This window comes from Amazonocrinis nigriterrae CENA67 (assembly GCF_016056305.1).
In the GTDB taxonomy this organism is placed as follows: domain Bacteria; phylum Cyanobacteriota; class Cyanobacteriia; order Cyanobacteriales; family Nostocaceae; genus Amazonocrinis; species Amazonocrinis nigriterrae.
On the sequence record NZ_JAECZC010000011.1, the window covers coordinates 16,500 to 74,170 of the forward strand.

Annotated in this window: 51 protein-coding genes, 1 tRNA gene and 2 pseudogenes (1 of these 54 only partly in view); 30 read left to right on the plus strand and 24 right to left on the minus strand. The window is 41.1% G+C overall.

Annotated features, from left to right (window positions below; all coding sequences use genetic code 11):
• Together I8748_RS08725 and I8748_RS08730 are read left to right on the plus strand one after the other, a co-directional pair.
• Positions 1-1,156 (plus strand): urease accessory protein UreH domain-containing protein (locus I8748_RS08725; RefSeq protein ID WP_198124237.1); only part of this gene is annotated, 1,156 nt, incomplete at its 5' end.
• Entirely contained in the window at positions 1,131-1,844 is a 714-nt protein-coding gene (locus tag I8748_RS08730) for a hypothetical protein (RefSeq protein WP_225896361.1), read from the plus strand. The genes I8748_RS08725 and I8748_RS08730, both read left to right, overlap by 26 nt.
• A gap of 111 nt (positions 1,845-1,955) precedes the next feature.
• On the opposite strand, the gene I8748_RS08735 is transcribed toward I8748_RS08730, so the two are convergent.
• Positions 1,956-3,275 (minus strand): IS4 family transposase, encoded by a 1,320-nt coding sequence (locus I8748_RS08735; RefSeq protein ID WP_198124312.1) that lies wholly within the window; start codon positions 3,273-3,275, stop codon positions 1,956-1,958.
• 282 nt (positions 3,276-3,557) lie between these two features.
• On the opposite strand from I8748_RS08735, the gene I8748_RS08740 reads away from it, so the two are divergent.
• From I8748_RS08740 to I8748_RS08760, 5 genes are all read left to right on the plus strand, one after another.
• Positions 3,558-3,884, plus strand: coding sequence for a hypothetical protein (locus I8748_RS08740; RefSeq protein WP_198124238.1), 327 nt, complete (start codon positions 3,558-3,560; stop codon positions 3,882-3,884).
• A gap of 165 nt (positions 3,885-4,049) precedes the next feature.
• Complete coding sequence (locus I8748_RS08745; RefSeq protein ID WP_198124239.1) at positions 4,050-4,199, plus strand: hypothetical protein; 150 nt, start codon at positions 4,050-4,052, stop codon at positions 4,197-4,199.
• A 347-nt stretch (positions 4,200-4,546) separates the two neighbouring features.
• Positions 4,547-4,759, plus strand: a complete 213-nt coding sequence (locus I8748_RS08750; RefSeq protein ID WP_096557340.1) for a DUF2997 domain-containing protein — start codon at positions 4,547-4,549, stop codon at positions 4,757-4,759.
• Positions 4,760-4,798: 39 nt separating this feature from the next.
• The gene (locus I8748_RS08755) at positions 4,799-5,185 is read left to right on the plus strand and encodes a DUF1257 domain-containing protein (protein WP_198124240.1); all 387 of its coding nucleotides are present in this window, start codon (positions 4,799-4,801) and stop codon (positions 5,183-5,185) included.
• Positions 5,185-5,646: a ferredoxin gene (locus I8748_RS08760; protein ID WP_096557342.1), complete on the plus strand. Its 462-nt coding sequence runs from the start codon at positions 5,185-5,187 to the stop codon at positions 5,644-5,646. Before I8748_RS08755 ends, I8748_RS08760 begins: the two co-directional genes overlap by 1 nt.
• A 110-nt stretch (positions 5,647-5,756) precedes the next feature.
• On the opposite strand, the gene I8748_RS08765 is transcribed toward I8748_RS08760, so the two are convergent.
• The 4 genes from I8748_RS08765 to I8748_RS08780 form a co-directional block, all read right to left on the minus strand.
• Positions 5,757-6,041: a YiaA/YiaB family inner membrane protein gene (locus I8748_RS08765; protein ID WP_198124241.1), complete on the minus strand. Its 285-nt coding sequence runs from the start codon at positions 6,039-6,041 to the stop codon at positions 5,757-5,759.
• A 364-nt stretch (positions 6,042-6,405) separates the two neighbouring features.
• Positions 6,406-8,091 carry a DUF4335 domain-containing protein gene (locus I8748_RS08770; protein WP_198124242.1) on the minus strand — a complete coding sequence of 562 codons (1,686 nt, stop codon included), beginning with the start codon at positions 8,089-8,091 and terminating at the stop codon, positions 6,406-6,408.
• 27 nt (positions 8,092-8,118) lie between these two features.
• Positions 8,119-8,724, minus strand: coding sequence for a DUF3038 domain-containing protein (locus tag I8748_RS08775; protein WP_096557346.1), 606 nt, complete (start codon positions 8,722-8,724; stop codon positions 8,119-8,121).
• 571 nt (positions 8,725-9,295) lie between these two features.
• Positions 9,296-11,743, minus strand: a complete 2,448-nt coding sequence (locus I8748_RS08780; protein WP_198124243.1) for an endonuclease MutS2 — start codon at positions 11,741-11,743, stop codon at positions 9,296-9,298.
• Positions 11,744-12,272: 529 nt separating this feature from the next.
• Here I8748_RS08780 and I8748_RS08785 point away from each other — a divergent pair.
• From I8748_RS08785 to I8748_RS08805, 5 genes and pseudogenes are all read left to right on the plus strand, one after another.
• Positions 12,273-12,947 (plus strand): carbonic anhydrase, encoded by a 675-nt coding sequence (locus tag I8748_RS08785; protein ID WP_198124244.1) that lies wholly within the window; start codon positions 12,273-12,275, stop codon positions 12,945-12,947.
• Between the two features lie 443 nt (positions 12,948-13,390).
• The gene (locus I8748_RS08790; protein ID WP_198124245.1) at positions 13,391-14,554 is read left to right on the plus strand and encodes a GuaB3 family IMP dehydrogenase-related protein; all 1,164 of its coding nucleotides are present in this window, start codon (positions 13,391-13,393) and stop codon (positions 14,552-14,554) included.
• 352 nt (positions 14,555-14,906) lie between these two features.
• A pseudogene (gene trxA / locus I8748_RS08795) lies at positions 14,907-15,263 on the plus strand (thioredoxin); the annotation flags it as partial.
• A 294-nt stretch (positions 15,264-15,557) separates the two neighbouring features.
• A complete protein-coding gene (locus tag I8748_RS08800) occupies positions 15,558-16,628 on the plus strand; it encodes an LOG family protein (RefSeq protein WP_198124247.1) in 1,071 nt (356 codons plus the stop codon).
• 413 nt (positions 16,629-17,041) lie between these two features.
• The gene (locus I8748_RS08805; protein ID WP_198124248.1) at positions 17,042-18,364 is read left to right on the plus strand and encodes a D-alanyl-D-alanine carboxypeptidase; all 1,323 of its coding nucleotides are present in this window, start codon (positions 17,042-17,044) and stop codon (positions 18,362-18,364) included.
• A 227-nt stretch (positions 18,365-18,591) separates the two neighbouring features.
• Here the strand turns inward: I8748_RS08805 and lptC are convergent, their stop codons facing one another.
• From lptC to metG, 3 genes are all read right to left on the minus strand, one after another.
• Positions 18,592-19,734 carry an LPS export ABC transporter periplasmic protein LptC gene (gene lptC / locus I8748_RS08810; RefSeq protein ID WP_198124249.1) on the minus strand — a complete coding sequence of 381 codons (1,143 nt, stop codon included), beginning with the start codon at positions 19,732-19,734 and terminating at the stop codon, positions 18,592-18,594.
• A gap of 280 nt (positions 19,735-20,014) precedes the next feature.
• Entirely contained in the window at positions 20,015-20,647 is a 633-nt protein-coding gene (locus I8748_RS08815) for a LabA-like NYN domain-containing protein (protein ID WP_096557354.1), read from the minus strand.
• A 171-nt stretch (positions 20,648-20,818) separates the two neighbouring features.
• Positions 20,819-22,420 (minus strand): methionine--tRNA ligase, encoded by a 1,602-nt coding sequence (gene metG, locus I8748_RS08820; RefSeq protein ID WP_198124250.1) that lies wholly within the window; start codon positions 22,418-22,420, stop codon positions 20,819-20,821.
• A 375-nt stretch (positions 22,421-22,795) separates the two neighbouring features.
• On the opposite strand from metG, the gene I8748_RS08825 reads away from it, so the two are divergent.
• Complete coding sequence (locus I8748_RS08825) at positions 22,796-23,521, plus strand: lysophospholipid acyltransferase family protein (protein ID WP_198124251.1); 726 nt, start codon at positions 22,796-22,798, stop codon at positions 23,519-23,521.
• A 359-nt stretch (positions 23,522-23,880) separates the two neighbouring features.
• Positions 23,881-24,702: an alpha/beta fold hydrolase gene (locus I8748_RS08830; RefSeq protein ID WP_198124252.1), complete on the plus strand. Its 822-nt coding sequence runs from the start codon at positions 23,881-23,883 to the stop codon at positions 24,700-24,702.
• A gap of 230 nt (positions 24,703-24,932) precedes the next feature.
• Here I8748_RS08830 and I8748_RS08835 read toward each other — a convergent pair whose 3' ends face one another.
• Positions 24,933-25,388 (minus strand): hypothetical protein, encoded by a 456-nt coding sequence (locus I8748_RS08835; RefSeq protein WP_198124253.1) that lies wholly within the window; start codon positions 25,386-25,388, stop codon positions 24,933-24,935.
• Positions 25,389-25,657: 269 nt separating this feature from the next.
• Complete coding sequence (locus tag I8748_RS08840; protein WP_198124254.1) at positions 25,658-26,326, minus strand: Uma2 family endonuclease; 669 nt, start codon at positions 26,324-26,326, stop codon at positions 25,658-25,660.
• A gap of 244 nt (positions 26,327-26,570) precedes the next feature.
• Between I8748_RS08840 and I8748_RS08845 the strand changes: the two genes are divergently transcribed.
• The 8 genes from I8748_RS08845 (at position 26,571) to I8748_RS08880 (ending at position 35,378) form a co-directional block, all read left to right on the plus strand.
• Positions 26,571-27,746 carry an EcsC family protein gene (locus I8748_RS08845; RefSeq protein ID WP_198124255.1) on the plus strand — a complete coding sequence of 392 codons (1,176 nt, stop codon included), beginning with the start codon at positions 26,571-26,573 and terminating at the stop codon, positions 27,744-27,746.
• A gap of 111 nt (positions 27,747-27,857) precedes the next feature.
• Entirely contained in the window at positions 27,858-29,333 is a 1,476-nt protein-coding gene (locus I8748_RS08850; protein ID WP_198124256.1) for a leucyl aminopeptidase, read from the plus strand.
• Positions 29,334-29,593: 260 nt separating this feature from the next.
• On the plus strand, positions 29,594-30,619 hold the full coding sequence (plsX, locus tag I8748_RS08855; RefSeq protein WP_198124257.1) for a phosphate acyltransferase PlsX: 1,026 nt from the start codon (positions 29,594-29,596) through the stop codon (positions 30,617-30,619).
• 218 nt (positions 30,620-30,837) lie between these two features.
• Positions 30,838-31,830: a beta-ketoacyl-ACP synthase 3 gene (locus I8748_RS08860; RefSeq protein WP_198124258.1), complete on the plus strand. Its 993-nt coding sequence runs from the start codon at positions 30,838-30,840 to the stop codon at positions 31,828-31,830.
• A 97-nt stretch (positions 31,831-31,927) separates the two neighbouring features.
• The gene (fabD, locus tag I8748_RS08865; protein WP_198124259.1) at positions 31,928-32,809 is read left to right on the plus strand and encodes an ACP S-malonyltransferase; all 882 of its coding nucleotides are present in this window, start codon (positions 31,928-31,930) and stop codon (positions 32,807-32,809) included.
• A gap of 152 nt (positions 32,810-32,961) precedes the next feature.
• A complete protein-coding gene (locus I8748_RS08870; protein ID WP_198124260.1) occupies positions 32,962-33,600 on the plus strand; it encodes a lysophospholipid acyltransferase family protein in 639 nt (212 codons plus the stop codon).
• Positions 33,601-33,941: 341 nt separating this feature from the next.
• The gene (locus I8748_RS08875) at positions 33,942-34,979 is read left to right on the plus strand and encodes an AI-2E family transporter (protein WP_198124261.1); all 1,038 of its coding nucleotides are present in this window, start codon (positions 33,942-33,944) and stop codon (positions 34,977-34,979) included.
• Between the two features lie 105 nt (positions 34,980-35,084).
• Positions 35,085-35,378: a DUF2288 domain-containing protein gene (locus tag I8748_RS08880; RefSeq protein WP_198124262.1), complete on the plus strand. Its 294-nt coding sequence runs from the start codon at positions 35,085-35,087 to the stop codon at positions 35,376-35,378.
• 13 nt (positions 35,379-35,391) lie between these two features.
• Here I8748_RS08880 and I8748_RS08885 read toward each other — a convergent pair whose 3' ends face one another.
• From I8748_RS08885 to I8748_RS08900, 4 genes are all read right to left on the minus strand, one after another.
• Positions 35,392-35,931 carry a YdcF family protein gene (locus I8748_RS08885; RefSeq protein ID WP_198124263.1) on the minus strand — a complete coding sequence of 180 codons (540 nt, stop codon included), beginning with the start codon at positions 35,929-35,931 and terminating at the stop codon, positions 35,392-35,394.
• Between the two features lie 802 nt (positions 35,932-36,733).
• Positions 36,734-37,927, minus strand: a complete 1,194-nt coding sequence (locus I8748_RS08890) for a site-specific integrase (protein ID WP_198124264.1) — start codon at positions 37,925-37,927, stop codon at positions 36,734-36,736.
• A 177-nt stretch (positions 37,928-38,104) separates the two neighbouring features.
• Positions 38,105-38,178: transfer RNA gene (locus I8748_RS08895), tRNA-Arg, on the minus strand.
• A gap of 30 nt (positions 38,179-38,208) precedes the next feature.
• On the minus strand, positions 38,209-39,306 hold the full coding sequence (locus tag I8748_RS08900; protein WP_198124265.1) for a tocopherol cyclase family protein: 1,098 nt from the start codon (positions 39,304-39,306) through the stop codon (positions 38,209-38,211).
• Between the two features lie 34 nt (positions 39,307-39,340).
• On the opposite strand from I8748_RS08900, the gene I8748_RS08905 reads away from it, so the two are divergent.
• Together I8748_RS08905 and I8748_RS08910 are read left to right on the plus strand one after the other, a co-directional pair.
• The gene (locus I8748_RS08905) at positions 39,341-39,985 is read left to right on the plus strand and encodes a J domain-containing protein (protein WP_198124266.1); all 645 of its coding nucleotides are present in this window, start codon (positions 39,341-39,343) and stop codon (positions 39,983-39,985) included.
• A 495-nt stretch (positions 39,986-40,480) separates the two neighbouring features.
• Positions 40,481-41,215, plus strand: coding sequence for a hypothetical protein (locus I8748_RS08910; RefSeq protein WP_198124267.1), 735 nt, complete (start codon positions 40,481-40,483; stop codon positions 41,213-41,215).
• 650 nt (positions 41,216-41,865) lie between these two features.
• Here the strand turns inward: I8748_RS08910 and I8748_RS08915 are convergent.
• The 8 genes and pseudogenes from I8748_RS08915 to I8748_RS08950 form a co-directional block, all read right to left on the minus strand.
• The gene (locus I8748_RS08915) at positions 41,866-42,699 is read right to left on the minus strand and encodes a metallophosphoesterase (protein WP_198124268.1); all 834 of its coding nucleotides are present in this window, start codon (positions 42,697-42,699) and stop codon (positions 41,866-41,868) included.
• Positions 42,700-42,839: 140 nt separating this feature from the next.
• On the minus strand, positions 42,840-43,682 hold the full coding sequence (locus I8748_RS08920; protein WP_198124269.1) for a metallophosphoesterase: 843 nt from the start codon (positions 43,680-43,682) through the stop codon (positions 42,840-42,842).
• Positions 43,683-43,959: 277 nt separating this feature from the next.
• Complete coding sequence (locus I8748_RS08925; protein ID WP_198124270.1) at positions 43,960-45,648, minus strand: DUF262 domain-containing protein; 1,689 nt, start codon at positions 45,646-45,648, stop codon at positions 43,960-43,962.
• A gap of 576 nt (positions 45,649-46,224) precedes the next feature.
• Positions 46,225-46,689 (minus strand): type II toxin-antitoxin system VapC family toxin, encoded by a 465-nt coding sequence (locus I8748_RS08930; RefSeq protein WP_198124271.1) that lies wholly within the window; start codon positions 46,687-46,689, stop codon positions 46,225-46,227.
• Complete coding sequence (locus I8748_RS08935; RefSeq protein WP_198124272.1) at positions 46,686-46,931, minus strand: hypothetical protein; 246 nt, start codon at positions 46,929-46,931, stop codon at positions 46,686-46,688. The genes I8748_RS08930 and I8748_RS08935 overlap by 4 nt, the downstream gene beginning before the upstream one ends.
• Before the next feature lie 76 nt (positions 46,932-47,007).
• A complete protein-coding gene (locus I8748_RS08940; protein ID WP_225896362.1) occupies positions 47,008-47,145 on the minus strand; it encodes an element excision factor XisI family protein in 138 nt (45 codons plus the stop codon).
• Positions 47,133-47,312: pseudogene (locus I8748_RS36255) on the minus strand (element excision factor XisH family protein); the annotation flags it as partial. The gene I8748_RS08940 and the pseudogene I8748_RS36255, both read right to left, overlap by 13 nt.
• A gap of 85 nt (positions 47,313-47,397) precedes the next feature.
• A complete protein-coding gene (locus I8748_RS08950; RefSeq protein ID WP_198124273.1) occupies positions 47,398-49,086 on the minus strand; it encodes an NAD(P)H-quinone oxidoreductase subunit 4 in 1,689 nt (562 codons plus the stop codon).
• Between the two features lie 210 nt (positions 49,087-49,296).
• Between I8748_RS08950 and I8748_RS08955 the strand changes: the two genes are divergently transcribed.
• Positions 49,297-50,325, plus strand: coding sequence for a nucleoside hydrolase (locus tag I8748_RS08955; protein WP_225896363.1), 1,029 nt, complete (start codon positions 49,297-49,299; stop codon positions 50,323-50,325).
• A gap of 52 nt (positions 50,326-50,377) precedes the next feature.
• Here I8748_RS08955 and thrS read toward each other — a convergent pair whose 3' ends face one another.
• Positions 50,378-52,264, minus strand: coding sequence for a threonine--tRNA ligase (gene thrS, locus I8748_RS08960; RefSeq protein ID WP_198124274.1), 1,887 nt, complete (start codon positions 52,262-52,264; stop codon positions 50,378-50,380).
• A 510-nt stretch (positions 52,265-52,774) separates the two neighbouring features.
• Here thrS and I8748_RS08965 point away from each other — a divergent pair.
• From I8748_RS08965 to I8748_RS08985, 5 genes are all read left to right on the plus strand, one after another.
• A complete protein-coding gene (locus tag I8748_RS08965) occupies positions 52,775-53,095 on the plus strand; it encodes a DUF2605 domain-containing protein (RefSeq protein WP_198124275.1) in 321 nt (106 codons plus the stop codon).
• A 247-nt stretch (positions 53,096-53,342) separates the two neighbouring features.
• Complete coding sequence (locus I8748_RS08970) at positions 53,343-53,672, plus strand: DUF2973 domain-containing protein (RefSeq protein ID WP_198124276.1); 330 nt, start codon at positions 53,343-53,345, stop codon at positions 53,670-53,672.
• Positions 53,673-54,178: 506 nt separating this feature from the next.
• Positions 54,179-54,625 carry a hypothetical protein gene (locus I8748_RS08975; protein ID WP_198124277.1) on the plus strand — a complete coding sequence of 149 codons (447 nt, stop codon included), beginning with the start codon at positions 54,179-54,181 and terminating at the stop codon, positions 54,623-54,625.
• Positions 54,626-54,870: 245 nt separating this feature from the next.
• A complete protein-coding gene (locus tag I8748_RS08980; RefSeq protein ID WP_096557389.1) occupies positions 54,871-55,101 on the plus strand; it encodes a hypothetical protein in 231 nt (76 codons plus the stop codon).
• Complete coding sequence (locus I8748_RS08985; RefSeq protein WP_198124278.1) at positions 55,098-55,361, plus strand: ParE family toxin-like protein; 264 nt, start codon at positions 55,098-55,100, stop codon at positions 55,359-55,361. Before I8748_RS08980 ends, I8748_RS08985 begins: the two co-directional genes overlap by 4 nt.
• A 35-nt stretch (positions 55,362-55,396) precedes the next feature.
• Here I8748_RS08985 and I8748_RS08990 read toward each other — a convergent pair whose 3' ends face one another.
• Positions 55,397-57,671 carry the 3' portion of an amylo-alpha-1,6-glucosidase gene (locus tag I8748_RS08990; protein WP_198124279.1) on the minus strand. It continues 5 nt past the right edge of the window, so 2,275 of the gene's 2,280 nt are visible here — the last part of the coding sequence; the start codon falls outside the window, past its right edge; the stop codon is at positions 55,397-55,399.

Consider the following 57,671-nt stretch of genomic DNA (forward strand, 5'->3'; position numbering starts at 1 on the left):
TGAAAAAGCTTCGTCAGGACGAACATTAACCTTAAACAAGCCATCCACTTGGCAACAACAATTAAAATTTCATTTGCTGCTGAATCTAGGACGGATGTTAAGCTACGCTCTGGTTGGTGCTGGCATAGGGGCGCTGGGTTCAGTATTGTTAGAGGGTGGACAGTTAGCAGGTATTGGTAGTGACTTCCGCCGTGCTATGGCAATTATTACTGGGGTGATGCTGATTTGGTTTGGTTTAGGACAAGTAGCACCCGGTTTACTGCCTCGGCTTCCCATATTACATCCCCTCCTGAAAGGCAGTTTACACGATCGCCTGAGTGGAGGAATGGTCAAGCTTTCCTTACAAAACAGCTGGTGGACGCCAATGCTTTTGGGGATGACTTGGGGTTTGATGCCTTGCGGTTTCTTGTATGCTGCTCAAATTAAAGCGGCTGAAACTGGTAATTTATGGATGGGTACGGCAACCATGCTGGCTTTTGGCTTGGGAACTTTACCCACCATGCTAGGTGTAGGCGTTTCCACCTCTTTAATCAGTAAAGACAGGCGCAGTCAATTGTTTCGTTTAGGCGGTTGGGTTACTCTCATCATTGGCGCCATCACACTGCTGCGGACTGGTGACACAGGAGTAGATTACACGGGACACGCCGCATTGATTTGTTTGATATTGGCATTAATTGCCCGTCCGATTAGCAGCTTGTGGGCTGCACCTTTGCGTTACCGTCGTGCTTTGGGAGTGGGAGCTTTTGTGCTTTCTGTGGCTCACACTATCCACATGCTCGAACACTCACTGCAATGGAATTTTGCCGCCTTCTTTTTCTTGCGGCCAGAGTTTCAGTGGGGTATGGCTGCGGGTGCTGTAGCATTAATATTAATGACCCCCGCTGCTTTCACAAGTTTGGAATCTTTGCAAAAATCGTTGGGCAAGCGCTGGCGACAGATTCATTTATTGAGTGTGCCAGCAATGCTATTGAGTGCCATTCATGCTGTGTTGATTGGTTCTCATTACCTGGGTTCTTCGCAATCAACTTGGGGGAATAAATTAGCAATAGTGTTGATGGGAATTGTCACCCTTGGCGTGTTGCTAGTGCGATCGCGCTTGTTTTGGTCAAAGTTAAGTCTAGAAAAGTTGTATGTCCCCCCAACAAAATCACGGTAAACCGTGGTTGTTCCCTAGCTCAACCTCGGAACACCCAACGAGTCAAAAACAAAGACATTACCCACTCAACGGTATTTGTCGGCAGAGTCAAGGAAGGATAAAGCATTTATTATTTTTGAGTAGCTTAGTTATCTCAATAACTAGCATTTATCCTACTTCAGCCCATGAAATAAAAGTAGCAGCAGATGTTGGTGCCACTCTCCACATGGAACCCAATGATAATCCCCGTGCTGGAGAAAGTACCCAAGCCTGGTTCGCCCTTACCCGCAAAGGTGGAAAACAGATTCCCCTCTCACAGTGTGATTGTCAGTTGTTTGTCTATGCCGAACCCCACACACCAAAAGAGCCAGCATTGCTAGAGCCATCCTTAAAGCCTGTGGTAGCTGAGCGATATCAAGGCATTCCAGGTGCGGATATTATCTTCCCCAAGCCAGGAATATATCAGCTACAGCTGAGTGGCAAACCAGCAACTGGGGCAAATTTTAAACCGTTTACATTCAAGTTTGAAGTCGTCGTAGCAGCGGGAGCAGCTAGTAATACACAAAAATCGCAAGATGTCAATAATGCACCGACACAGGAAACAAATACAGGCTTAGGGCTGATTGTAACAGCGCTCTGTATTATTCTCGGCACAGGCATTTTAGTTTTTTGGGTAAAAGCAGCGAGAAAGAGTGGAAAAAACGATTAAATAGCGAAAATTTTATTTTAACTTCCTCATAATTAACTATTGTGAGGAAGTTTATGTGGAAGATTTCTGAGTTGAGTGATTTAGTAGGTGTTGCGTGCCATTGGTCACAAGTTAAGGTTGTGAGGCAGTTGTCAAGGGGATTTGAGAAGATGGCTGAAAGAAAAATTCAGGTGTGCCTCGTTGTTGATCAGGGAAGGGCGCAACGATTAATTTCATGTTCGGTTTTCGTTGTCGTTTAACAATACCTAAATCTTGATTTTCTGGTGTAGCAAAATACTTGATAGGGTCAGTTGCTTTACCTTTTTGATGAGCAACATAAAAATGATAAAGACCGCGATAAATCATCTCTAAAGAAATGGAGTCAAAAGGCAGAGAAAGTTCGTCGGCGACAGCATCACCTAAATCAACTAATACAGCATAAAATAACCAAGTACCCCAAATCTGCAATTGAACACCATTAACAGAACCAGTCCATAAATAACTTAAACCTAAGAGCCGCTTTACAGTATTAAAAGCATCTTCAATTCTCCATCTTCGGCGGTATAAATCAGCTACAACATAAGGAGGTAAAACTGTAGGGTCAAGCACACTCGTTAAATAAGAATGCCATGTCTTGCCTGAACGAATCTCAACTAGACGTAGGGTAACAAAGGGAGTCTTCTTTGTGCCAGAACCAAGATGTATTAAACAGTCTTTCAGAGCAAAGCTATCTGTAAATACTTGTTCTACATGAATTGCTGCTCCCTTTTTTAATTGAGTAATAAAATCAACTTTTTTTGCAATTAATTGGAGCCAAAAGTTAAAATGATAAAACCCTCTATCTAATAACAGTAATGTTTGAGGTGGAACTAACTCTAAAATATTTGTCTCAAATTTTGTATCAGCAGTTCGGGGATTTTCACAAAACCAAATTTCTAAAGGTAGGAGATTTTTTAAATCTATGACTGTGCCAATTTTTCCAGCTAACTTCCCTTGAGGTGCGTCTTTTAAGCTCTCAAGTTTTTGAAATAAAGCTTCTAATATTGAACAGTCTACTATCCAAATCTTTTCAAATTTCGTCAAAGTAAATTGAACACTTTCTGGGATTTTACGTTGATTTCTCTTTGACCAAGAAGCTTGTAAATGTGGTAATAAATCTTTAAATACTTTCTCAAATAACTGAGCCGGAAAAGTTAAAAACCTTTGAGATATTGCTTGCTGGCTAACCTCAAGGGGTCTACACCACAGAAAACCTTCTCGCGCTAACATTCTGGTTAATTCTGTGACTCCAGCCACATCACGCCACAGTAGGGTTAATACTGCCGCTACCATTAATGGTAAGTTGAGAATTCTGTCTCTTAATCCCAGTTGTCGGTAGTAGTTTTCTTGTGCGGTGATGGTTGGTGTCAGTAACTGTTCAAGTTGTTGAGCAATTACTTCGTCTTCCACCATTGGACGTTGCTTCTTTTTAGCATGATCTCGATTGATTTTACGACTGCTGCTCACGTTTTTTTTACGATCGCTCAATTACTTGTATTAACTGAGTTTGCCATGATTTTGAACAGAGCAAATCATCCTAGCCGACCATTGTGATAATGATAATCAAAAACAGGAGTGGGGGAGGAGGCAAGCGACGCTCGCCTCCTCCCCTTCACTAAGATTATCATTCTTATGCAACTATATTTATGCTCAAAGGCTTATTGACAAAATTCACTCTCTTCTAACTTGTTCCGAATGGGTAACGATAAACTCTATATTGAAATTCCTGCTGAACAAAATTCCCCGTATCAAGAGCGAATTCCTTCTGGATATGACCCGATGCAAGAAATTTATCTTAGAGGTCGAGCATTCAGAAGTATGTCTGGTGGTAGGATTCCTTGGTGGGTTTTGATTTCAGGCTGGCTAATCTTTGGAGGATTGGCTTTGTTGATGCTGATTAGTGCGATCGCCTCACAATCTTTTGGACTTTTGCTACCATTAGCCTTTGTGAGTATTCCTGTCTTGATTCTATGGAGAGGTACGGTTGCCAAAGTTTCTACCACCAAGCCCAGAAGGAGATAGCAAAGCGATGGATTTCATGTAGTTGAGTTTGAAATTAAAAGTAAAGATAATTATTAAAAAATTAAAAAGAATTCCAGTTAGATGAGAATTTGTGCATCTACAAGTGACTCGCAATCGGTGCAAATTCATGCTGTTGTATGACGCGATCGCTCTTTTGAGTGATCTTTGGGTAGTACAAAACCACAAGTGATTCCTCTTGACAATTCAGTAGATTTAGCAAGTATGCGCCCAAGTGCGATCGCACACCCCATCATCTCACTGTTGGCTAACCAGCGCTCAATCCCACCTATCCACTCTGTAAAGCAGGGTGGATAGTTTCAATTTAATGATAAAATTTTTCAATAATTTTTATAGATTTGTAACTCATATAACTGTCTAAACCGTCTCTAATCCTTGATTTTTCAAACTTTTAGCATTTTAGTTACAAGCTCAGTCATCACCTTGACTAATTGATCAGGTTAAGAGAAACTAACTAATGACAGACGTATATGCTTGTAAAATTAATAATTTTTGTAAACATTCTGAGATATATATTTTGAGAGATGGAACATTAGTTAACAAACGTTTAGTTTGTATCTAAGTAAAAATGTTCCGGTGGCTATATTTTTAGCCGTCTGCTAAGGCAGTACAATTCAAACGTACTATCATGGTTGGCCAGAAGCATGGAGACATTAGAGTTCATAATTTATCCAGACGGTCGGGTACAAGAGAAAGTCACAGGCATTGTGGGTGCTTCTTGCGCTGAGGTTACAGCGGCAATAGAAGCGCAGCTGGGGCAAGTACTCACTCATGAGCCAACCTCAGAATTCTTCGCCGCGAAGGTGCAGCAATCTTCTAGTGTGGCGAACACGCAAAGCACTTACAGCGAATGGTAAGTTTTCACAGTAGTTTAGTGTCATTAATTCACATCCACCATGTCACACTTTAGCCAAATTAAGACTCAAATTCGTAACCTTGACTCTTTGAAAGATGCGCTGACTGAATTGGGCATAGACTGGAAACCAGGGCCACGCGAGGTACGTGGCTATCGCGGTCAAACCCATCCTGCCGAAGTAACTATCGAGCAAGAAAATGGCTATGATATCGGCTTTAGATGGAATGGCAAAGAATACGAACTAGTGGCTGATTTACAATATTGGCAGCAAAATCTGTCTGTAGATGGTTTCTTGCGTCAAGTAACTCAGCGTTATGCTTACCAAACAGTTGTAAAAGAAACCGCTCGTGTTGGCTTTCAAGTTACCGAACAGCAAAAAAATGAAGATGGATCTATTCGTCTGGTAGTACAACGCTGGAGTGCGTAATGGCTGATTTTCTGCCGTCACCGGAAGAAACAGAAGAAAATCGTTCTGGCTTGGAACCAGAATTAGGCGGCTTTTTACGGGATGCGCCTGAACGTTCTGGTTTTGAGCCGGAATTGGGTGGTGTGCTGCGCCAAAAGGGTGTGTATGTTGATGAAATCACCTGTATTGGTTGTAAACACTGCGCTCATGTGGCACGTAACACCTTTTACATTGAACCAGATTATGGGCGATCGCGTGTGATTCGCCAAGATGGGGATGCGGAGGAAGTTATTCAAGAAGCAATTGATACTTGTCCAGTTGATTGCATCCATTGGGTTGATTATACTGAACTGAGAAAGTTAGAAGAAGAACGCAAATTTCAGGTTATTCCTGTTGTGGGTTATCCAGTGGAACAGGCAGTATCAACTGCTGAAAGGCGGCGTAGAAAACAAAAGTTAAAGAGTAAAAAATCCCGTTATTAAAAATAAAAAAGTTCAATAAACATATAACAAGGACTGGTTTAACCAGTCCTTTTATCTTTAGCTCTTAGCAGCAACTTTTTATCCAAAATCCAAAATTGGGGTTGCTGCTTTTATTTGAAGTTGAGATTATCGTGTTGTGAAAGCAATTTTTCTACTTTCGCTTCGTCAATTCTAGCGGTTAACTTTTTGGCTTCATACTGGTCTCTAGTGGTTTTTGCCAAAGTAAAAGTTGAGCCAACAGAGAAAGCTAAACCCATACCCATAAAACCTTTTATCCAGCTATCAACAGGTAAATTGACTATGCCGAAAGTAGTCATAGAAATAGACATAACAAAAGCAGCCCAAGTTTGAATAATCCAAGCTGAACTATCCTTTTGAGAACCAATTGGTTGCATATTTCCTACTTATTAAGTATAAGTGATTAATAGCGAATTAAACTTGAGTTAAGTACATAGTAGAGGCAATTCATGATTTACCTCTAAAATTAACATTTATACCAATTCTCTAAAATCTGGCAAGACATTTAAAAATCCAGACCATATCTGACATTCTGAATTACGAATTCCGAATTGCTATTACCTAACTGCTATGAAAACGCTATAAATTTGATTGTATTTATTAGTACACTGTTTGTTGAGATAAATATTGCCAGTTTCACAACTGGACTGGAAACAGTTGGCTAAAAAGTGCTTTCAACAAATAATAACTGGTACAAGTTTTGTACCAGTTTTGCAAATGTCATCAAGCAGCTTGTTTTAATTAATCAGACTCCGGAAATGTCTGTACTTTACCATCAGGACTGAGAATTACTCGAATTCTGGCATTTTTTCCGTATCTATTAGCGGAAACAAATGGTTTACCAATGTCAGGCATTCCCGTACTATTAACGTATTCTCTAGCTGGCTTATTCAGGGGTAAAATTCGTTCAATTGTTCCGTCAACACCCAGCATTAAACTATACTCTAGTGTCTGTGTTAATCCTGAAGGTGGCTGCCAGCGCTTTGCAAGGATATTTCTAGCTTCTGCTACTTGAGGAGTGTCAAATAATGTATTGTCATTAGCGCTATCTGGGGATATGGAAGTTTGAGATGCAGCCCTTAATCTCTCAGCTAACGAAGTACTTGACGAGCTATTTGTGGGTGCTAGTTTAGACGAAGGTTGTGCAGCGGAAGAAAAAGTTTGTGGGGAATTGATTCCTGTCTGTAGCTGGCTTGGGTTTATCGGTGCATAACCTTGAGGAAGCGTATTGTTGCCACCGTTACCAGGTATATTAGATGCAGACGGAGGAACTACTGGGATATTAGATGATGAACTGCCTGTAGATGAAGAAAATCTAGATGGCAAGTCCCGTTTTTTGGGAAGATTAAGTTGACTTGGGGAAGTTGATCCTGTGGGATTTTGCTGAAGATTTGGTGCTATGGCGATTTGCTGACCTGGGATTGTGGTAGTTGCTGCACCTTGCTGATTGCTATTCAGACCGGGAATCGTTCCAGGAGGTATAATTCCTGCATTTTTAGGAGAACCTATGGATGCTGGGGGTAAACCAGAAATGGGGGATTGGGAATTAGTTGAGGGTAAACCCGAACCTGTGGATGTGAGAGGCTTTTCGGGCAAAGCGGAAGTAGGAAGCGGAGCAGTAGTGCTTAAAGATGGTAGCGATCGCTGCAAATCGTCACCAGGCGTAAGTCCTGGTTGCGGTGTGGGAAAGTTAAGTGAATCTGAGGGTGCTAAAGCAACTTCTTCCTGACTAGGAGCGGCTTTTTTGGCTGTTTGTGGCTGCTTTTGCCTCATATTGGTGGCATACTGCAATGTTATCGGTAGTAAACCCACACCTAACACCACCACAGCGGCAACAGGCGCCCAAGCAGGCAACTGGCGGAAAGTATTACTTTTCTCAAGATTTGGTAATGCCATAACATCACTGGAATATTCATCAAGGGCAGTCGCCAAATCGAACAGTTGCAGCAGACTGAGTTGAATTACACGCCCAGATGCTTGGTTGGCGAGGGAACCGAGATGTAGATTATGTGTTAAATAACTGCTCGATTCTAAGTATATCTTTCCTGGTAGCTGGGAATTAAAAGACTCAAATGTTTTAGTTGGCAGCGCAGATTGTTGAAAATCGGTTAGTTCTGAGCCGTCAGGCACTTTACTTGAATCTTGGAGTCCAGAGAAACTCATCCAAAAGCTTTCTGGAGGCTGTTGCAAGAATTCTTGTACATAGCTAGTAACAGCATCACATAAAGCTTCGAGTTGGTCGCGATCGCCTCGAATCGGGACTCTACGTTCTTCTGGTAGTTTTGGGTCGTCAAAGCGTAATTCAAATCTTAGTTTCTTAAGAACAGTTTTCCCCATCCACTGAGATAAGGGTGAACTTTGGGCTAATATTTCCAGCGTACAAGTGGGGGGTGTGTAGCGACGAATGACAGAATTTGTTAAAGGCATGGCAAGAACTGCGAAGGAAATGATTATCTAAAATTTTGCAGAACGGTCTATAAGTGCTAACCAGAGACGGCGGTGTCCACCAGGGGCACTGTAAAACAGTAAATCTACAAGCAGTTTGAGTGCCAGGCGGGTAAGTAAATCTGTCGAGATTTGCTCGTCCTCTTCCATCCGTTCTTGGTAGATGTTGCAAAAAGCATCGATATAGTCTCCAAGTAAGGCGGCCTGATGAGGTTCCTGATTATTTTCCGCCATTTGCTCTAATAGACCAACAGCACGACGAATCAATTCCTGGTGCTGTTTGGCGAGGTAGCAAGTAATGAGAACAAGCGATCGCGCTTCTTCTACATCTAGCTTTTTTCGCCCTCCTTGACCTTTACGTAGGGGATTCGACTGGCGTAGTCGCCATAATGCTACGCGGTCTGGAACTCTTGACTCTAAATTTAGATTAGTTGCTGCCGAAAGCATGGCTTCGGAACCGATGCCAGTTAAAGTTTCTAGCGCCAATAACACCAAGTCTAACTGAGTTTTGATATTGTCCCATTGAACTGTGTTTGGGGCTGGAAGCTTTATTAAATCCTCCCACTGGGAATTTGGCGTAGCTGAGTTGGCGGTCAAGTGCATAACTTTTAGCATAGGTGATCGGGCTGATAGGGGATGCTGCTGTTACCCATTTTGAAACCAGACTCTCAAGAATTAGGGTTGGTTTCCTATTGCTGATGCTGGGGAGCAGGGGAGATGGGGAGCAGGGGTGCAGGGGAAGATAAGAATTTTTCACTTTTAACTCTTAACTCTTAACTCCTAACTCCTAACTTTGCTTTCAGCTGCATAGTTCTTGTTACTATGCTGTATTCAAAGCTGCAATTAGCTTTTTTGGTTTTGGTTAACAACAGTTATCTCTGTCTTACTCTACTAGATGAAAATTTATTTTCAACACAATAGAGAAATATCTACCCGTTAGGAATTTATTAGTTTTAGCAGTTATTTCAGTATGACAGTATAAATAAACATTACTTTCTAGAGTTAATCTTTAATTACTAATTGCTCGTTATAGCTGAGGCAATTAGTAATTAAAAATTAATAACCAGTAGTTTGGACTAGTTATAATTATTGCCAATTTATCAAAGCAGGAGTTAGAAGTTAGGAGGCACGGAGTTAGGAGTTAATTCCCCCTCATCCCCCCTGCTCAAAAACTCCCCTGCCTTCTTCAATACATATAAGCGACCGTAACCCCACTACCTCCATCTGCTTGTTCTGCTGCTTCGTAGTGGCTGACTCTGGGATGCTGTTGTAAAAAGGTGTGGACACCTTGCCGCAATTTACCAGTGCCGTGTCCGTGAATAATCCATATCGGCCCGTTAGCTTCTGAAATTGCCTTATCTAAAATTAACTCGGCATCAGATACCCGCTTACCACGTAAATCAACGGTATTTTGGGAAGTGCGAATTGCTGGCGCACTTTGGGGTGCTGGAGTCACTGCTACTGGTGCGGGTTTTGGTTTTGCAACAGGTTCTACTTTCTGACCGTCAAGAGACTCAATATCTTCTAACTTGACTGTCATCTTCATAATCCCAAAGCGAACAGTTAACTCACCATCCTCATCGGGAGCATTTAGCACTTCTGCTGTTTGCCCAAACTTAGAAATACGGATGCGATCGCCTACTTTGGGCATAAATCCGGCTTTGGGTTTTGGCGGTGCTGCTGGCTGATATTTTTGGGCAATTTGATTTAAAGCATTAGTTGCTTGCTGAGCATCTTGGGCTTTTGGTGTTCCTTGCTGCAAGCGACGAATGATTTGGGCGATTTCACCTTTTGCTTGGGCGATCGCTTGCTGTACTGCTACTTCCTGGGAAGCCCGCAACTCACGTTCTCGCTCTTGTAAATTTGCGGCTTTTGCGGATACTTCTTTGTATAAACGTTCTGCTTGCTGCAACAACTTCTGTGCTTCAGCAGCTTTTGTTTCTTGGCGACGACGTTGTGCTTCTAAGCCAGCAATCACTTGATTCACTTCGTCTGTGGCTTCGCCGACTTGAGTTTTCGCTTGTTCTACTACTTCTAATTTCAGCCCCAAGCGTCGAGCAATAGTCAAGGCATTGGAACGTCCTGGTATCCCCCACAACAAACGGTAAGTTGGCGACAAAGTACTTTCATCAAATTCTACAGAGGCATTTTCAAACCGCTCATCTTCGTATTTCAGTGCTTTCAGTTCACCAAAGTGAGTTGTAGCAATAGTCAGTTGGGCATGTTTAGCCAGATATTGCAGCAAAGCGATCGCTAAGGCACTACCTTCTACTGGATCAGTACCTGCACCAACTTCATCCAGTAACACTAGGGAGTAGGGAGTAGGGAGTAGGGAGTGGGATAATGCTTCTCCCTCATCTCCCTCATCTCCCTCATCTCCCTCATCTTCCCCATTCCCTAATGCATCTAAAATCCGGCTAATACGGCGGATATGACCTGAGAATGTAGACAAACTTTGCTGTAGCGATTGTTCATCACCTATATCCGCTAATACTTGGTCAAACCACGGTATTTCTACTGGCTCACGGGCAGGAATAAATAAACCTACCTTGGCCATTAATGCTGCCAAGCCCAAAGTTTTCAAGGTGACAGTTTTACCGCCAGTGTTTGGCCCAGTAATGGTAACTACCCGTATATGGGGAGCAATTAACAAATCCACCGGAACTACTGGTTGACCTTGTTCGTGGTGCTGCTGCCACACTAGTAGGGGGTGGTGCAGTTGCCGTAAGGTGATAATTTCGTTTTCTTCGCGTTTAATAAATCGGGGCGGATTGGCTTTCAGCCAATAACTATATCGCGCTCTGGCCGTTGCTAAATCCAAGGTGGTAACAATAGCTAACAATCTTTCCAAATCTGGCTTGACTGCTGCTATTTGCTCTGTTAACTTGCGGCGAATCGCTTCTTCTTCTGCTTGCTCTCTTCTGATGGTCTGTCGCAGTTGGTTACCCAAAGGCACGATAGAGTTGGGTTCCACATATAAAGTGGCACCGCTAGTAGAAGTATCATGGACAATGCCGGGGATGGCGTCTTTTTGAGGCGCTTTCACCGGAATCACAAAGCGATCGCCCCGTTGGGTAATTAGCTGTTCTTGGACTGCCCCATGCTTTGCCTGTAAAATATTTTGCAGCTTTTGAGTGATTTGGCTACGTAAACGCCGCAGGTCTGTGCGAATTTCCCCAAGTTTTTGACTAGCGCGGTCTGTTACTTGCCCTCGTTCATCAATACAGCGGTGGATTTCTTGCTCTAATTCTGGATAAGTCCGCAAATCGGCAACCAATTGATTCAAGATTGGCAAATCTTCTTGGTTATCGATTATACGACGTAAATTTCTGGCACCCGCGAGACTGGTAGCGATCGCTAAAAGTTCATCCCCCGCGAGAATTCCTTGAAGTTCCGCCCGTTCTAGCGAATCGCCAATATCTTGTATTCCTTCAAAGGAAAGTCCTGTATTCAAACGACTTTCCAGTTGATAAACTTCCTTGGTTTGGGCTAAGAGTTGTTCACTTATTGCCTGAGATTCAGGTATTCTCAAATGAGTTGATGCGATCGCCCCCAGTTTAGTTGCCGCAAATGTCGCAAGATGCTGGCAAAGGCGATGCCATTCTAGTAATTCTAAGGTATCAGATTGGATCAAGGCTGCAACATCTAACGAATCTAGTCTGAAATTATCCTAACAATAGAGTAGTGTTTACAGCCAAGATTCAACGGACAATACTCTTAAAAGTAGAATCCGTTATTGGCGTAAACTAAACTAGAGACACTTTTTTGACCAAAACTAGGGTGTAAAAGAAAAAATTGTATTTTTATACACCTTGTGCCGAAACTAATCAGGGTACAATTTCGCTATCATCTCCAATTTTGTGAGCCAGCGCAGTGAAACCATTGCAGTGGCTCCTTTTAACTCCCTACTCACCTCAAGCCAGGATTTGAGTATTTAAAATGACTTTTCAAACATCCTCTCTGAAATCTTTTCAGAAAATTTAGAGGAGTATGTATTGTCTCTGATGCCAAATGCATTATAAATTAAATAATCTTAACAGAGGTACTTTTTTGCAAGTAAGGTTTTATTCTTTCATTTTGCTATAAGTTTTTGTGTGCAAAGAATCAATCAAGCATAGAAAGACTTTAAAGCTAAATATATTTTGAATGTCAAAAATTTAACTATGGCTATTAAACGTATCATCGAAGGTCTAAATGAATTTCATGATAACTATTTTATTACACATCGCAAGTTGTTTGAAGAACTATCCAACGGACAAAACCCGGAAGTATTATTTATAACTTGCTCTGACTCGCGTATTGATCCATGTTTAATTACTCAAAGTCTACCAGGAGAATTATTTGTTATCCGTAATGTTGGTAATATAATTCCAGCCTATGGAACGCTGAATAATAGTGAAGGAGCAGGTATAGAATATGCTGTGCAAGCTTTAGGTATTAAAGATATTGTTGTCTGCGGTCATTCCCACTGTGGAGCAATGAGAGGTTTATTACAAATAGGAAATCTTGCTCAACAAATGCCTTTAGTTTACGACTGGTTAAAGCATTACGGTGAACCTACTCGCCGTCTAGTTTTAGACAATTATAAAGATGCTCCAAGCGATAAATTATTAAAAATAGCAATTGAGCAAAATGTATTAACCCAGATAGAAAATCTAGAAACATACCCAACAATTCGGTCTAAATTATATAGTAGTCAAGTTACTCTTCATGCCTGGGTTTATGAAATAGAAACTGGTGAAGTCTTTGCTTATGATGCAAGTGTTGGAAAATTTAAAATTTTAGAAAATCGACCTTTTCCTGTACCTAATATTATGACTGGATTAGCATTAGAATAATGATTTTTAAACTCATCTATCTTTGTTAATTGCATCTGGGTGTAATTTTTTGGACAACGCAGTCAAAACTTATGTTTGTGCCTCTCAAATAGAGAGTAGGACTTACGCATTAATAAAAGCCATAGAGCAAGTAAGCATAGACTTGTAATATTTTTAACTAAATCTAATAACACAAAACTCTAGTATGAAGCAGTTAGTGAGAAATTTCATGAACTTAAGGTAATAAATAACACCCCATATTGAAATTACTGATTAAGAATCTTTCCACCTCTACTCTTGGCAGTACCTTGAAAAAGAAAGTAGGGAGTAGGAAGTGGAAGAGGAAACCTTTATTATGTTCATTTATGGGATTTTGTCGTGAATGACTGAGTTGCAAAAAAATCGCTGCAAATCCCTCCACAATTTGATACCCTAGCTTAAACAGATTTGAGAAAATTGAAAGCGTGGAAATTCAACTTGGGCGGGGGAAAACAGCTAAGAGAGCATATGGAATTGATGAAATTGCTCTAGTCCCCGGTAACAGAACACTCGATCCGAGTTTGGCAGAAACTAAGTGGCGGATTGGCAATATTGAGCGAGAAATCCCGATAATTGCCAGTGCGATGGATGGTGTGGTAGATGTTCGCATGGCTGTACGTTTGTCACAGTTGGGAGCATTAGGCGTACTAAACTTAGAAGGTATCCAAACTCGATATGCTGACCCAGACCCGATTTTAGATCGGATTGCCTCTGTGGGGAAAGATGAATTTGTTTCCCTGATGCAAGAACTCTATGCCGAACCAATAAAACCGGAATTAATTGCACGACGTATTCAGGAAATTAAACAACAAGGCGGCATTGCGGCGGTGAGTGCAACTCCAGCAGGCGCAAGTAAATATGGTGAGGTAGTCGCCAAAGCTGGAGCAGATTTATTTTTTGTACAAGCTACGGTAGTTTCTACTGCACACCTGTCACCAGAATCTGTAGTGCCATTAGATTTGGCAGAATTTTGCCGTTCCATGCCGATTCCTGTGGTGTTAGGAAATTGCGTAACTTACGAAGTAACTTTGAATTTGTTAAAAGCTGGGGCGGCTGCGGTATTAGTAGGGATTGGCCCTGGCGCAGCTTGTACATCCCGTGGAGTTCTGGGTGTGGGTGTGCCTCAAGCAACAGCGATCGCTGATTGTGCTGCTGCGCGAGATGAGTACTTCCAACAGACAGGTAATTATATCCCTGTGATTGCTGATGGCGGTTTAATTACTGGCGGGGACATTTGCAAATGCATCGCTTGTGGTGCTGATGGTGTGATGATTGGTTCACCCTTTGCCAGAGCCGCCGAAGCCCCAGGACGGGGTTATCATTGGGGGATGGCAACTCCCAGCCCAGTATTGCCCCGTGGTACTCGCATTCGCGTTGGCACCACTGGTACTTTAGAGCAAATCCTCACAGGCCCCGCAGCATTAGACGATGGCACTCATAATCTTTTGGGAGCCTTGAAGACTAGCATGGGCACATTAGGAGCTAAAAATCTCAGAGAAATGCAGCAAGTTGAAGTTGTGATTGCTCCTTCCTTATTAACCGAAGGCAAAGTCTATCAAAAAGCTCAACATTTAGGTATGGGTAAATAAAGGGACTAGGGAATAAGAAATAGGGAATAGGGAATAGACAATGGGAAATAACTTTGTCACCACACCCCATCCCCCATCCACCATTATCAACTTGAAATGCTTAAGGAAATTTTTCCAGACTCTTAAACAATCCCTGGAAAAATCATATATGTCGCCTACAATAGAAATAGCGGAGACGCATGTTTCCGTTCACTCCTCACACCACACTCCGCCCGGACTACTGTTCGGGCGGTTCCTTATGTTTGTTCCTGATGTTTGTGAATAAATTCTAGAGCTTCTTTGCAAATGTACATCCTTCACTTCCAAGCTGCTGTTTTTGCTATGGTAGAATTTTCACGAAACTCAGAAATATAATTGGCAAAGGTTTTTAGGCATGTCAACAGCCACAGAAGTTACAGATTCTACTTTTAAGGAAGAAGTACTAGAATCCGGCCTACCAGTTCTAGTTGACTTTTGGGCGCCTTGGTGCGGCCCCTGCCGGATGGTAGCTCCTGTTTTAGAAGAAATTGCCCAGCAATACGCAGGTCTATTAAAAGTTGTGAAAGTCAACACTGATGCAAATCCTAATGTTGCTAGCCAGTACGGTATTCGCAGCATTCCTACTTTAATGATTTTTAAAGGTGGGGTAAAAGTTGATATGGTCGTCGGTGCCGTACCTAAATCTACATTAGCTTCTACTCTGGACAAGTATCTTCCAGAAACTAAATAGGCAGTAAAGTCCTTTTGATTTGTCTGTTTGCTTTAGCCTTAGGTAAATATTTGCAACAAATTTGCGAGACGCGAAACTTCGCGTCTCAAAAATGCTTTTTACCGTGGTCAAGAGTATCGAGTTATCATTGTTAAACCAATATGTTATTCCTTGAGAGGTGTCCTTTAAATATTACGCCCTAAGTCCCTCAGTTAATTCTGTTGACTAGGATTATGGACTAAAAAAACCTCGAAGTAATTGTTAATTGCATACCAAAATTAGATAAAATGTAATGCCATTGTGGTGGCAGTTCTCATGACTTCATCTGCGTCGTTTGACACATTAGAGTCTCTCCAGGCGGATATAGCTGAATTAATTGATCGCTTACCGACATTAAAAAATCGGCAATATATTCAGCAGGCACTTGCTACTATATTGCGTCTGGCAGATAGTGATATTGATCGTCTTGACTGGAAGATATTGTCGGCCTCTCTAGCAGATATGGAGCGAGGTTTCCAGCTGTTTTATAATTACCGACACGTCCGCAAAGTCACTATCTTCGGTTCTGCTCGCCTTTCGCCACAAACCCCAGAGTACCAAATGGCGCTTGAGTTTGCTCGTGCTGTGACGCAATTAGGATTCATGGTGATGACAGGTGGTGGTGGCGGCATCATGCAAGCGGGACACGAAGGTGCTGGGCGAGAAAATTCCTTTGGTTTAAACATTCATTTGCCGTTTGAACAGCAGGCAAACCCAGTGATTGAGGGCGATCCGAAGCTCATTCATTTTAAGTATTTCTTCACGCGGAAGTTATTCCTCCTCAAAGAAAGCGATGCTGTCGCTTTGTTCCCTGGTGGATTTGGCACGCAAGATGAAGCCTTTGAGTGCATGACATTAAGTCAGACAGGTAAATTTGGCCCTGTACCTGTGGTTTTAATCGATCACCCTAATGGTGATTACTGGCAGTCTTGGAGCAAGTATATTGATCAGCATCTGGTGCAAACAGGCCTTGTGAGTCCTGAAGATCCCAGCCTCTACACGGTTACAGATAACCTAGAAGTAGCTTGCAATGCAATTACCCGTTTTTACCAGGTTTATCACTCTAGCCGCTATGTAGGGGATCAGTTGGTAATTCGCCTGACCTCAGGTTTATCAGATGGTGAGGTCGAACAACTGAATACTGAGTTCAGCGATATCCTTGTGAAAGGACAGATTCAAAAAAGTCAGGCCTTGCCTCAAGAAAATCAAGATGAAACTGTTGGTCTACCACGGATAGTTCTATACTTCAATCAACGTGACTTGGGGCGCTTGTATCAGATGATCGCCGCAATTAACCGAATGGGTACACCTTCTGTTGAAGATAAGGCGCATCCAGAAAGGAAATAACTACTATAATATCGATTCGGTAATCCTCAAAATTGGCTGACTTGAAGATACTTTGTAACGCCACTTGCAAAGGCTGTCTGGCGACCGAACGTACTGGCGAGTCTTGGTGTCTTAGTGGTAAAAAATTAAAAAACCACAAAAGACACAAAGACACAAAGAGTTTTTATTGGTTCTACTGTCTTAACTTATGTGACTACGGCTATATTTAGTGTACTAGTTGCGTAATTGCAGTATTGGTTATTCATGAATAGCCAATACTGTAGTATTGCGTAACTTTTAAAAATTAATGTTATCCAACTAACTTACAGATGCGAGAAACACTAGTTCTTAGAACTGAGTGCTGATCATCATAAAAAAAGCATGTATATTAGCACAGTAAATAATGTCTTAAATCTTAAATAGGGGAACAAAACATGCTGGAATTATTGGGTTCAGGATTGGTTTCTCTCTGGCTGGAAATGGCTGGAGTACAAATCAAGCCTTCAGATGCATTTAATGCATTGGCTTGGCAAAGTAGCCCTGGTTTGGTTCTTGCTCCTGATCCAAATCCAGCTGGGAATAATACAGTGACTGAATATTTTAAGGGCTTAATTACATCGAAATTGGTGCCTGAGAATCTGATGCCGAGTCAGGGAATTTGGATGCAGTCAGGGCCGATGCTGATGGCTAATCATCAAGGTACAACACCTCTGCCAGCTGCTTCTTTAACTAAGATTGCCACTTCACTAGTTACTTTGAAAACTTGGGGCCCAGACCATCAATTTCAGACTTTGGTTAGCGCTACAGGGCCAGTGGTGAATGGAGTATTGCAGGGCGATTTAGTGATTACAGGTGGTGGCGATCCCCTGTTTGTGTGGGAGGAAGCGATCGCCCTTGGTAATACTCTTAACAAAATGGGAATCAAGCAGGTAAAGGGAAATTTGGTGATTACTGGCAATTTCGCGATGAATTTTCAACGAAATCCAGTCTTAGCAGGTCAATTACTCAAGCAAGCATTGAATAGTAAAACTTGGACTCGTCCAGCGAATTTTATTTATTCAATCATGCCCAAGGGAACACCCAAGCCTCAAGTCGTAATTGCGGGTACTGTAAAATTTGAGGCGCAACCAAATCCTCAACAAAGCTTGCTAGTCCGTCATTACTCTTTGCCGTTGCAGAAACTGATTAAGGAAATGAATGTTTTCAGCAACAATGATATGGCAGAGATGTTCGCAGAGTCAGTAGGAGGTGCATCTGTGGTACAGTCTACTGCTGCCAACCTCGCGAGAGTACCTAACTCAGAAATTCAGTTAATCAATGGTTCAGGACTGGGGCCAGAAAATCGCATTTCTCCGAGGGCTGTCTGTGCGATGTTGATGGCGTTGCAACAGGAAGCAAGTGCCCATCAACTCAATTTAGCTGATTTGTTTCCCACATCTGGGTTCGATCATCGGGGAACAGTACACTCAAGACATATTCCCCTGGCTACGGTGATCAAAACTGGCACACTGCACGATGTGAGTGCCTTAGCTGGCGTGATGCCTACACGAGATCGCGGTTTAGTTTGGTTCGCCATTATTAACCGTGGCCCAAATGTATCAGCTTTCCGTGCTGGACAGGACAAGCTTTTGCAAAGTCTTGTGCAAAAGTTACAAGTAGCTACCACCGTCCCCGATATCCTCACTCCCCATTCCACCATCAACTCATTACCTGAACTAGGTGCAACTAGTCGTAATGAAATTTTGTATAGAAGTTAGTTATTTGTTAGTGGTCAGTTGTCAGTGGTTAGTTGTCAGTGGTTGAGTACACCGAAAAGTTCTGCGTTAGCGAAGCTTACCGAAGGTATCGCTAAAAAGGGTAGCTGACGATCAAGTTTTAGGGGAAACGTCAAAATGATGATATTTATGGTCTAGTTAGGTAATCTGAGAGTGGAAAGAAAGTAATTTTTAGAAGTCCCTAATAACTACTGACTACTGACTACTGACTACTGACCATTGACTCTTGACTGGGGAATAATTTCTGTCACTACCCTACCGCTAGATTTACCACCTCTAACAACGATATCTTCAGTTTGTAGATTACCTACGGCTGTTTCACCCGTAAAATTTAATGGCGGATCAACTTGCCGATAAACTACATTTCCCTGTCCTTCTAGTAATTTCTTGTCCAGATACCAAGTGAGTGTTTGAGATTTGAGGGACTGACGACGTTGACCTATAGCGTTGACATTTCCTTTTAAATAAACCGTTTTCTGCGGTATCTTCATTTCACCTTGATTGGCAGTGACCGTCACATTTTCAGCTTGGTGGAACACGCGCACGGGGGAATTTGTAGATACTGTTTCCGTGTTCATATTCCAGGTCATAGACTCACTAACTATTTGCATTGGTGGGTCTAGTAAGACTACCTGGGCATCTTTTTTAAGAGTAGCAACTTTAGTTTTGAGGTTGACTTCCGCAGAATTGCCTTTGCCACGGTCGGTAATTTGATTGTTTTGATAACGGTCAATTTGTATAGGGCGATCGGCAATTAATTTTTCTTGCTTAATCTGCCAAATCAAATGTTCGGTTTGCATTCGCATTTGGGGATCGGCAGAGTTTGCCACTACTTTGCCAGAAAAATCTACACGCTGTTCACGAGTTTTCACTCGCGCTTCCTGCGCCACTGCTTGTAGTTGTTTATGGGTGCCGTTGAGTTGATTGCGGACAATCAATAAATCTTCTTGGGGACGCCATTCTAATTCATTGCCTTGTAATACAATGCCATTGCTGGGATCTGTAGCGAATATCTTTCCTTTGAGAAACAACTGTTTCCCATCTTGTTCAATATCTGCCTGTTCTGCTTTAATTTGGTAAACTATTTTGCCATCTTGGTATAGTTCACCATATGGATTTTCTGCCTGACCAATTTGTTTTTCTTTAGTATATTTTGCTCGTTTAGCTTGGACTTTCCAAATAGGCCGCCCCGCTTCATCAAACTGTTCTAATGCAACACCAAAAAATGTCAAATTGCTATCTTGGGACGAGGAAGTTGAATTATTGTTTTTAGAAACTGTGGGTAATTTTCCACCACAAGCAACTAAACCAATTAGTAAAAATAAAGTCAAAGGCAGATAATAAAATTTCATACTATGTTGCTTTCATAAATAGTATCTATAAAGAGAAAAGATGAGGGAACAAGCAAACATGATGATTCACTTTCATCGCCCTCATCTCCCTCATTCTTTAGTTACTATTTTTGATGGCAATGTTCCTGCTTTTTTGATGTTTGATAGAAAATTGGTAAAATAACATCATTTCCTTATGGTTCAGGAGGAATTGACAACCGTCAATTTTGGTAATAGGAAATCAGGAATTAAAACTTATTTTCCCATTCCCTATTCCCGATTCCCTTGCAGATGAAGTTTTTCATGAATCTTGGATTTCCAATTGTTCATCAATATCTCGCGGGTCTTCCAAAAAACCCATAGTGGATAAAGGTCGATATGGATAGCTTTGACGTGGGGTTTTTTGAATATCTTCTTTGATGGCTTCTAAATCAATATAGCGATCGCTAACATTGATTAAGCTATCACTTGTCATTGAGCGCAAACTGACTACTTCTACCCGCACACCGCGATAGCTGACTGAATTTACCGCATATGCTAGATCCCCATCGCCACTGACTAAAACTGCGGTATCATAGGAATCTACCAAAGCCATCATGTCTACGGCTATTTCTACATCCAAATTCGCTTTTTTAGAACCATCTGGTAGCTGTACTAAATCCTTGGCAATCACTCGGTAGCCATTACGACGCATCCATAGTAGAAATCCCTGTTGCTTCTCGTTTGTCCGGTCTACTCCTGTGTAGAAGAAAGCACGCAACAGTCTAGAACCCCCAGTTAATCGACATAGTAACTTGGTGTAATCTATTTCAATGCCTAGTTGCAATGCAGCATAAAATAGATTTGAGCCATCAATAAATATGGCTACACGCCCCCGATTCTCTAAAACTTGTTCAGGCGTAAATATTGAATCGTTTTCCAAATTATTCAACATTGTTGTCATACCTCGGTTATTATCCTTGTTAGTTTTGATACAAAATTCCAAATTTGACATGCTAGAGCGGTTTATGATAATTTTCTGGGGCTAATATTTTTCAGCCCCATAAAATTTTTTGACAAGAGAATAAGAAATTGAACAAAATCAGATATTGAGCGATTAAAAGGACTAATCGTTTTTAAGGAGTTCTATTCGCTTAAAAATTGGTCGGGGTGTACCCAAGTGTTGTTTACTAGATAGTACTCCCCATGTTGCATGGGTAGAAAAAGGAGCAGTAATTGCAGTATCTCTTTGATTGTTAAAGTCAATTCCAAAGCCCAGCTGCTGATAAATATCACTACTGATATTCGGAATCACTGGAGACAGAAGATAAGCTGCTAGTCTAACAGATTCGAGAACTGCGTAAAGTACTTTTTCTACTTCCTGCTGCTGCCCTTGTTTATATAATGACCAAGGAGCTTGGTCGTCAATAAACTTATTGCTGGCTTGCACAAGCAAAAGGATTGCTTCGCAAGCTTGACTGAAAGCTAGCGCTTCATAGGCTTGTTTTACCTGTTCCCCCAGAGGTAAACCAATCGCTTTCAGAGGATTTTCGGCAGAAATGGCTTCATGGGCAATTGACAGTACATCTCCAGCACAGTATTTTTTCACCATGTTCAAGGTGCGATTTAACAAATTGCCTAAATCATTTGCCAAATCTGCATTCAGAACATTAATGAATCTAACTTCATTAAAATCGCCATCTTTGCCAAATTCGATTTCCTTAAGGAAGTAATAACGAACGGCGTCACTACCATAGCGTTGAACTAGGGCGACGGGATCAAGAGTATTACCTAAAGCTTTACCCATCTTCTGACCATCTTTGGTCAAAAAGCCATGTCCAAATACCCGTTTCGGCAAAGGTAAGCCAGCTGACATTAGCATTGCTGGCCAGTAGACTGCATGGAAACGTAGAATATCTTTACCAATTAGGTGCAAGTTTATCGGCCACCATGTCGCTAAGGCATTTGCTAAAGTCGGTTCTGCATCTGGTTCTAATAATGCCGTTACATAACCAAGCAGTGCATCAAACCAGACATAAAGGGTGTGATTGGGGTCAGTTGGTACTGGAAAACCCCAGTCTAGATTTACTCGCGAAATTGAAAAGTCTTGCAATCCCTGCTCTACAAAGTTTAAAACTTCGTTACGGCGACTTTCTGGTTGGATAAAATTTGGTTGGGATTGATAAAACTCTTGCAGTTGTTCTTGATATTTGGATAAGCGGAAGAAGTAGTTTTGTTCGTCTCGCCACTCGACTTCTTTGTTAGTATGAATGGGGCAACGATGCCCTTCTAACAATTCTCGTTCTTCCTTAAATTCTTCGCAAGATACGCAGTACCAGCCTTTCTGTTGTCCCTGATATATATCGCCTTTTTCCCAGACTCTATAGAAGAATTCTTTCACAATTGCTTCGTGACGAGTGGCAGTAGTGCGACTAAAGCGATCATATTGAATATTCAATAACTGCCATAAGTTGGCAAAGCTGGGCACAATTTCATCACAAAACTCTTGTGGTGCTTTGCCTACACTTTCTGCCGATCGCTGAATTTTTTGCCCGTGTTCATCTGTACCTGTAATTAACAATACTTGACGACCCAAAAGCCTGTAAAAACGGGCTATCACATCTGCTGCCATTGTTGTATAAGCACTGCCGACGTGAGGGACATCGTTTACATAATATAACGGTGTTGTCAGTGCAAATGTCTTTTCTGTTTTATCCGCTAAATTCATACAAAATAACAAAACAATTTATTAAAACGTTTTTTGACTTTAAATAGCAAAACCACGCAATTATATAACATTAGCCCCATTTTTTCAAACTTTACTATCATGCTAGCAAATTTATAGATAAGAGAATTATTTTGTAATTATCTATAAATCTACCTAGTTTCAGGGCAAAACACGAAAATTAAGTACTAATAATCATTTTGAATGGTTTCTATTATATGGATTGTGGCTGCAAGTACAGAACACGAAAACCAGAAAAGTTAACTGTCTGTGTGAATAGAACATTTCTACCTTAGGGTGGTCATGGTAATAGTAAAGAAATGTAAAATTTAAATCAAGATAAACTGAGATATTTTCTGAAAAATATACTGATTAGGTATGAGTCTAAATAGTCCCCTGGATTTTTCCCGCACTTTCTTAGCGGCGATGTCAACACGGATGTTCTGCTATTACCAAGACCGCATTCCCCAAGATGCGAGTTTGTTAGTAGTCAGCAATCATCGCAGCTTTATGGATGCACTGGTTTTGATGGCGGCGCTGTCAAGTCCAATTCGTTTTGCTTGCCATCATTACATGGGTCAAGTGCCGGTGATGCGGGAGTTTGTGACAGAACAACTAGGGTGCTTTCCTCTGGAGGATACCCAAAACCGTCAACAAAGCTTTTTTGTGCAATCACAGATATTATTGCGCTCAAAGCAGATGGTGGGAGTATTTCCGGAAGGAACTAAGCCGATGGTGAAATTTACCCAGCCAAATCATCTGGGTGAATTTCAGCGGGGGTTTGCTCATTTGGCATTGCGGGCTGATGTGCAGGATTTAGCTATTTTACCGATCGCCATCGCCTCCTTAGAAGAAGTAAACACTAATGGTTTTCCCTTGAGACTATTGAGTTTATTCGATCCTTCTGAACCTTTGTTTAATCAAGCTGGTTGGCATCCCTTAGTGATATATCGTCGGCTTGCCGTATTAATCGGTCGTCCTTACTGGATTACCCCCCAACATCAACAGAAATATCATGGCAAACAAGCAAAAACTGTTGTCGCTGAACTGACAGAACACTGCTACAGTGAAATTGCCCAGTTACTACATCAAGGTTGTTATTAACGAGTTGTAACTTGTTTATGTGACAACTACAACTAAAAGGTATAGAAAACATACCTTTATATACCTAGAGTAATATATGAAGGACAAGCGCAGAAATTATGTAACTAGTTTTCTGGAATTAATTCGGCTTTTTTGCCGACAAACTAATTATTATATTAGTTGTGCTAAATTGATTTACCCTTGAGTCATCAAGCTATATTCAATTTAGTTTTTCCTTACCAAGGTCTGATTTGATCAGACTTGTAAACGCAGTATACCATTGCGAAGCTAGTCTGATCTCAGACTGACAAAGTATTAGTTTCGTATAAGTAAAACCCTATCAGAGCTATAAATTTAACTGAATTAATTGAAATTTTCCAATGCCAGAAATTGAGCTAAAACCGTGTTTCCTGACTCCTAAACGAGTACAACTAGAGTATCCGTTGTTTGTGTATTTGCCAGGAATGGATGGAACTGGTCAACTATTGCGATCGCAAACTGCGGGATTAGAAAGAGGCTTTGACGTGCGCTGTTTGGCGATCCCCAGGAAAGACCTGACTAGTTGGGAGGTGTTAGTCGATAACGTCTTGGACTTAATATACGCAGAATTAGAAAAAAGCTCCACTAGGCCAGTTTACTTGTGTGGCGAGTCCTTTGGGGGCTGTTTGGCGATGAAAGTAGCAATCAAAGCGCGGCTTTTGTTTAAGCGAATTATCCTAATTAACCCAGCTTCAGCCTTTCAACTTCGCCCTGTGTTAAATTGGGCATCTCAACTAACTTACTTAGTGCCAGAATGCCTTTATGATGTTGGTGCAGTGGGATTGTTGCCATTTTTAGCATCTTTGGAACGCATGACAAGAAGCGATCGCCATGAGTTACTGAAAACAATGCGTTCTGTACCACCCGAAACAGTGCATTGGCGGTTATCTTTGCTAAGAGAGTTTGAAGTTGATGAAAACCAGTTACGTCACCTCAAACAACCTGCTTTGTTAATTGCTGGTGCTAGGGATCGGCTTTTACCTTCTGTGACTGAAGTCAGGCGGATAGCAAATATTTTACCCAACGCCAAGATAATCGTATTGCCTGAGAGTGGACACGCCTGCTTATTAGAGAAAGATATTAACCTCTATGAAATTCTCAAAAGCCAAAAATTTATAGAAACTAAGCTTGATAAAGCTAAGGGGCTAGAGGTCAAAGGATAAAGTTAAGGTGAAAGGCAATGTCTGTTGACTTGCAACTTTAAGTCTACGCATTTTTTCTACAAATTTAAGAAAGCCTTGTAAGAAATAGAATTTATTGACTCCTCTAAAAGCATTATTTATAAGGCTTTTAGATATCAGTGACTGCTCAACTTCCTTGCTCGGTCGCAGTTCATTTCAATAAATAAATTTTTTAACTTGCTATCATTCGTCTAATACAACACGATATTACTTTACGCTGAAAGATTTTCATCTTCACTAAAACTGAGCAAATTTGTTTCTAAATCATAGAAAAAATGTAATCCGCATCCACCAACTTTGCCCATAGCATCTTTATATTTATGTAACCATTGCTTCATTTTGTCTAATCCTGTTTCTACTAACTGGCTTTTTACCAAGCTCACACAAGTTCGCGGTACTGGATAAACAGTAATTGACCATTTTGGTTCATACCAACCATACTCTATTGCTTTATTAGAGCTAGTCAAGCTAACTAATTGATGTGAATAAGTAACGCTCAAAACTTTCGCAGGATTTTTAATCTTATGTGGTTCTTGACAGGAATCATAAAAAGCAATGCTAAGTTGGTCTAATTGAGGTGTTTCTAATAGTGCCTTTGATAATATTCCAGCACTAATAGGGTAGGACATCAAGCGTGAAAGTTTATTTTTGTATTTTGTAGGAATCATGTACTTGATTTGCAATTTAGATTAAATATATGATTAAAAATTCTTTAGAGTATGAGTTCAGCCTTATGTGTCTTAAGAAATTTTAGGCTAAACATTATAATGCTACGACAGCACAGTAAGTTGCTAATCAAAGATTAGGAAGCTAAAATCCGGCTCTCCTTTAATAAGTAAGCAACTACTAAGAAAAAGTTTTTGATTAATGCGTACAAAACAATAGCTGTTGAGGTTCTTAGCCGCCAATGTGTCGCACCTTGATTGCTTGATTGTGGCTATTGCTTTAGCTCATCAGTTGCTTTCAACCCCTGCTCAAATTCGTCAATAGCTTGAATTGAATCCGAGATTGTCAGACATCGCTCTAGCAAAGAAATGTCTAATTCTGGCAGTATCTCACTTTTAGAGAGAGCTTCATACCCATAAGTATCAGGATAAACAGTGGCAAGCTCAGTTTGGGAATTGTCCCGTAGATGGTATAACTTAAACTGGTTTCTCTCCCAAAACCAGACTTCTGCAACTCCTAATCTTCGGTAGATTTCCAGTTTGCTGACATTACCACTAGTCAAAACTACTTCTATAGCTAAATCTGATACTTTTTTCTCTTCACCTATGCAGTAACACTCATCTGGTTCTGCACCAGCTTTTTTTGCTTTGTTTTTAAAAGTAGAACTTCCCATAGGTACAAACCGAATGCGCTTGCTGTAGAAGAAACGCTCTAACAGCATCCCTAAATTCGTTTTGATTTTTTCATGTCTGATTGATGGCGACACGATTTCTAATATTCCATCTAAATAATTAACACGGTAATGAGAGTTGTTTTCTAGTTTCGCTAGTAGCGATTCATAGCTTTCCCAACTCACACCACTACTGATAAACCTTTCTTCTGGGTCGTTACCATGACCCAATTCTGGTTCATCAATTAGTTCTTTAAGACTGCTGACCATTGTCATCTCTCCTGTTACTTTTTGAGATCAAGGTGAGTTCTGCATTTATTTCATGCTGATTTCTCCATAACATCTGTTTAGATATTATCGCCAAATAAAGCGATCGCTCTGACTTTGACCTCGCAATAGAGATTACAGCATTGCCCAACCTTAGATGCCTAAAGTGTATACCATTGAAAGATGTCAAGCGACTCACGCTTTGGCTACAACCTGAATAGCAAGACTTTCAGGACAGTGCTTAACAATGTTAGACAAATCCCAAGAAAAAGCAGAGGTGAAGTCATCAGTTAATTCACCTACAAAACCATCAGAAGTAGAAATCAAGGTTCAACCATCAGTAGCAGACAAACCCTCTGTATTTGAGTCTTTGGCAAAAAATGTTGCTCAAACTGGCAAAGGATTTGTTGACACAGCCGTAGGAGTGGGTTCAGCTGCGGCAAAACAAACACAAAAGTTAATTGAGCAAACAACTCAAACCACTGGTAGAGTCGTCAATCGTCTGAGTGAAAATTGGCTAATTCGTAAACTATCTGGGGTATTAAATTTAAATTGGCTGATTGGTTCTACCAATGTTGTTGATTTAGAAAAAGCAGAAGCAGCAGTCAACACACTCAAGCAAAAATATCCCCGTGAATCACCAAGTCAGATTTCTCACCGCATCATGGTAGAAAAAGCAACCAAAGCAGGAGGGATCGGATTAGCAACTAGTATTTTGCCAGGAGTAGCGACAGCATTATTCGCAATTGATTTAGCAGCAACAACAGAATTACAGTCAGAAATGCTTTATCAAATTGCATCTGCCTATGGCTTAGATTTAAAAGACCCTGCTCGCAAAGGTGAAGTTTTAGCAATTTTTGGTTTAGCATTGGGTGGCGGTCGTCTTTTGAAAGCTGCGGGATTAGGCTTACTGCGAAACGTGCCTTTTGCTGGTGCAGCGATCGCTGCCAGTTCAAATGCGACAATGATTTATTCGTTGGGGTATGCAGCTTGTCGATTTTATGAAGCCAAGCTAGATGCATCCGTATCACTGGCATCACCGCAGACACTAACAACTTTAAAACAACAGAGTGAACAATATCTAGAAACAGCGATCGCTCAACAATCGGTAATGGATCAAATTTTAGTTCACATGATCCTTGCTAGTCATCCAGAGAAGACTTGGGAAGAAATTTTACCAGAGTTGCAAGCTATAAATCTCAGTCCTAGTTCCTTGGATGTAATTGCCCAAAATATTAAATCGCCCCAGCCTTTAGAAACACTGCTGAATCAGTTGAACCGTGATTTTGCCATACCTTTATTGGCACAGTGTGAAAAAATTGCCAAGCTTGACACTCAGGTTACACCAATTGAACACGAGATTATTCAAGCGATCGCCAACAAATTTGATATTGATCTAAAGTCAATAGTCAATAGTCAATAGTCAAGAGTCAATAGTCAGTTGTTATTCTCCCTCATCCCCTCGCCCCTTAGCCTGAAAAAAGAATTTTGAGCAATACTGGTACAAGAAGGAATATTTACACAAAATCCCAACATGGCAATTCAACCTAGTGATACGCCTTTATTAGAATGGGCGGGTGATACTTTAGCAATTGGATTATTTGAAGATGCTGTAGACTTCACCGATGAACTAGCGACTTTAAACGAGAAGTTTGGCGGCATTTTAAAAGAACTGGTTGCCGAAGAAAAATTTACAGGCAAAGCCAACAGCACCATTTTCACTCGTGTGGGTGCTGGTAGCTCAATTAAGAAAGTGATTTTCGTAGGTTTGGGTAAAGCAGAAGCGCTAAAATTAGACACTGTGCGACGTGCTGCTGCTGCTGTAGCCAAAGTAGCGAAAAAGCAAAAAAGCAAAACTTTGGGCTTGAGTTTGCCATTATGGAATAATGATCCAGCGGCAACAGCCCAAGCGATCGCAGAAGGAATACAACTAGCACTTTACCAAGATACTCGCTTTAAGTCTGAGCCAGAAGATAAAGATCCAGAAATAGAAAGCATAGATTTACTAGGATTTTCTGGACAAGAAGCAGCCATTGCCCGCGCCAATCAAATCGTGTCAGGTGTAATTTTGGCAAGGCAGTTAGTAGCAGCACCAGCTAATGCAGTCACACCAATTACCTTAGCCGAAACCGCGCAAGCGATCGCAAAAGACCACGGTTTGCAATTAGAAATTCTCGAACGGGAAGACTGTGAAAAGTTGGGCATGGGTGCATTTTTGGGAGTTGCCCAAGCTTCAGACTTGCCACCAAAATTTATTCATCTCACTTACAAACCAGAAGGTATACCTAAGAAAAAACTGGCAATTATAGGTAAAGGTTTAACCTTCGACTCTGGCGGACTTAACATTAAAGGTGCTGGTAGCGGCATCGAAACCATGAAAATGGATATGGGTGGCGCAGCTGCTACCTTGGGTGCAGCCAAAGCAATCGGTCAATTAAAGCCAGAGGTTGAAGTACACTTTATCTCGGCGGCCACTGAGAATATGATTAGCGGTCATGCCATGCACCCTGGTGATATCCTCAGAGCATCTAACGGCAAAACCATCGAAGTCAACAACACTGATGCTGAGGGACGTTTGACTTTAGCAGATGCTTTAGTCTTTGCCGATAAATTAGGATTAGATGCGATCGTCGATTTAGCCACCTTGACTGGTGCTTGTGTGATTGCTTTAGGCGACGACATTGCCGGTTTGTATACTCCCGATGATGCCGTAGCTTCCCAGCTAGAGAAAGCTGCTGAAACATCAGGGGAAAAAGTGTGGCGGATGCCAATGGAAGAAAAATATTTTGAAGGATTAAAATCCGGCATTGCCGACATGAAAAACACCGGGCCACGTCCTGGTGGTTCCATTACCGCAGCTCTTTTCCTCAAGCAATTTGTCAAAGATACCCCTTGGGCGCACTTAGACATTGCTGGGCCAGTGTGGGCAGATAAAGACAATGGCTACAACAACGCTGGCGCAACCGGTTACGGCGTTCGTACATTGGTTAACTGGGTGCTTGCTGAATAGGTAATAGGTAATAGGTAATGGGTAATGGGTAATGGGTAATGGGTGATGAGTAATAGTAAAATCCAATTCCCAATTCCCAATTAGCAATTCCCAATTACCAATTACCAATTCCCAATGCCCAATTCCCAAATTCATGCTATCTTGGGCTAGCCATCAAAACCTGTTGCAATAATGACAAGCGTAATTTGGCTGTCAGAAAGTTACGGTTTTTCAGCAAAGCCATCTGGTAAAATTTGTAAGGTTTCTAGAAGCTCTGAGCGATGAGATCGACTGGCGTACGGATAGCAATTGACGCAATGGGAGGGGATCATGCACCCGGAGAAATCGTTGCTGGCGCATTGCGAGCAATGGAAGAGTTGGGTGTAAAAGTCCTGTTGGTGGGCGATCCCCAGCAAATTGAAGCTGCGTTGCCACCAAAAACGAATATGGAGCAGGTAGAGATCGTTCCTGCCCAAGAAGCGATCGCTATGGATGAGGAGCCTTTAAACGCAGTTAGGCGTAAACGCAAGGCTTCCATTAATGTAGCGATGGATTTAGTTAAAAATCAGCAGGCAGATGCTGTGTTCTCTGCTGGCCACTCTGGGGCAGCAATGGCAGCAGCTTTGCTCCGCCTGGGACGATTGCCAGGAATTGACCGCCCAGCTATTGGAACGGTTTTTCCCACGATCATCGCTGGCAAACCAGTAATGATACTTGATGTCGGCGCTAATGTAGACTGCCGCCCTAAGTTTTTAGAGCAGTTTGCAGTCATGGGGACAATCTATAGTCAATGCGTCTTGGGTACAACCGAACCCAAGGTAGGTTTATTGAATATCGGTGAAGAAGATACTAAGGGTAATGAGGTAGCTCTCCGCGCTCACCAACTGCTGCGGGAAAATCCCCAAATTACTTTTATTGGTAATGCCGAAGGGCGTGATGTGCTTTCCGGTAACTTTGATGTAATTGTATGTGATGGCTTTGTAGGCAATGTGTTATTAAAATTTGCCGAAGCCGTTGGAGAAGTGATTCTGCAAATATTGCGCGAAGAATTACCCCAAGGATTACACGGTCAAATCGGCACGGCACTTTTAAAACCCAACCTCAAACGAATTAAGCAACGAATGGATCACGCAGAACATGGTGGTGCTTTACTCTTGGGCGTAGCCGGAATTTGTTTTATCGGCCACGGTAGCTCTCAAGCACCCTCAATTTATAATGCCATTCGTATGGCAAAAGAAGCTGTGGATAATCAGGTACTGCAACGACTCCAGTCGCAATATCAAATCCTACAGCAAGACAATGATTAGCAATCAGCACTAGGCAGTCAATAGTCAATCAATAGTCAAAAATTCAGCTATCCCGTATTGAATTTGCACTTTTGGGCAGTAAAAATGCCCATGCCACAAGAAGCAATTAGTTGTTTAAAGGATGCAAGTTAATTCAGAAGCTCATGACTAGTGATGAATGACTATTGACCAATGACTATTGACCATTGACTAAAAGCTGATAGCTTCGGAGGGCAGGAGTGGAAAAACTAGGCATAGCAATTACCGGAAGTGGCTCGGCAGTACCAGAAACTTCCATGGACAACCAGGCACTAAGTGAACTCGTTGAAACATCTGATGAGTGGATTAGCACAAGAACAGGAATTCGTCAACGGCGTTTGGCACTTCCTACTGAGTCATTGACTACGCTGGCAACAGCTGCTAGCAGTCAAGCGATCGCTGCTGCTGGAATTAAACCAACCGACTTAGATTTGATTTTACTGGCAACATCTACGCCTGATGACTTGTTTGGCACCGCTTGTAGGATACAAGCCCAATTAGGAGCCACCAAGGCAGTAGCTTTTGATTTGACAGCTGCTTGCTCTGGATTTGTATTCGGACTAGTCACAGCTGCCCAATACATCAGGACAGGAGTTTATCAAAATGTACTCCTGATAGGAGCAGATATCCTCTCTCGTTGGGTAGATTGGCAAGACCGACGTACTTGTGTATTGTTCGGTGATGGTGCTGGAGCAGTGGTATTGCAGGCGAATGATAGCGATCGCTTACTGGGTTTTGCGCTCAAAAGTGATGGCACTCAAAATCACTACCTTAATCTTAACTATCAAGCATCACCCCAAGAACTGATTCCAGGCACACAAATTACTCAAGGCACTTTCCAACCCATAACCATGAATGGCAAAGAAGTATACCGCTTTGCTGCTCAAAAAGTGCCAGAAATTATTGACAAAGCCTTGTTTCAAGCTAACTTGAGTGTTGACCAAATAGACTGGCTACTTTTACATCAAGCTAACCAACGGATTCTTGATACTGTAGCCCAACGTCTTAATATTCCAGAACATAAAGTAATTAGCAATCTCGCTAATTATGGTAATACCTCCGCTGCCTCTATTCCCCTAGCCCTAGATGAAGCTGTACGCCAAGGCAAAATCAAACCCAATGACATCATTGCTACATCCGGCTTTGGTGCAGGTCTAACTTGGGGCGCGGCAATTTTTCAATGGGGAAGGTGAAGAGTTAGGAGTTAGGAGTTATGAGTTTTTAATTAACTCCTCACTCATAACTCTTAACTCTTGACTTCTTTGACCACTGACCACTGACTAATGACTAATGACTAAAACTGCATGGGTGTTTCCCGGACAAGGTTCTCAAGCACTAGGAATGGGAACGGACTTATTAGATATACCATCCGTTAAAGAAAAATTTGACCAAGCCGAGGCAATTTTGGGCTGGTCTGTCACAGAAATATGTCAAAACGAAGAAGATAAATTATCGCAGACGCTATATACTCAACCAAGTCTGTATGTGGTAGAAAGTATTCTTGCCGATCTCATTCGAGAACGGGGACACAAGCCAGATTTAGTTGCTGGTCACAGTTTAGGAGAATATATAGCGCTTTATATTGCTGGTGTTTTTGATTGGTCAGCGGGATTACACCTAGTCAAACGCCGTGCTGAACTCATGGATAGTGCCGCAGGTGGGATGATGGCAGCTTTGATGAACTTTGACCGGGAAAAGTTGGAAAAAGTCATCGCCGAAACTCCCGATGTGGTGTTAGCAAACGATAATAGCTCAACTCAGGTAGTAATCTCTGGTACTCCAGAAGCTGTACAAGGGGTGATGTCTCAAGTAAAGGCTAAGCGGGCAATTCCTCTAAAAGTTTCTGGGGCATTTCACTCACCCTTAATGGCTGCTGCTGCTGCCGAGTTCCAAGATATTCTAGAATCGGTAGTATTTCAGCCAGCCAATGTGCCAGTGTTATCAAATGTAGAACCAGTTGCATCTATGGATGCCGAGATTTTAAAACAGCGCTTAAGTCAACAAATGACTGGTTCAGTAAGGTGGCGAGAAATTTCTCTACAATTACCAGCCAACGATATTCAGGAAGTAGTGGAAATTGGCCCTGGCAATGTGCTGACAGGTTTGATTAAACGCATCAGCCCTGGTTTAATCTTAAAGAACGTCCGTAATGCCGCTGAGTTGCCGGATTAGGGACTCTAAGGGGCAGGGGCGCAGGGGGATGGGGAGATGGGGAGATAGATGAGGGAGAAGTTGGAAATAACTTCTTTTTACTGTTTCCTATGCCCTATGCCCCATGCCCTATGCCCCATGCCCCATGCCCAATTCCCAATCCCTAATTTTTTATGTCTCGAAGTCGTGAACCCTTTGTTAGTCTGGCACTCTACCACGCCTTTAAATGGTCGGTCGTCAGCCCCATGCTTCATGCTTACTTTCGGGGTAATATTTATGGTACGGAAAATGTTCCCCAATCAGGGCCGCTGGTGGTGGTAAGCAATCATGCAAGTTACTTTGATCCGCCAATTGTCTCGAATTGTGTGCGCCGTCCAGTGGCATACATGGCTAAAGAAGAGTTGTTTGAAATCCCAGTTTTGGCACAAGCAATTAGATTGTATGGCGCTTACCCAGTTAGTCGGGGAACTAGCGATCGCACTGCCATTCGTTCAGCTTTAGAGTATCTTGAGAATGGCTGGGCTGTAGGTGTGTTTTTGCAAGGTACTCGCACCCCAGATGGTAAAATCACAGACCCTAAAAGAGGTGCAGTGCTACTAGCCGCTAAGGCAAAAGCACCACTATTGCCAGTGAGTTTGTGGGGAAGCGAAAGAATTTTAGAAAAAGGCTCGAAATTACCCCGTGCAGTTCCCCTTACTATTAGGATTGGCCCGGTGATTGATACTCCTAGTTCTACCAATAAAGAAGAATTGGAAGCAGTGACACATAAATGTGCAACAGTCATTAATGAAATGCACGATTTAGGGCGTTAACTGAGAACTTAATAAATATGCTTTAGGGGGGTGGCGATCGCCACTCTATTTCTGTATGTTTAAAAATCTCACACCAATTTGTCATTTGTCATTAGGAATTTAAGAAATATCAGTTCGAGTTAAGGACTTAAGTTCGATCACTTGAATGAGAAAATAAAGGTTTAAGACTGTCAAAACTAACGACACAATCAAGGTTTCGCCTTATCCTAAATTCAGGTATTTTGAAATTGGTATAACTATGACTATTTTCAATACAAAATCCGTCTTGAAAAGTTTGCTCAACGGGGGGAACCCCCGCACGCAACTTTTCGCAAAATCCAAAATCCAAAATCCAAAATTATATGAGCGGTCTTGAAGCCAAAAGTATTTGGGATAAATTGAATAATTTGGCATTAGTCCGCTTTTTACTGTTGTTTGCTTCTGGCTGGGCAGTTGTGCAGCTTTTAGCTTACTTTGAGGCGGTCATTGTGATTTTCACATTCGCTGCAATTTTAGCTTTTTTACTTAGCTATCCTGTCGATTGGTTACGGCGTTTTTTACCCCACGGTGTCGCAGTAATTGTCGTTTTTTTGCTCAGCATTGTAATTCTTGGTGGTCTAGCAATTACCGTAGGTTTAACGATTCTATCGCAAGGACAACAATTAATTGATAGTATTAGTGTATTTTTAAATTCTTTAATACCTTTATTAGACCGATTAGAAGCATTTTTGCAAAGTCGTAATCTTCAGGTAGATTTAAATTTCATTGAAGAGCAATTACGTAATCAAGCTGTCTCAAGTCTTGTCACTAGTTTGGCTATTTTGCAAGCATTTTTGACTAATTTCGTAACTTTTATCTTGATTGCCGTTGTAGCTTTTTTCATGCTCCTAGACGGAGAAAAGCTTTGGAGTTTACTTTTAAAGATAATACCAAAGCAACGGCGTAGTAGATTGACAAATATTATCAAACGCGCTTTCTTAGGATTTTTTCGAGGTCAGTTGTTATTAAGTTTATTTTTAACGAGTGCGACTTTTTTAGTTTTCTTATTATTAAACGTACCTTTTGCCTTGGTATTATCAGTCATAGTCGGAATTATTGACATTATTCCTGGCATAGGAGCAACACTAGGAATTGCCACAATTACTCTAGTAGTTTTATCTCAAGGTGTTTGGTTAGCATTAAAAGTATTGGTAGCTTGCATTGTACTCCAACAGATACAAGATAATTTGATTGCACCACGAATTATGCAAAATGCTTTGAATCTTAATCCCGTAGTGGTATTTTTTGCTTTGTTAGTAGGTGCTAGAGTTGCAGGTTTACTCGGTGTTTTTATCTCTATTCCCATTACTGGAGTACTAGTATCTTTGTTTGAGATTGATGAGATGAAAGCCGAAACTTAATTGGGAGTTAGGAGTTAGTAAGGTTGCAATGCTTTGTGCCTGTACAGGAGTTTTAAGTTAATAATTAATGTAAAATAATCTGTAAGGCAAAAAAATTGGGGAATTATGTCTTCAGATTTAAGAGCAGAATTAACACAAAACCTCGACGAGGCAGAATGGGAGTGGTTAATTCCTCATGCACAGCGAGATGCAGTGATTGTAGTGACGCGAGAATTAGATTTACTGGATGTGGCAGAAGCGATCGCTAATGATAATATTCCATCAGTACAACAGTGGATTGATGAACAACTAATCGCCAAACCAACCACAGTACAGCTAGGAGAATGGAATGGCGATCGCACCAAACGATTTCACACCCTGATAATACAGCCCTATGTTCTCGTGCAAGAAATAAACTGATGGCTGATAACTGTTAATGGTTAACAGACTGCTTATTTTTATCATCTGCACCAGTGTATCCGGTTGCAACCCACACTAAAGCTCTGACTCCATCACGGATGGATTTTCTTAGTGGTTCAGACGGTTGTTCTGAAGGAACTGGTACTGTTTTGAACTCAATACCCCGACTACCTAAAACGATATCGCCAATGACAGAAGCACGGCGCATATGGTAGTCAGAAGTAATTAAATAAACGCTCTTGATCCCGCGAGCTTGCAAATCGTCTACTAAAGTAGTAAAATTTGTAACAGTATCTACAGCTTCGTAATCCAGGTGTAAACGTTTGGGATCAACGCCAGCCTTGATAAACACTTTTTGGGTGTATATAGGTGGACTACCGCCAGAAATCCATATTGGTAAATTTGGATGCTGGCGTGCAAAATTTGCTGTAAACTTTTCTCGTTCTAGACGTTTGGTTGAACCACCCAAGACTACCATTGCTTGCGGTTGTATGTACTCGTTTCGTGCCTCTTTGTATCCTAACCACATTAGTAGTGGCAGGGCAAGAAACATAAACCGAATTGATTTACCTGTAAACAAGAGATTATTCTTCAAGGTTCTATGAATTTATCTGTTGAGACAGAATTTCCTCTAAAAAAACATAAATAACTATGTAGGGTAGCAGATTTATAGAAAATCTACCCCTGTGATCCCTGTCTATTCTTTTAATACACTTCTAATCGCGCTAATCCGCAAATAGTTTTCAGTGATGCATTATCCTACCCTGGATTAGGCAATTGATCAAAGACTTTTGACCAATTATTTGATTTAATTTTATTTTAACGACGGGACTGGTGCAACTTGAGCGTACGACCTAGCGCGAGACAAAAGCTGCTAACGCTCAAATGCTTGCCATTACAGGTTTATACTGTCACTACTCTATGGATGATAGTCATTTGATAGTCATTTAGCCAAAATATACAAATATTTCTTATGTAAACCAGCATAATAAAAGTATAAAATAATACTTTTATAGTTATCAGATAACTAGTGATACTCATGGTTAAGCACACACATGGAGGTAAACGCAATGGCGCTGGTAGAACTAGTAAATGGGGTGATGAAGTAAAGACTCAAGTTTATAGATTACCTCTTAATAATGTACATTCCATTTCCATAATTTACCTGTAAGGTACTTTCCAACCTCCTAAAACTCATAGGAGGTCATAGGAGGTTTTCCTTTTTTATCAGATAACTTATCCGATAAAAATTAGTAAACACTCTATTAATCAATAAAAAACACCTGGTTGATTAGGTGGTTAATTATGTGTAATTATGACAGTGAATTAATCCTAGCTTTGTTTATCCTTTTCAGTTAAAATTCAGGAACAAACAAGTCTCTTTTATTACCTGCATAGTATTTATAAATTATCTCAGGAGAATTGCCCACCAATCGGGCAACATCTTTAGCATCTAATCCATTCTCTAGCGCTAAAGTAATGAAAGTATGCCTAGTTTGATAAGGTTTCCTGTATTCAATACCTAACCCATCTAGTACAACTTTCCAAGTACGCTTTCTAAAGTTGTCAGTATCAATATAGGTTTTCCCTTGAGGACTAGGGAACAAAATATCATCATTATTTTTGCCTTCACATACTCTTTCAAGTATAGGTTTTAATTTTTGGTTAACCGGGAATCTCCTTTTTTCTTGAGTTTTTAATCCTGATTTTTTAGCCAGTCCTTTGTCTGTTAGAACAACTGCACAATCAAACGTTATATATCTAAAGTCATCAGAAACATGTTTTCTTTCTAGTGCAATAGCTTCTGACGGTCTACAGCCAGTGAAAAATAGAAATTCTACATAGTCAGCATAATAAGAATGCTTAACTCTAGAATGTTTATGGCAAAATTGATTGCTCCGAAATGCTTGAATTATTAAGTCTCTTTCATAGATGCTAAATGGGTTGATATCACCATCATCATTTTTTTGTAATTTAGGAATTGTGATTTCACTAGACATCCCAAGAAAAGGATTATTAGTAATAATTTTTGACTCAATTGCCCAGTTACAACACGCACTTAAACGAACAATAAATCTTTTAGCTGATTCTGGAGGGATATTACTTAAAACCCAATCTCTAATTTCAACAGCTTTCTCTAAATCATGAGTAGGCAATCTGCGTACATAGCTACTAAAAGTTCTCCACTGAAACCTCATTGTGCTGGGCGATGAATTTTTTCTTTTATGTTCTATAAACTTTTCCCAGATTTCATGAAGACTAACAGAGTATTCTGATTTCTCTGTCTCTACTAATCGAAAGAATTCAGGACGGTATTTATTTAACGTGTAGTCAAAAGTTCCTGGGACAAGAATATTGGCTTGAATGTCCCTCTCTATCTCTTTGGCTTTAGCTTCGGCTATCTGACGGTTCCCTGGCGTGTCATTCAGTCCAAGCGTTAAGTATTTTTGCTTTCCATTAAATAATTGTCGGGGTAACTGCAACCGTAAGCGATTACGGAAACGGTTAACTATGACGGAACCTTTAGTATTGCGTTTTCCTGATTGCATAATAAATATTTTAGACGCTCAGTCTAACATACTATATTTGTGATAGTCATTTGATAGTCAATTTAGGTTATTTAATAAACATTAAACAGTGCGTCTGTACTATATTTCTGCTTGTAGGGCAAAAAATAAATCCCTAAAACCTTTATTATTACTAGGTTTCAGGGATTTAAGAAAATACGGGACTGGTGCGACTTGAACGCACGACCTAGCGCTTAGGAGGCGCTCGCTCTATCCAACTGAGCTACAGCCCCAAAAAAGTGCTATGTATAATTATAACAGTTTTAGCTAGACTGCCATGAATTGTCCCAAGGACTCCCGCCTGTTTCTAAACCGCAGAGAGAACTTTGTGCTTTCAAGATTATTTGAGATTGTTGATTACTGATTTTTCGCAACTCTAAATTTAGCTTTCCTTGCATTGTGTCCTGACAACAGAAGCTTAAACCATTGACTGTCGGCGCACGCAAGGGTGTACCAGGTAGATGGGTAGTTCCTGTCAATTCAACCTCGTAGTCGAGATTACGTGCTTGCATTTGCCATCTACCCCAAGGCTGAATATTCCACTCTACTTGAGAGTTCCAAGGGACAAATTCATAAAATTTGCCTTGATAGTGTAAACCAATCATTGCTACTGATTCCATCCACCACAATACACCCCGCCTTCCACCACCAGCAGTCAATGCCAAGTCTGGTTCACTATCAAAACTATTACAATTGAGCCAAAACCATTTTTGGGGAAATGCACCACCCCAATTTTTCTCTCCGTAGGCTGGCACGTTTTTGAATTCATAGATCTTACCATTCCAATCAATCCAACCACTGGCTAAGCCGTGTGCCATCAAAATTTGCCATCCGGGTTCAAAAATTTGTAAAAATGACAGCCAACCGGCTGTTGATTGCTGAATGCTATTTTGATTACCCCAACCGTAGATCGGTTGAATTTCGTACTGCCAACGGCAATAATTATTAGTGGCGCGATCGCGAATCACTCCCTGATTTAAAGTAGCTGTAGCTTGATAGCCTTCTTGCACATGGCGCTCAAACTCTGCTGGTAATAGGTAAATTGGTTCGGTATTTAAATCAGTTTTACCCCAATGACCCAAACCTAAAACATCTCGACTACCCCAAAATTTTGTCACATCAGGAAAAGTACGACACAGATACTCGTCATTGGGGCCAAGCACTTGTGCTGCACCACCGCTATGGGGTTTACCGCCAATGGGGTCTTCGATGGAGTACATAAAAGCAAATGTTTGCTTAATCTCAGGCAAAGTTACGCGGTAATACCAACCTTCAAAAAAGCGGCGGCTACTACCGTCCCAGTGATAGCCGCTATGAGGGGTTTGAGTGAGCTGCCAAGAATGATTGGGAATAATTAACATAGATTTACATAGTTACATATTCTCAGTAGGCGCGATGTCAAACGACAAGCCACCAGAGCATTCACACCTCGATATCAATCATGCTTACGAAATTTTGGGACTGATACCTGGTGCATCTTTAGCACAAGTGAAACAAGCTTACCGTAAGCTGGTTAAAGTTTGGCATCCCGATCGCTTTTCTGACCAAAAGCAAAAACAACAAGCTGAGGAAAAAATCAAAATCATCAATGCAGCGTACAATAAACTTAGGTCTGAAAATCTACCCGAAAATCCAACTGTTGTCAATCCAGCTTCATCTTTCCCAAAAAATCCCCCAAAAGTATCTGTCAATCGTTGGGATGCAGAGACTTACTATAACTTTGGCGTAGAGAATGCTACTAAAGGATTTTACCAAGAAGCGATCGCAGACTTTACACAAGCGATTCGCCTCAACCCTAACTATATAGAAGCGTACAAATATCGAGGGTTGGTTTGCTCTCAACTCGGATATGAACATAGAGCGACTTCAGATTTAAATAAAGCTGCACAGCTTGAATTTGATTTGAGTATTGGCAACACTGCTTTTAAACCACAATCAAGACGGTTACAGCGAATAGAATTTGTCTCCAAGCCTAAACCTCTGGCTGTTGTCGAAAGATTGTGTCAGAAAATCAAAAGGTTTTTGAGATTCAACAGATAATGTTGAGTGCTGGCTAATAACATAATTATGCTAACTGGGATTATTCCGTTGCTTTCAATCCCAATGATAAAACCCTTGTTAGTAGTTACCACGCTGGCTCATAAATTACCGATCTTCACAAGTGTCACCAGTGTTTACACGGTCATGTTATCACTATAGATTAGCTTTACAATTTATTTATATATCATCTTTAAAATATTACAATTACTTTAACTAAATTTAATTAAATAGTGTAAGCTAACATTGCAATTTTGTAGATGTTTGACAGCTATCAAACAAATATCAAATATTTATAAACAACAAACAATTTCAATTTTTACTTCTCTTGATAGGTTTTAATCTATTCTTCTGGTAGAACCAAACGAGTATCTAAAACTTTAATATTTAAGCAGATATCAAGTTTTACTACAAACAACTCTGGATAAATATAAAACTTTTTCAAGCAGTTAAAAACTCATTTGACAAAATTTCCAGTTAAGGAGTGAAATCAAAACAATGACTCTTCCTAATAATCATCAAAACGAAAACACTGAAATTAAGCAAGAATCTTACACCGGAACTGACGGTAACACCCACACCCACATGACACGAACTACCGAAACCGTTAATAACAAAACAGCTAATCCCAACTCTTATCAGCATGGTTATTTACATGGTCGTAGTAGCGAACGTAGCTACCAGCAAGCTTATTTAGCTGAACGTGACAATAACAACGCAGCACGTGGGTTACTGTTGGGTGTTATTTTAACCTCTTTGATTACTTTAATTGGAAGTGCAGTTTGGTACTTCAATCAACGCGACAACGCAACAGTTGACAATGTTGAAAAAAATACCACGCCTGTTTTGGTTCCTGTACCGAGTAACAATAGTCCTACTCCTAGTGCATCTCCTCAACCAGAAACTACGATTATTGAAAGAACTAGAGAAGTACCTGTTCCGGTTCCAGTTCCGCAACAGCAAGTTTCGCCCCCAACCACATCTTCCACACCGAACATTAACATTACTGTTCCACCCCAGCAGCCCGCAATAGAAAAAGCACCTTCTGCAACTCAAACGACGCCCAAACAGACACAAAGCCCAACAAACTCTACTGATAACACTTCTGTTCCCGACAGCAACAGTGATACCTCTAAAACCACTTCACCTCAAAAAATAGACCAATCAAACGGTACATCTAGTAACGATTCTTCTACCACTGGTGATACTAGTACAGGTGGCTCTGCTAAATAACGGCTAGCTTCTCAATTCTTATATACGCTTAATACTACCAACATTTCCAGCAGTATGTACTAAACGGAGCAATTCTTAAGAAAGATTTCCAAATTGTTGCAATAAATTAATGGTACTCAAGTTTGGTAAACATACTACCAAACATCAAAAAGAGGATGCTAAATTAAGAGCAAGGTACAAAAAGGTTAAAAGTTAGTTAAACAAAACCTTGAGATTAGAGCCTGTACCTCCTGCTCTAATATCGTTGCAATCACGAATCAATTGACGCATCTTGTGAAAGTGTTTTCGCCTTGAGTTTATTGATTTTTTGGAGGTTTTTGAACGTACAGCCAGAAATGCCTGCCTATTGGAATCGGTGATGCTCAATTTTGAATGAAATGATTGCAAATATTGTCCACCTTATTTGAGCTATATCTCCTCTGTTTTTTCAATTTCCTCAAAACTATTGCATATTTAATAAACCGCCAAAAGTTGCTGATATTTATCCATCGTAGCTTTTGGCGGTTATTGTTATGAGTAAAGATAAATTCCATAATCCAGAATTTCATAACATTTTGGATTTGGGATTTTGAATTGAAAATCACTTCTGTACCTGAGTTTTCAGCAATCTATCTGCCGCAATCATTTTTTAAATTGGTATTCAATCTCGACTATTGACTGTCTAACGTGATCACGGTCACTTCTGGCGGACAAAATAAACGTCCTGGTCGATAAGTTCCCAAGCCACGATTGACATATAACTGATTATTTGCTACTTGGTGAAAGCCTTGTGCCCATTCCCAATATCGCACCACTTTTGAGCAATCTCCCAGTAAAAATGGTACCCAACGCCGCAATTTTTTGGGAAGTTGTTTCAGCAGCTTTTTATAATGCAAGACTACAGGCCCAACGCCTGGTAATACAATATGACCACCGTGGGTATGACCAGATAATTGTAAATCTACTCGCCATTGTTCCAAGATTTTAGCAGTATCTGGGTTGTGAGATAAAACAATGCGGGGTTTAGAGGGATCTAGCTGATTCATGATTAGTGCTGGGTTAAATTCCCGCGACCAATAATCAGCCAGTCCTACTATTGGTAATTCTTGTCCTAGGGGATAGGCGATTTCATTCCAAAGGACATTAATCCCAATGCTGGTAAAGGCTGATGTCACTTCCTGTTTGGAGTGATTGTAGTGAATGTCATGATTGCCGAGTACAGCATAAATACCATAGCGACTTTGTAGATGTTTGAGTCGCAGTACAAGCTGGTGAATTGGAGTCGGATCGTCGGTTACATAGTCACCAGTTAATACAATTAAATCTGGTTCAGCTTCATTAGTGGCAGCGATCGCATTTTCCAACATTTCCTCTGACAGCCGCAAACCATCGTAGTGAAAATCTGACAACTGTACCAATTTTGTACCTTGTAAAGACGTTGGAAGTTCCGCAATCTTAACCGTTAATTCATCTACACTTAAACTTCCTGTAAACAACCAGTGCATAGTATATCAAGCCTCCTCCTACCAGTTTTTACAGCTTATCAAAAATCAAAATGTATCTTGAGTAAGTAGAAAAATTTAATCATAACCAATTGACTTTATAGCGTAATTATTGTGACTCAATAGCCATCCATCATCAGTTATTACATCATAACCAATTCACTTTCTAGGTTAATTACTGTCACTTCTGGCGGACAAAATAAACGTCCTGGAAGATAAGTTCCTAAACCACGATTGACATATAACTGATTTTTTCCCACTTGATGCAAACCCTGTGACCATTCCCAATGATGTAGTACAAAGTAATTTTTACGGAGAAACGGTAGGCGACGGCGTATTTTTAAAGGTATTTTTGGCAGAATATTTTTTTGATAAAGTAGCACAGGGCCAAGTCCGGGTATGACGATTTGACCTCCATGAGTATGACCAGATAGTTGCAAATCTACTCGCCATGCTTGCAATATTTCGGCGGTATCTGGATTATGGGATAAAACAATCCGGGGTGTGGCGGAGTCTAGCTGGTTCATCACTGGTTGAGGATTGAATTCTCGTGAGTAACGATCTGCTAGTCCTACTAATGGTAATTCTTTGCCAAATGGATAGGCGATTTCATTCCACAGGACACGCACCCCAATGCTTGTAAGCGCAGCTGTGACTTCGGTTTTTGCATTGCGATAACGGATGTCGTGATTCCCTAATATCGCATAAATGCCAGCGTTACTTTGCAAATGTTTGAGTCGCTGTACCAGTGTGTGAATAGGTTCTGGACTTGTGGTGATATAGTCACCAGTTAATAGTACTAAATCAGGTTTTGCTTCGTTGCTCAGGGCGATCGCTTTTTCTAACATCTTCTCAGACAACCGCAAACCATCATAGTGAAAGTCTGACATCTGCACCAACTTCTTACCTTGTAAGGTTGCAGGTAAACCCGCAATTTTAACCGTTAATCTCTGTACACTTAACGGCCCAGATAACAACCTGTGCATAACGTACTTAATAAACTTGAATAATAGCGCTTACAGCTTAACTAAAAATTATGCGATCGCCTGTAGCAACTGATATAACTTATTGAAAACTTTATGAATAACTGTAGCGTTTTATGTATTTATACTCGTTTGCTTTGAGTTGGGTGTGCGATCAAAGCCAAGCGATCGCACTATGAAACATTACAGTGTTGCTGAGTGATATTATGGATTAGTGTCACGCAGAGGCGCAGAGGCGCAGAGTCGCAGAGAGTGGGAGTTTTTTGCAACGCTAACTTTACTACTCTAAACGCCAAATTTCCTTGAGCTTTTTAATTAAATGTTCTTGCCGTTTTTCGATAATTTCTGGTGTCCATTCTTTTTCTATTAGCACTTGTGTAGTTAGTGCAAAGTTACAAATACCTGCTTTGGTAGTGAAATACTTCTGTTTTTTCAGTTCAAAGTCGTAATTTTGGGCGAGAGAGTTTTTTGATGAAGAAAGTAAGACTAAGTTACCTATGCGATGAACATATTTATTGTGTGCTTCTTGAGTGGGAAACCAATTCAACCATTCACTATTAGAGGCTGGATTTTGCGGTAATACATGCTCGACAGTAATATTAGGAAAGTTATACAAACTTTTGACTTCTGAGATTGCATGATCTAAGCGAAGCAAAACATAAAGTCTAATTTTTCTAATTAAATAAAGGTCTTTATCGAGAATTTCAATAATTTGTTTTTGTTCTTCAGGCTTTAATTGCAACGGTGAATCAGGTGTATACAAGTCTTGTCCTTTTTCAATCGCTTGCAGCAACTTGCTATAACGTTCGATGCGTTCATTAATATTACTTCGCATCACCATTAGTCCTGAAGCAAGGCGATCCAAATCTGAGAAGAAATGTAGTAGTAAATCAGGATTATGATAATTACGCGAGAGGTATAAAATAGCTGGTGGTATCCAATCTGAATTATCAATCCAGTGCAACCATCTAAAGCTTTGATTTATCTCCTCTGCAAGTCTATCGCTTTTATATGTTCGATGATTAATGTCATCAAAAGCATCAGAAAAAGGAATGAGAATTTTGTCAATTAATTCCTGCGGATAATCGGTGGGACTTGGTTTAACCTGTTTGATAAATTCTTTAAGTATGGTGTCACGAGGCTTTGCTTGTCCGTAAATCATCCTGATATGGGAAAAAAGGCTCTTAAAAGTATCACGTCCTAGTTTATCTTCTGTCTCTTCCCATTTAGCGCTGTACTTATCTTGTTTTTCTGCTGAAATTTTGCCAATAATTTCTGCTTTTAAAATATCTGCATGAGATAAATCCATACCTCGATTGTTCAGGACAGAAAATATACGATATGCAGAATCAATATCTGGAGTTGAAACCACAACTAAAAAACATCGATCAGTGATGAATTGAATCAGGCGTTTAAGCTGAACCTCAGTAAATTTTTTTAGTCGCTGTACAAAACATAATACATTATCTTTGAAATTTTTTCTGCTATCTGATAGTTTAGCTAGATGTATCTCTTTCAGTTTCTCAATACCGCTTTCATCCTGAATATATTCTTTGAAAAATTGTGCATCTCGCTCACGAACAGTCAAACGATAAACGTTTTTATCATGATCAAAATCATGTTCTTGATAAAGATATTTTGTTAATTTGTGTGCATGTTCTTTAGAAACTGATGCTCGTAAAGCTGCTAGTAGTATAGTGAGTGTTGTTAAACGCTGCTGTCCATCCACAACTTGAGCATCTGGTTTATCTCCTTTTATTAGTACAATGCTTCCTAGAAAGTAAGGGTTGATATCATCAATTTTATCGTCGCTGTCTCCTAAAGCAGTAACTAAATCTTCAAATAGTTCTCCAGCTTCATCTACAGTCCATGCATAGGGACGTTGATATAGAGGAATATTAAAAATAAATTCATCACTGAAGACTTTCTTAAGGGGACATTCAGTAGCCTGAATTTTGAACGCGCTCATATATATTTCCTTTAGTGGTGTAGTAGATTGCACTCCACTAAAGTTAGTTTTCCCAATGATCAGGGTGATTATTGAAATTGTTACAGAATTTTTTAAGCTGTAGCTGATTTTTACAATTTGACGAGTCAGAAAGAAAGTTCGCTACTCTGCATAAAATGTGTTAAGGATTGAAGAAGCGATCGCACCGAATACCAGACTTTCATACTAACCTTGTATTTTTCAGTTCTTCAGAATGGAATAGACATTATCTGATTAATCTATTCCTCAGAGGATGTTTGGAAAGTCGTAAAGTATACTCAAAACCCCTCTCCAAACCTCTCCCCGAAAGGTCGATAGGCTTTGAATTCCCCCTTTCCGCGTCGGAAAGGGGGTCAGGGGGTTAGGTCTTGGATGACTTTGATGTTTCGCATAATACTTTTCAAACATCCTCTAAGGTTTCTTTTATAAACAAGCTCTAAGACTGATGGCTAAATTGATTTATACGATTTATGCGTAACGTCAGAGCTAATGAAGGAATAAGATTAGCGATCGCACTAATCCTTCTCAAAACAAATGTTAGTTTACACTTGGCTAAGGCTACGGTTCATCAGCTTTCGGAATTGCCAAATCTTGAGGTCGCACAATTGTAATTCCTGATACCACTGCAAAATCACTCGGATTGAACGTTAGAATGTGTGTCACCTCATGTACAAGCATGGTTGCAAGAATACGAACGTCATGAGTATGCTTACCCATTACTTTATTAACTGTCACCAAGTCTAACCAATATGAAAAAATCTGTGGAGATTCTTCTATTAAGGGAAAACGATTAATAAGCTGATCTATGATGCTTCTCGCCTGCTCTACAGACCACCCTAAACCGTTCACTTCAACTGGCCGAGTAGCAACGACCCATAGTTCAACAAGCACTTGCGCCGTCAGGTAACATTCGTGTCCTTGGGTCAGTAAATAACATATTGAATCTGTTGCAAGGCTATGCTGTATATCTGAAGGGTTAGAGAAACGCAAAACAACATTCGTATCAAGCAGGTATTTGCTCATTCGTCATAAATGCTTTGGCGACTGAAAGCTTCATCAGGAAGGCTTACATTGGTTTTAGGAAGCTGAGAAACCCACTGGCGGAACTCTTTAGCCCGTTCTACTGGGGTTTTACTTTGCAAAAAAGGAGTAGATGGTTTGGCTTGCCTAGCTTGATACTCAATAAAGGCGATGAAATCAGCAATCTTGTGGAGTTGTTCCTCGTTGAGCTTATCTAGTTCTCGCTTGAGGTTTTCTCGCAGCATAATCAATGGTTGTGCGACAGCAGTTTTCTTTTATCGTAACTTATATAAGCTGTCACGGATTTAAATCGCACTCACCTCAAAGCTCAACTTGATAGCGATCGCGCTCAGAATCTATAATTGCTCCTGTATCAATTTGACCGTGATAAGGCTTGTGGGTGGCATATTCAGATATAACTTTTCGTACAATCTCACGATATTTTGCTAGTTTATCCATTGCACAATCCTCACTTGTTGCTCATCAAAAACAATTAAACGGATTTGTATCCGATTGAGGATTAACTGACCAAAGCGTTCTAAAAAGAAATTTTCATAGACTCGCTGGGGAATAGCTAGATAAAGTAAACGTTCTGATTCTAATTCTAATCGCTCATAGTTATAGGCTAGGCAATGCCCAGCCTATTGATTACTAGAAATTCTCACACGTTCGCGATCGCCAAATTTTCCAGATTTCACAGATTGAACCAGTTTATTTGACAACTCCCAAAACAGGTGCAATTTCAGACTTTGCCACAGTAGGAACAAATAATCCCTTGGCATAGATCTGGGGATTGCTTTGTGAGATGATACTGTAAGATTGGCGAACTTGAGCATTCACTGCCACAGTCTTGACATCATACATCTGCATAGCCACCTTCGGGTAGAAGCCGATACCAATAATTAGCACGATAAAACAAGCAGCAATAAACACTTCCCTCGGACTAGCATCTCTGTAGGCTGATTCGGTAGGTAAGAGACAGTCAGTACCAAAACAAACTGTTCCTTCGTCTTCTTGATTTTCTAAGCTTGCATTATTAATATCGCATACCAGCGCTGCACCCTTGCCATAAAATACCTGGCGCAACATGGAAAGTAAATAGATTGGTGTGAGGATAACCCCCACTGCGGCGAGAAAAACTGTCACTGTGCAGAAAGTTGAACTATAAACATCGCTGGTTGTCACACCCAGGAATACTGAAAGTTCACCAACAAAGCCACTCATACCGGGAAGCGCCAAAGATGCCATTGCACCTATGGTAAACAATGCAAACACTTTGGGCATGGCTTGACCAATACCACCCATATCTTTCATTAGCATTGTGTGGGTGCGATCGTAAGTAACCCCTGCCAAGAAGAACAACACTGAGGCAATCAAACCGTGGGAAATCATCTGCAACATAGCGCCATTGATTCCCAAATCAGTGAAGGATGCAATACCAAGCAGCACAAACCCCATGTGTGAAATCGACGAATAAGCCAAACGCCGCTTCATATTGGTCTGAGCAAAGGAGTTTAATGCACCATAGATAATGTTAACAACACCCAAAATGGTTAGAACCGGCGCAAAGTAAATGTGTGCATCGGGTAATATCTCCAAATTCAGGCGAATCAGCCCATAACCTCCCATTTTCAGCAAGACACCAGCCAGAATCATCGACACAGGAGAAGATGCTTCACCATGAGCATCAGGTAACCATGTGTGCATGGGGAAAACTGCAAGCTTGACACCAAATGCAATCAGCAAACCAGCATAAAGCAGCAGTTGTAGACCAAGGGGGTACTCTTTCATGCCGAGGGCGGTGATATCAAATGTTATGTTACCGCCACCGTATAGTGCCATTGCCAGAGCTGCCACCAAAATAAATATAGAAGCTGCTGCCGTATACAGTAAGAATTTTGTTGCTGCATAGCGACGCTTTTGTCCACCCCAAATGCAGACTAGTAGGTAGACGGGAATCAGCTCGACTTCCCACATTATGAAAAACAGTAGTAAGTCTTTGGCAACGAATACCCCCACCTGTGCAGAATACAGCACAAGCATCAGAAAATAAAACAGGCGGGGTCGGTGATCAACTTGCCAGGCGGAAAAAATTGACAGTGTGGTGACAAAGCCTGCTAGAAGCACAAGTGGAACTGAAAGTCCATCGACCGATACAGCCCAGTTCAGACCTAACTGAGGCATCCAGGCATAATTTTCCACGAGTTGGAAACTAGCACTGCTGACATCGTAATACTTCCAAAAGGCATAGCACATCAAAGCAAAGTCTGCGATACCTACACCAAGTGCATACCAACGCACGCGCTTGCCATCTTTATCAGGCAGCACAGGGATGAGCAAGGAAGCAATAAGTGGTAGCAAGACGATCGCGGTCAGCCAAGGGAATCGATCAGCTATCATGTCAATAGGAAAAAATGCTTAGTTTGGGAATAATGTCATATTACTAAACTTTGTAACAATTTCTTCATAAGACTTTTCCCCATCTATGGATAGATGCAAGATTTATAAATGCTTCTAAGCTGAGATAATTTTAGATTTTAAATTTTAGATTTTGGATTCAAGCCTAAACCTGAAATCAAAAAGGGTTTTGCAGCCATCGCGGTTTCAACTATGGAACAAATCCAAAATTGTCAATCTAACATCAAAAATCACTTGACAAACCATCAAAATATGACTGTCCCAGTGATTATAGATACAGACGGTGGTGTTGATGATGCCTTGGCATTAATTATGGCGTTGAACTCGCCGCAATTGGATATTAAAGCAATTACCGTTGTCGCTGGTAATATCAATGTAGAACAAGCAACTAACAATGTATTGCGGGTATTGAGTATTGTCCAACCGCATACCTGGCCTATTGTTGCTAAAGGCTGTGAAAAACCTCTAGTTAAACCTTTGTTCAATGCGGCGGGGATTCATGGTGCAGATGGGCTAGGTGAATTAGATCGCTTTGTACAAGCTGATGGTACACCCCGCTATCCTCAACTTAATATTGAACCATCTACAGACAATGCTATTGATGTGATTCTCAAAGCAGCCCAAGAGTACGGCGATAGGCTGTTGATTGTGACTTTAGGGCCATTAACCAATCTAGCAACAGCAATTCAACAAGATGCCGCAATCATGAAACAAATAGGGCGGATAGTGATTATGGGTGGGGCTGTCACCGTACCTGGAAATATTACACCAGCGGCTGAATTTAACTTTTTTGTAGATCCTGATGCGGCTCAAGTTGTTATGGAATCAGGAATTGCTTTAACGTTAGTAGGTTTGGATGTAGCGATGAAAGCTCCCCTTCCACGCCAATTGGTGGAAGATAATTTACAGCGTCGTCCTGACAAAGTTACCCAGTTTATCGCCGATTGTACCGAAATTTATATGGCTTTTTATCGCGATTATGAAGGCTTTTACGGCTGTTATTTACACGATCCTTTGGCAATGGCTGTGGCTATCGATCCGAGTCTGGTAACTACTGAATCACTTTATGTAATGGTGGAAACTAAAGGACGATTTACCACTGGCTTATCTCTAGCTGATCGCCGCGATCGCCGAGATCATCAAAATAATCCACCTAATGCAGAAGTTTGTTTAGATGTTGATACCCAACGGTTTTTAAAGCTGTTTGCTCAACTTGTATGACATGTTCCCATGGTGTGTAGGGTGGGCAAATGTTTGCTCACCCTACTTCTAACTAGAAGTTCTCGAACTTAGCGATCGCATTCTGCAACTTCTCCACCACTTCATCCACAGAGATAGCACCCAATTCCCCAGAAGCACGGGTACGAATACTCAAGGTGTTGGTTTCTACTTCTTTGGCTCCTACCACTGCCATTACTGGTATTTTATCCTTCTCGGCGTTGCGGATGAGTTTACCCAAGCGATCGCCACTGGTATCCACCTCTGCACGAATACCCAATGCCTGCATCTTTGCTACTACATCTTTTGTAAAGTCTAACTGTGCTTCACCCACTGGCAGCAATCTCGCTTGTACTGGTGCTAACCACAAGGGAAAATCACCCGCATATTCTTCAATTAGGATGCCAATCAATCGTTCCAGCGAACCAAAAGGTGCGCGGTGAATCATCACTGGACGTTTGCGAGAACCATCTTCAGCAACATATTCCAAATCAAAGCGTTCTGGCAAGTTGTAATCTACCTGGACGGTACCCAATTGCCATTCCCGTTCTAAAGCATCACTAAAGATAAAGTCGAGTTTGGGGCCATAAAAAGCTGCTTCCCCAATTCCCTCAAAGTGTTCCATCCCCAGTTGTTCAACAGCACGGCGAATCGCACCTTCGGCTTTGTCCCAAACTTCATCGGAACCAATATACTTATCACTCGCTGGATCGCGGAAACTAAGTCTAGCTTTAAAGTTCTTCAGTTGCAGTTTATTAAACACTGATAAAATCAAATCCACTACACTGAGAAACTCGCTGTCTAGCTGTTCTGGGGTAACGAACAAGTGGGAATCATCAACGGTAAAACCACGCACCCGCGTTAAACCGCCTAATTCTCCTGATTGTTCATAGCGATAAACAGTACCGAATTCTGCCAAGCGCATCGGTAATTCTCGATAAGAGCGCAACTCGCTCTTATATATTTGGATATGGAAAGGGCAATTCATTGGCTTCATGACAAAGCCCTGTTCTTGCGCGGCGGCTTCCTCATCATCTGCCATCAGGGGAAACATATCTTCTTTATATTTTTGCCAGTGTCCAGAGGTTTTAAATAAATCTACTCTGGCAATGTGGGGTGTCACCACAGGCAAATAACCCCGTTTTAATTGCTCCTGTTTGAGGAAGTCTTCTAAAAGACTCCGCAACAAAGTTCCTTTGGGCGTCCACAAGGGTAAACCAGGCCCCACTAAGTCAGAAAATATAAATAATCCCAGTTCTTTACCGAGTTTACGATGATCGCGCCGCAATGCTTCTTCTTTGCGCCGCTTGTACTCAGCTAATTGTTCTGGAATTTCCCAAGCAGTAGCGTAAATCCGTTGTAGTTGAGCTTTGGTTTCATCCCCACGCCAATAAGCGCCAGCAACAGTTTCTAGTTCGATGGCTTTGGGGTTTAATTCGCTGGTGTTTTCCACATGGGGGCCAGCACACAAATCCCACCATTCATTCCCCAGGTGGTAAATGGTGATTGGTTCTTCTTTAATGTCTGCCAGGATTTCTAACTTGTAAGGTTCTTTTATCTTCTCAATCCGGCTTTGCGCTTCTTCGCGGCTGACTTCTTCTCGAATCACTGGCAGCTTGCGATTGATAATCTTTACCATCTCTTTATAGATGGCTTTGAGATCCTTGTCGCTAAATGGTTCTGGATTGTCAAAGTCATAATAAAAACCATTTTCAATCCAAGGGCCGATTGTGACTTGCGCTTTAGGAAACAACTTTTGTACTGCCATAGCCATCACATGGGAAGCTGTATGGCGAATTTTTTTTAACTTTTCCGACTCGCTGGTACGCGGTAAATACATTTTTTCAGGTTGTTCTGATCCGAAGCTTTGATCAGCGGGAGTCACCGCTGGAACTTCTCTGTGATTGGGAGCTTGATTAGGCGACATCGGTTGCTGAACCATTAGCGAAGTGATTGCAAAAGTAATTTATCAGTTGGAGTTCTCAAAAATCTACTCAAATATAGCAAGGTGTTATGATGTGTAGATTTCTTACTTCAAATATAACGACTGTGAAGTAACTCAACTTGCCTGCGGCTGAAGTATTTGCTCTGCAAATTCAGCTAGAACAAAGACGATCTGATTCCTCTTTTAAGTTTCCCGCCTCATTCGCCGTTGCCACAGTCGAAGTAGAAGAACAAACACGACAATAGCTTAGTGATTTCTGACACAGGCTGAAATTTAATGCAAAATCTGAATATTTGTCAAATTACATTTCTATGCAAAGCTCTGCTTATATCGCTAGATGCCGTCTCTACAGAAGATAGACGAAAAATACTCACGTAATTACTAAAATATAAGTAGTTATTAATACTTATATTTCATGAAGTCTATCTAAAGAGAGAATAAATAAAATGTTAAGAAATGTAAAATACGTTAATATTAACTAAGAAAATTAAAATTAACTTCTCATTTATGCGAGACTCAAATTTACCAGGGCCAGATTTGCTGAAAACGGTTTTAGAACCTCTGCTAGAGGATTTTCAGTATTGGTTTACGCGATCGCGTGAGTTTCTGGAAACAGAGCAACTCTCATTTATGAGTCAACAAGAGCAATCTGATTTACTAGGGCGGATCAAGCAAGCACAAGAGGAACTAAATACTGCAAAGATGCTGTTTGCTGCAACTGGGGGACAAGTAGGAATTGATATGGCAACATTAATGCCTTGGCATCACTTGGTAAAGGAATGTTGGAGTGTAGCAATACGCTTCCGTTCTCAGCAGACAGATGGGTAATTGCAAAATAAGAGAAAATTTTTCTTGAGAGTATAGAATCCTTAACATTATTTTTATTAACAAATAATGTATCCTATGCTACCGTAATTTGAATGACGATTAAAAAATTTGCACAAAATTTGCACAAAATAATACACACAAGCGCTAAGTGCGCCAAATATCTACACTTGCCCGAAGTCACAGAATCTGCAAAACAAAACGTTACAGTATAAGTTTTTAAAATTTGCTGCCTCTGGAGGAAAACCCAATGTTACACCTACTTTACATTCTTGCTTTTACTATTCTTGCCTTTATAGCCGTTGCCAACTTAATTCGCAACTTGATCATGTTTAGTTTTGATCGAGAGCGGCCCTATCCGCCACAGTCTTCGCCGATGGGCAATCAGGGCAACTTCGGTTATCTCTCATCAAAAAAACAGTTCGTACCACATCCAGAATTGTTGGATAGTGCAGGTAACTTAATTAAAGAACCGCTGTTGGTGATGCGTTCAATCAACGTTGAAGATGCCCGTCAACACTTAGATGCTCTTTATGAAGCTTCTCCAGGGCATAAGAGTGAAAATTCGGAAGAAGCGTAAAAAAATTAGCCAAGGTGCAAAACCTTGCACCTATACAAAAGTGATGAGTTAAGAGTTAATAATTGCCGCAACCCCAGTGAGGTGTGCAGATGCTAGCGGCGAGTCAACAGACATCGCTGCTTTTAACTGTATGGATAGTAGCAAACTTTTGCAGCACAAGCAGCAATTATTGATCAGTTTTTCTCAGCCAATTGGACTGCCGATATCATAAGCTAAAACATATCTAAATTGCATGATCACTCGTAGTGGTTGTTCTTTGTCATTAGTCCAAAGTCCTTTATAAATACTTTTGACTAATGACTAATGACAGTCTTCAAAGCGTGATTGTGCAACTTGGACACACATTAACTTAACACCCATAAATAGGGAAATCGCCTTGTTCAATCTATCAAAATACTGAATTTAAATAACAACTTTTGATAAAACAACCTCTATCTGAAGGACGTTATAGCCGCTCAGCCAAACGTAGTAAAAATAGAATGCTAAATCTCATTGAGATGTATTCTATGAAACTAAATTACTTTATGAAAGGGCTTTCCACTGTAGGACGTTGGATAGCTACAACTCTATTTTGTGTATTAGCGATCGCATTTGTTTGGCAAGGTGGGTTTTTCTCCAGCACCACAGCAATGGCTGATAGTAGTGTAAACTTGATTGCATCGGCAGACGCAGGCGATCGCGTCCAAAATAAAGTTAGTAATGATGCTAGACGGGCCAAGAACTTCATTGAAGACACTAAAGAAAAGGTAGAGCGGACTGCAAACAAAAATGCTAGTAAAGTAGACCAAGCAACCGACAATGGTAGTTTATTCGAGCGCAAAGCCAAGAAAGATAGAGCTACAATTGAGAAAAGAGCAGAGGAAGATGCAGCGCGGACTGAAAAAGCAGTAGACAATACAAAGAATGCTGTTGAACGCACTGTTGACAACATCAAGAATGCTTTTGGCAACTAGACAATAAAAGCGGCTAATGCCAAGTGTGAGCAAATATAGGCTCAGCTGCAAGAATTGAAAGCAACAGCAAAAATGTGTAGGAAGAAATCAAGCCAGGCTAACAAAATGCTTGGCTTGATTTACAGCAGATATCAATTGATCGATTTGACTATTGTGTAAACTTTGTGAATAGACACCAGTCGAGCAAGTGGGGAGCAATCAATGTTAGCTTTAAGAAAAAAGCGTTGTATAGAGAGTAGTACACTATGTCATCGGCAGCCATTACCACTGTAATCAAAATGATGGAATCCTTGCCTATTGATGTACAGGAAAAGATTGTAGACCACCTGCGCGATTACATCGACGACTTGCAAGATGAAATTCGCTGGAATGAATCTTTCCAACGAACACAACAGAAACTTATCGCTGCTGCAAGACGTGCCAAACAAGAAATTGCTGAGGGGCAAGCGACTACACTAGACTATGACCAGTTATGAAGTCTGCTGTTCTTCCTTCCTTTTGGACAGAGTATCGACGGTTGAACAGTGATATTAGGCAGAGTGCTAGGAAAGCTTACCATCTATGGGCAAAGAATCCATTTCACCCTTCTTTACACTTCAAGTGCATTAACAGTCAAGAAGGAATTTGGTCTGTGAGAGTAACGCTAGATTTTCGCGCACTGGGAGTATTAGAAGGTGACACAGTTACATGGTTTTGGATTGGAAGTCACGACAATTATGAGCGGTTTTTCTCATAAAGGGAGTAGATAATTTACTACTCCCTACCGACTCTCTAAGCTTCGATAACCACCCTCAGATTGCCACGTTTTTTAGCGACCCGACAGGCGGTAGTGCTACCAGAACGCTCAAATTCTAAATCCAAGATGGTGGTACCAACTTGCAAATTGTGTATTGACAGATGATTAATTGACTCTGGCAAAGCAGGGTCGATAATTCGCAAACAGTTATTTTGAGCGTCAGGCACTAAGTTGACGACCATTTGCACTAGCTGAAATATAGTACCAGTAGCCCAAGCTTGGGGAGTACAAGCTACCGGATATTGTACCGGGGCATGATCACCATTACGTTCGTAACCGCAGAACAATTCCGGGGGACGCTGATAAGGTTGTAGGCTAGTCATATCGAACAAACCTTGAAACAGTTCTAGGGCTTGGTCAATTAAACCCAGCGATCGCAATCCCATGGCAATCAAAGAATTATCATGAGGCCAAACTGAACCAATGTGATATCCCATGGGATTGTAAGCTGGTGACAAACTGCTGAGAGTACGAATACCCCAACCATTAAACATATCTGGTGCCCGCAACCGCTCTGCTACACTGTAAGCTTTTTCCGGTGTGAAAATGCCCAAATGCAAACAGTGTCCTGGATTAGATGTAATACTTTCTACTGGCTTACCGTCTCCATCTAAAGCCAAAGCGCAGAAATCCTGGTCTTCCATCCAGAAATCTCGATTAAAACGTACCTTGAGGTTTCTAGCTTCTTCTTGCCAGCGATCGGCCAAATCAAGCCGTTTCTTCATCCTCGCAATTTCTGCCAAACGTATTTTCGCGGCATAGAAATAAGCTTGTACTTCACATAAAGCGATGGGGCCGTTGGCTAAGTCTCCTTTGCGGTCTACAATACAGTCGCCGGAGTCTTTCCACCCCTGGTTAACTAGACCTCGTTTAGATTTACGGTAGTAGGTCAAATAACCAGTTGGTTGGGCATTACGATCAATCCACTCCATTGCTGCTAAAGCATTAGGCCAAAGTTGCTCTAGGGTTTCTTGATCGTGCGTCCAAGTGTAGTACTCAGCATACAGCATCAACCACAGCGGAGTAGCATCAACTGTACCGTAGTAGGGTGTGTGGGGAATTTCCTCACAGCGAGCCATTTCCCCCAACCGCAACTCGTGCAAAATCTTGCCTGGTTCTTCTTCGCGCCAGTCGTCCTCGTTTTGACCTTGATATTGTGCCAGAAGCATTAAAGTCTCTTTGGCAATTTGCGGGTTTAACATCAGAGTTTGGGAAGCTGTAATCAGCGAATCACGCCCAAACAAAGTAGAAAACCAAGGCACTCCGGCGGATACAGTCTTATACTTGCCAAAAGACTGGCGTAACAAATACATATCTTGCTCAGCTCGTTCAATCACTCGATTGAACATGCTTTTATCTGAACTGATACGTGTAATTTGTTGTACCCAATTTTGCTCCTCCATCAACTCCGCAGCTTTAGCCTGTGGTAGGGTATACGCTGCACTGACAGTGGAACTGGACGTGTTATTGGTAAGCATGTTTATCCGATAGCCCAGCTTGCGAGTCTCGTGAGAAGCCAACTCTAGCTGCCAAATTGCTGTGTAACCTTTGAAATGGTCTGGTTGGTAATGTTGGAATTGGATGCGGGATTCCATGATCAAGCCATCTAGACCTTGATAGGCTAATGTTAAGAATTCAGTAGGCTGAGTCTGCACAGGGGCAACGCCATCATTTGTCAAAAATGCTGCTTCCTCTGGTGTCGGTTCCGCTAAGCGTAAAAGCCTACCTTGTTTTTCTCTACCAAAACCCCGAACTTCAAATAAATCCACAAAATCCGCATCAAAGCTGATACTCAGTTCAAAGCTAACGGTAGTTGTGCTGTAGTTGGATATTTCTATTTCTTCAAAGAGTGCGCCATTGAGTACAATTTCCCGGCGAATTCCCACAGTTTCAGCTCTTAGACGTTCATCAATTCTGGGATTGGTACACAGAACTGAGACTGAAAACCCTTTTTCAGCGGTACTACTAAGGAGTACAGGCGATCGCCCTTCAATTTGCAACTCTAAGCGGCTGAGAAATCGCGTATCACTGCAAAACAGCCCCATGCTGGGGTTGCCATCGTTAAGAGAACAGCCAGAAATGTTACCAATCGTATCTGTGACCAAAAATAAATCATCATCTTTGACCGTCAAAGTTGGTTGTGGTCTTTCACTCACAACACAAGGCCACTCAGGGATAGGTAATTGTTCTGCTGGAATAAAAGTTTTTCCGTCCAAGAGAATTTTTTCCGGGTTTATCAATGTATCCGGT

Coding starts and splice junctions, on each gene's coding strand:
- I8748_RS08815 (WP_096557354.1), bottom strand. CDS start 20,647: ATGTTGAATAATTTGGAAAACGATTCAATATTTACGCCTGAACAAGTT.
- I8748_RS08985 (WP_198124278.1), top strand. CDS start 55,098: ATGAAGTCTGCTGTTCTTCCTTCCTTTTGGACAGAGTATCGACGGTTG.
- plsX (WP_198124257.1), top strand. CDS start 29,594: ATGAGATCGACTGGCGTACGGATAGCAATTGACGCAATGGGAGGGGAT.
- I8748_RS08885 (WP_198124263.1), bottom strand. CDS start 35,931: ATGTTTCTTGCCCTGCCACTACTAATGTGGTTAGGATACAAAGAGGCA.
- thrS (WP_198124274.1), bottom strand. CDS start 52,264: ATGGTTCAGCAACCGATGTCGCCTAATCAAGCTCCCAATCACAGAGAA.
- I8748_RS08785 (WP_198124244.1), top strand. CDS start 12,273: ATGGCTATTAAACGTATCATCGAAGGTCTAAATGAATTTCATGATAAC.
- lptC (WP_198124249.1), bottom strand. CDS start 19,734: ATGAAATTTTATTATCTGCCTTTGACTTTATTTTTACTAATTGGTTTA.
- I8748_RS08840 (WP_198124254.1), bottom strand. CDS start 26,326: ATGGTCAGCAGTCTTAAAGAACTAATTGATGAACCAGAATTGGGTCAT.
- fabD (WP_198124259.1), top strand. CDS start 31,928: ATGACTAAAACTGCATGGGTGTTTCCCGGACAAGGTTCTCAAGCACTA.
- I8748_RS08740 (WP_198124238.1), top strand. CDS start 3,558: ATGGGTAACGATAAACTCTATATTGAAATTCCTGCTGAACAAAATTCC.
- I8748_RS08915 (WP_198124268.1), bottom strand. CDS start 42,699: ATGCACTGGTTGTTTACAGGAAGTTTAAGTGTAGATGAATTAACGGTT.
- I8748_RS08925 (WP_198124270.1), bottom strand. CDS start 45,648: ATGAGCGCGTTCAAAATTCAGGCTACTGAATGTCCCCTTAAGAAAGTC.
- I8748_RS08920 (WP_198124269.1), bottom strand. CDS start 43,682: ATGCACAGGTTGTTATCTGGGCCGTTAAGTGTACAGAGATTAACGGTT.
- I8748_RS08775 (WP_096557346.1), bottom strand. CDS start 8,724: ATGCTAAAAGTTATGCACTTGACCGCCAACTCAGCTACGCCAAATTCC.
- I8748_RS08750 (WP_096557340.1), top strand. CDS start 4,547: ATGGAGACATTAGAGTTCATAATTTATCCAGACGGTCGGGTACAAGAG.
- I8748_RS08760 (WP_096557342.1), top strand. CDS start 5,185: ATGGCTGATTTTCTGCCGTCACCGGAAGAAACAGAAGAAAATCGTTCT.
- I8748_RS08825 (WP_198124251.1), top strand. CDS start 22,796: ATGAGTCTAAATAGTCCCCTGGATTTTTCCCGCACTTTCTTAGCGGCG.
- I8748_RS08980 (WP_096557389.1), top strand. CDS start 54,871: ATGTCATCGGCAGCCATTACCACTGTAATCAAAATGATGGAATCCTTG.
- I8748_RS08940 (WP_225896362.1), bottom strand. CDS start 47,145: ATGGATAAACTAGCAAAATATCGTGAGATTGTACGAAAAGTTATATCT.
- I8748_RS08835 (WP_198124253.1), bottom strand. CDS start 25,388: ATGATTCCTACAAAATACAAAAATAAACTTTCACGCTTGATGTCCTAC.
- I8748_RS08910 (WP_198124267.1), top strand. CDS start 40,481: ATGACTCTTCCTAATAATCATCAAAACGAAAACACTGAAATTAAGCAA.
- I8748_RS08880 (WP_198124262.1), top strand. CDS start 35,085: ATGTCTTCAGATTTAAGAGCAGAATTAACACAAAACCTCGACGAGGCA.
- I8748_RS08930 (WP_198124271.1), bottom strand. CDS start 46,689: ATGAGCAAATACCTGCTTGATACGAATGTTGTTTTGCGTTTCTCTAAC.
- I8748_RS08850 (WP_198124256.1), top strand. CDS start 27,858: ATGGCAATTCAACCTAGTGATACGCCTTTATTAGAATGGGCGGGTGAT.
- I8748_RS08755 (WP_198124240.1), top strand. CDS start 4,799: ATGTCACACTTTAGCCAAATTAAGACTCAAATTCGTAACCTTGACTCT.
- I8748_RS08870 (WP_198124260.1), top strand. CDS start 32,962: ATGTCTCGAAGTCGTGAACCCTTTGTTAGTCTGGCACTCTACCACGCC.
- I8748_RS08950 (WP_198124273.1), bottom strand. CDS start 49,086: ATGATAGCTGATCGATTCCCTTGGCTGACCGCGATCGTCTTGCTACCA.
- I8748_RS08875 (WP_198124261.1), top strand. CDS start 33,942: ATGAGCGGTCTTGAAGCCAAAAGTATTTGGGATAAATTGAATAATTTG.
- I8748_RS08730 (WP_225896361.1), top strand. CDS start 1,131: ATGTCCCCCCAACAAAATCACGGTAAACCGTGGTTGTTCCCTAGCTCA.
- I8748_RS08845 (WP_198124255.1), top strand. CDS start 26,571: ATGTTAGACAAATCCCAAGAAAAAGCAGAGGTGAAGTCATCAGTTAAT.
- I8748_RS08735 (WP_198124312.1), bottom strand. CDS start 3,275: ATGGTGGAAGACGAAGTAATTGCTCAACAACTTGAACAGTTACTGACA.
- I8748_RS08765 (WP_198124241.1), bottom strand. CDS start 6,041: ATGCAACCAATTGGTTCTCAAAAGGATAGTTCAGCTTGGATTATTCAA.
- I8748_RS08975 (WP_198124277.1), top strand. CDS start 54,179: ATGAAACTAAATTACTTTATGAAAGGGCTTTCCACTGTAGGACGTTGG.
- I8748_RS08905 (WP_198124266.1), top strand. CDS start 39,341: ATGTCAAACGACAAGCCACCAGAGCATTCACACCTCGATATCAATCAT.
- I8748_RS08955 (WP_225896363.1), top strand. CDS start 49,297: ATGGAACAAATCCAAAATTGTCAATCTAACATCAAAAATCACTTGACA.
- I8748_RS08965 (WP_198124275.1), top strand. CDS start 52,775: ATGCGAGACTCAAATTTACCAGGGCCAGATTTGCTGAAAACGGTTTTA.
- I8748_RS08970 (WP_198124276.1), top strand. CDS start 53,343: ATGTTACACCTACTTTACATTCTTGCTTTTACTATTCTTGCCTTTATA.
- I8748_RS08800 (WP_198124247.1), top strand. CDS start 15,558: ATGACTTCATCTGCGTCGTTTGACACATTAGAGTCTCTCCAGGCGGAT.
- I8748_RS08805 (WP_198124248.1), top strand. CDS start 17,042: ATGCTGGAATTATTGGGTTCAGGATTGGTTTCTCTCTGGCTGGAAATG.
- I8748_RS08900 (WP_198124265.1), bottom strand. CDS start 39,306: ATGTTAATTATTCCCAATCATTCTTGGCAGCTCACTCAAACCCCTCAT.
- metG (WP_198124250.1), bottom strand. CDS start 22,420: ATGAATTTAGCGGATAAAACAGAAAAGACATTTGCACTGACAACACCG.
- I8748_RS08890 (WP_198124264.1), bottom strand. CDS start 37,927: ATGCAATCAGGAAAACGCAATACTAAAGGTTCCGTCATAGTTAACCGT.
- I8748_RS08830 (WP_198124252.1), top strand. CDS start 23,881: ATGCCAGAAATTGAGCTAAAACCGTGTTTCCTGACTCCTAAACGAGTA.
- I8748_RS08935 (WP_198124272.1), bottom strand. CDS start 46,931: ATGCTGCGAGAAAACCTCAAGCGAGAACTAGATAAGCTCAACGAGGAA.
- I8748_RS08770 (WP_198124242.1), bottom strand. CDS start 8,091: ATGCCTTTAACAAATTCTGTCATTCGTCGCTACACACCCCCCACTTGT.